The following is a 50,452-nucleotide window of genomic DNA, read 5'->3' as shown; positions in this document are numbered from 1 at the left end:
CTGATTGAGGTGTCACCTTGTGTGTATGCCTTAACTATTTTTTCTCGCAAGTCGAGCGAGTACGGTTTCATTAGACTTCATTTGTGTACTCCTCTTACTGTACCTCATAAACTTGCAATAGGCTGTATATAACTGCATTTCCTTTACATTAGAATTAATGCAGTGAAAATAATTTAAAATATTTTTCGTTGTCATAAAATTTAGGTAACGTCATTAAAATAATTATATAAAAATGAGTACTTGGATTTAGGATTTACCTAACCAGATAGCTTGAAATAATTAGAATTAACGCATGATTCAATGTTCTTTTGGCATTTTAACTCACCTAATTAATGCAAACTTAACTTACTCTTCTAAGCTTGTGCTACCAAATAATGCCAATTCTTGAAAATAAGACGACAGAACTAAAAGGCGGAAGAAAAAATATTTCATCTAGAAACAACTGGCTTGCAGATGCTGGCGTGGGGGTTTTTCGCGAGTACTGTGTTACTCTATCACTCAGTTTTTACGATTAATTCTCTCGCTCATGTTCTTGGTACTCATCGTTTTGACACAGTAGACGGTAGCCGCAACAACCTGCTTTTAGCAATCATCACTTTAGGTGAAGGTTGGCATAACAATCATCATTACTATCCCGCTTCAGAACGACAAGGCTTTTACTGGTGGGAAATAAATATTACTCATTACATTCTGCAACTACTTGCATGGCTAGGAATCGTTTGGGATTTAAGAACTCCTTCCCAAAAAGACTACAATCAGTCTCATTGTCTATCTACAGAACCTGCTGTGCGATCGCCTCAGTTGCCTTGAAGCTAGATAAACGAATTCTGACAACGTCAGAGTTGTGACTCTTTACGCGATTAATGAGGTAGGAAAATATAACATATTTCGCTAAACACCTTAAAATATGTAAATAATATGTTACATTTATTGTGTGAGGTGAAAAGTAGGAAAGCTAGCTTTGCACGCCGCCGGTGATAGAGGTGCGTTCAATGCCCAAGCAATTCAAGAACCAATTTTTTATCTGAGTGTATAGACCTGAAAAGCAGCGTCGTTGTGCTTCCCAAGATGTCACCGCTGTACTGATGGTAAATACTCTTATCAGGATGTTAATAGTGACAAATCCGTTGGTGTCAGAGCCAACAAAGATATTTACTGCAACATCAAACTGACAGTTGTAACCCCAATTGGGGATAGGAGATAGAGATGGATCATACTATCGAATTAACTTTAGAACAAGAATTTAACCTGAGAAGCTTTTCCGACCAAGTTCAGCAAATGTCTCGCGAACAAGCTCAAGAGTTTTTACTCGCGCAGTATAGATACATGATGGTTCGGGAAACAATCTATCAAGAACTTCTCAAACACGAATGGAATTTAGATCAAAATTCCACTTCTCGATAAAACCACGAAGTGATGGCTTTGCATCATTGAATGAGTCGCTACAGTCACCAAAATTGGAGTATTAACCATGTCAGCTAACACAAATATTACCTCCTTGAACAAGAATCGCAATGCCTGGCGCTGGGGATTTACACCTCAAACTGAAATTTGGAATGGTCGTTTGGCAATGATTGGTTTTGTGTCTGCCGTTCTAATTGAAGTATTTTCTGGTCAAGGTTTGCTTCACTACTGGGGTCTTTTATAAGTTTAGCCTCACTCACAAATTGGCTTTTTAGAGAAGCTAGGATAACCAGATTTAATGAGTTATTTGACACGTACCTTGAATCAACCGCTAGTCGGTAATATGCCAGCAGAGTATGAAAATGCTGAACTTCATTGCCTATTCCTGAACCTATCAAGGATACGTCCAATATGGCATAGAAGACTACAACCCAATTAAATCTAACTAATCCTTGGAGCTAGCCTCATCTCACAACATCACTACAAAGTAAAATTCGAGACGATTTGCATTGGTGGCGTAGAGTACACAATTCAAAGCTTACTCGATCTCCAACAGTTTTCAGACCCAAATGGGGAAGCTCTGCGGCTCGGAATATCCTCAGCTATGTGGTCTCTATTTGGACAGATATGGCCAATGAGTAAGATTTTGGCTACGGTAATGCTCCAGGAGCCACTTGAAGGAAGACGTATTCTTGAAATTGGTTGCGGCATTGGTCTACCTAGCATGGTGGTTAAACAACTCGGCGGAGATATTACTGCTAGCGACTACCATCCTCTTGCTCAGTCTTTTCTACTTGAAAATACGATTCTAAACTCTTTAGCTCCAATCCGCTTTAAAACTGGAGATTGGAACACTGCACTGAGCTTGGGAAAGTTTGACTTAATCATAGGTAGCGATGTTTTATATGAACATCAACATATAGAGCTGATATCCTCATTTATCGATCGCCACTCTAGTAGTCAAGTAGATGTCGTCATCGTCGATCCTGGACGTGGATCGCACCGTGCATTTGCCAGAGAAATGGAACGTCTCGGATATATGCACTCTTGGACTGACTTAAAAGAATACCCAGATAGGGGCATCAAGCCGAAGGGATTCATACTTCGTTTTTCGCGTCATACTCGTTCGGAAAGCGATCATCATAAAATTAATCCCAAACTGAGTCAAACCGAAGAGCGATTTCTTCTAGACGAAACTGAATTCTGAGATTAGATCTCCACTCTGCTTGGTGGTACGGCAGAAGAAATTGTGTTTGGCAGTATCACGACTGGAGCATCTAACGATTTGCAACGAGTGACTGATTTAGCAGAGCGAATGGTGACAACACATGGTATGAGTAAAGTGTTAGGTTCACTCGCTTACCAGCAGGGACAGCAAGCTCTGTTTCTGAGTGACGGTGCGCCTAATCTCCGCCGGATGGTCAGTGAAGAAACGTCGCAGGCAATTGACCGCGAGGTAAAGACATTGTGGAAGCGTCTCATCGACAAGCTTTGAACACGCTCAAGCTCAACCGCGACTTACTTGAGGCGATCGCTACTCAACTGTTAGAGACAGAAGTTATCGAGGGAGAGATGCATAGCTTACTCAGTCAAGTTCGAGACTGCAACTCAATGCAATTGACACATTAAGGCTATCACTGCGTTAGGTGTTTAAAAATCTTGAATATGCCATCGCTCAACGGATTTTATCCCAATTCGATATCGCACAGCCATAAAATTAATCCTTGCTAACAAATCAATATAATTTCGCTTTGGAGAATTTTGATTATGACGTTTACTATCGAGTCTGCACGTTCCATTTTTCCTGATACTCAAATTTCTAATGCGGTTCCAGCTACGGTTGAATCATTCAATCAACTCAGTGGTGAGGATCAGTTAGCTTTACTTTGGTTTGCCTATACCGAGATGGGAGTTACAATCACTCCCGCTGCTGTCGGGGCAGCCAATATGATCTTCGCAGAAAAAACCCTGACTCAAATCCAGCAGATGCCTGCGCAAGAGCAAACGCAAGTGATGTGCGATTTAGTCAACCATACTGATACCCCCATCTGTCGTACCTATTCGGCTTTCGGTACGAATGTGAAATTAGGTTTCTGGTATCAGTTAAGCGAGTGGATGAAACAGGGAATTGTTGCCCCCATTCCAGAAGGCTATCAACTATCTGCGAAAGCATCAGATGTGCTGCAAGCCATTCGTCAACTTGAACCAGGGCAGCAACTTACTGTATTACAAGATATTGTTGTCAACATGGGATATACCTCATCAGTTGACACTCAAAAAATCAAAGAACCCGCAGTTCCTCCTCAACAAGTTGCACCCCGAACTCAGATCAACATTGAAGGCATCAACAATGAAACAGTTCTGAGTTACATGGAGAATATGAACGCCTTTAATTTCCAAGAGGCTGTTGCTTTATTTACTGAAGACGGTGCCTTACAACCCCCTTTCCAAGAACCAATTATCGGTCAAGAATCCATTCTGGCGTATATGCATGAAGAATGCTACGGACTCAAACTGATACCTGAGCAAGGAATCTCTGAACATGTGGAAGGATTTACTCAGATTAAAGTGACGGGTAAAGTGCAGACTCCCTGGGCTGGTGACAGTGTTAACATAAACCTAGCATGGCGGTTCTTGCTCAATCCTCAAGGTAAGATTTTCTTCGTGGCGATTGACGTGCTAGCATCTCCCCAAGAACTGCTAAACATGGGCTTTGTAAGATAAAGGAAGTTCCTGAACGCAAGTATAATAGGCAAGTTTGTTAGACATCCTATACTCTGAGCGTTGGTAAGCGTGAGACAAATAAGCAATCTTGCCTTTTGTCTAACCTGTGCTGCTTTTTTCGGGTTTATCGAATATTATTTAACACTCTGAAATGTTTTTGTAAGCCTCATTTTTGCAACTCTCGCGTACCTATACTTTATTTTAAAAGCCTTCTAAACAAAGCATTTGATTAAGGAAAATTGTGAGAATGTATGTCTAGAACGATGAAGAGTAAATATAGCTAAAAAATAAAAATTAAATAGTATTATTATCAATTTTTTGCCTGTTAATGATTAAGAAAATCATTATTTTGTTAAGTCTACTGATTGTGATGTACAATGAATATATAAATAGCGATCGCGCTAATCGTTAGTGAGGCAACCAGTATGGATGCCAATAAAGTTTTAAAACGATATCAGCCGGCAACAGAGATTTTAGGCAAGAAGACTGGCACGAAATAAGCTTAATTAAAGCAAATCTCAGCGGAGTAGATCTAACCGGAACCAACTTATGCAACTCAGATTTAAGTAGTGCTAATCTTAATTGGGCTAGTTTGAAAAGAGCAAATCTAAAGCGGACTAACTTGAGGCGAACAAAAATGTCAGATGGTAGGCTACACAACGATCTCCTAGCTTCTGCAAATTACTTTGGTTAAAAGGTAACAAGAATTCATAGTTTAACTAGACAAGAAATTCTTGTTTGTTCAATCCTTAACCAAATAATTATGTTTTTGTTGAACTATTAGCTAAACGTGATATTACTGAATAAAGTAATGAGCTTTAACTAGAATTTACTAGTAATGGCAGTGTTTATTTTTTAGCTCAACTAAACGAAAACATACTAAATCAATTAAATTGTGATTTGACTAGATTTGATTTCATTCTTTCATAAAGGAATCCTTTAATGAGTATTGTCAAAAAGTTGATTGTCAGTGCAGATGCCGAAACTCGCTATCCTAGTCCTGGTGAATTAGAACAGATTAAGATTTTAGCTCAGAGTGGTGAACGTCGCTTGCATCTTGCCCAGACGTTGACAGCCAACCGAGAGCGCATTATTAAGCAAGCTGGAAGCCAGCTATTTCAAAGGCGCCCTGATATTGTTTCTCCTGGAGGTAACGCCTACGGTCGAGAAATGACGGCAACTTGCTTACGTGATATGGATTATTATCTGCGTTTGATTACTTATGCTATTGTCGCTGGTGATGCTACGCCAATTGAAGAAATTGGGGTTATTGGTGTGCGTCAGATGTACCGCTCTTTGGGTACTCCAATTGAAGCTGTGGTTGAAAGTGTCCGTGCTATGAAGAATGTTACCAGCACAATGATGTCTGCAGAAGATTCTAGGGAAGCAGGTGGATACTTCGACTATTTAATTGGGGCTATGCAATAATGTTGCCTTACCTTTAGATGAATTTTAGCAATGCCTTGATGTCCTTGATCTGCAAGTCACATCACTTCTGGTAGAAAACGAGCTTGGCTAGATTAAATAAAGTCAAGTTCTTTTTCCTTGGGTGGTTATAGATAATCTACTAAAACTTGGGATTTGAAGGTAGATTAGAGTAATTTGCAGACGTTCAATCTGATCTGTTAAATTCAAAATTTGAACAGAATGCTTCATGCAAATTACCGGAATTCATCACATTGCGATTATTTGTTCTGACTACGAACGCTCGAAAAAGTTTTACATCGAAGTTTTAGGCTGTTCGGTCATTAACGAGACTTTTCGGGCTGCAAGAAATTCTTACAAATTAGATTTAAGAATTGGCAAAGATCAAATCGAGTTATTTTCCTTCCCTCATCCTCCCACAAGACCGAGTACACCAGAGGCTTGTGGTTTAAGACATCTTGCATTTGCTGTTGAAAACTTAGAGGAAACTGTATTCGAATTACAGTCAAAAGGTGTAGAGGTAGAACCTATCAGAGTTGATGAAATAACAGGTAAACGATTTACTTTTTTTCAAGATCCCGACGCACTACCCTTAGAAATTTATCAGTCTTAGATGGAGACGCCTAGCGACTAAAGTTGCGGCTAGACAAACAAAGCCCACCTCCGTGGACTAACCAAAAATGTAGTCTAGATCCTTTGTGTAGAAATCACTTTGACTCCTGACTAACCTCTCTTTCGTCGTGCTTTCCAAGTACCACCATAAGTGTAATTCGGGTTATTGTGACTCAAAGGTAGCCAGCACTCAGGACAAACAAAAATCCACGTCCCCGATTCATCATACTGAACTCGATACAAAACCGGTGCAGGTTGTTTGCACCGGTTACAGAGTTTGAATCGCGATCGCAACGCCATAGTGGTGATTCAATCGTCTCCCTAAGCCAAAGCAGAAGCCTGCGGTTTCGCGAAAATCATGCGTCCTGCACTCGTCTGCAAAGCACTTGTCACAATCACACGCACTTCCCCACCAACGTAACCAATCCCTTCTTCTACGACTACCATCGTGCCATCTTCGAGATAACCGACACCTTGACTTGGTTCTTTCCCTTCTTTGAGAACTTTCAAATCAATGCTATCGCCAGGTAGGTAGGTAGGGCGTACTGCTTGCACCAAATCGTTGATATTTAATACTGGTACTTTCTGAACGCTGGCAACTTTAGACAAGTTGTAATCATTTGTGACTAATGTACCACTGATTTCTTGGGCAAAGCGCACCAATTTAGCATCAACTGTAGGAACATCATCATATTCCATCGGATGAATCAAAATGCGATCGGAGTAAGTTTCCTTCAAGCGATTGAGAATTTCTAATCCCCTACGTCCTCGCATCCTTTTTAAGTCTTTAGCACCGTCTGCAAGTTGCTGCAGTTCTTGAAGCACAAATTGCGGTACTAAAATTTGCCCCTCCAGAAATCCTGTTTCTAGCAGTGTTTCCAAACGACCATCGATGATACAGCTAGTGTCAACGACTTTCGTTGCTGCTGCTTTAAGGGTTCCTTCTGCTAACAAGACAGACTCGACATTGTTGAAATTAATTAGTCTGAGCAACGCTGGACCGTGAGTATCTGCTAAACTCACTCCAGAAAAGGCAAACATGACACTGCCCAACACCGCGATCAACGGCTTAATAAAGCTGAAATCAGCCGGAATTGGTAGTAAAAACAATGGTGCCAACATTAAATTGGCAATGAGTAAGCCTAGCACCAAGCCAATCGCCCGCGTCAAGATCACCTCAATGGGCATTTCCCTGACTTGTTTCTCGATCCGACGGTAGCTAATTTGAAAACTTAGTCCCGCAGCACCACCGATTAAGGCGGCGAAAGCGGCAAAAACCAAGCGCAAAGCTTCAATGTTAGTGACTTGCTGCTGCACATTTTCTGGCAGCAGTTCTGTACTGTAATAGCCGATGCCTGCGCCTGCTACAATGAATGAAATAATAATAATTGCGTCAAGCATTATGCAAATCCAAGGTAGTTGAGTTGCAAGTCTGTTTTTTCAGGATGCAACAACTGGAATTTTGTTTCCTCAGCCATTTGGTTGAGTACTCCTATTATATCTTTAGTGTTCTTCACTGCAGATTTACAGTTGTTGTATGAAATCACTATTCATCATTCAACATTATTATGAGAATTAGTGACTTAGTTAACATACTGAGTAATAAATAAGTTTATTGCACTTCAATATTCCTCCGTTAGGTTCCTTTCAACAACAATATTCTGTAAGCTAGCACAGCTTTATAGCATGACTTTTACAAATTCTTATCTACTGTAGTTGTTTCTCATATTGAGTTAGATACAATAATCACATTTTGATTATTTAGTTTTAATTATCCTGCTCAAATCTTTATTGCATGTCTATTTATTGCTTTAAGACATTTGTCTCCTTGCAACTTCAGACAGTAGAATAAAAATTAAATCAATCATTATCTGAGAAGAATTTACAAGAAATATTTAATTTTTAGAAAAAGAGTTTACAGTTATTCACCATTATTTTAATCTTGGTAGAAAAGCGCGTGTTAGCTAAGTTAAATTTAAGTACAAATATAATTAATTATAGTGAGCCGACCTCTGCCTATATACATATTCCTTTTTGCAGAAGGCGATGCTATTATTGTGACTTTCCCGTATCGATTGTGGGCGATCGCCTGCATGGCGAAAACTCTGGCACAATGTCGCATTATGTAGAAGCGCTGTGTCAAGAAATTACTAGCACAAACACATCAAGTAAACCACTAAAAACTATTTTCTTTGGTGGTGGAACTCCTTCGTTGTTATCTGTCAATCAGCTACAAAAAATTATTGACACTCTCAAGCTGCAATTTGGGATCGTCAACGATGCTGAGATTTCTATCGAAATTGACCCAGGTACGTTTTCCTTAGAACAGTTACAGGGTTATTGTGTCGCCGGAGTGAATCGAGTCAGTCTTGGCGTTCAAGCCTTTCAACCAGAATTATTAAAGATTTGTGGGCGATCGCACACTGTTGAAGATATCTATACTGCAATTGAAATTGTCCGAACTGTCAAAGTCCCTTCATTTAGCCTCGATTTGATTTCTGGTTTACCGTATCAAACCTTAGCGCAGTGGCAAGATAGTTTAGAACAAGTTGTCGCGATCGCCCCGAATCATATTTCAATTTACGATCTTCAGATTGAACCTGGCACAGCTTTTAATCGTTACTACCAAGCTGGAGAACAGCCCTTACCAACTGATGATATGACAGCGCAGATGTATCGCACAGCACAGCAAGTTTTAACATCGGCTGGGTACGAACACTACGAAATCTCTAACTATGCTCAACTTCAGCATCAGTGTCGTCATAACAGCGTCTATTGGCACAATCAACCATACTATGGCTTTGGTATGGGTGCTACTAGCTACGTCCAAGGACAACGATTCACTCGTCCGCGTAAAACACAAGAATATTATCAGTGGGTGAAAGATTACATTGCTGCTCATGGTGTGTTGAATTGCTTACAGACATCTTCCAATGATGTTTTGTTAGAAACACTCATGCTAGGGTTACGCTTAAGCGAAGGTATAAGCCTTGCTACACTAGCGCAACAATTTGGCGTGGAGACAGTGGCAAAAATTTGGCAGTGTTTACAACCCTACTATCAACAAGGTTGGGTGGAACTTGTGGGAACCGATCAACTGCGACTTACCGATCCCGAAGGATTTTTGTTTTCCAACACAGTACTAGCAAGGCTATTTCATCAGCTAGGAAGTGAAATTGGATAATACTGTTTCACTTTGAAGTTGAACCAAGTAAGTCGCACAGGAGAAATTATTTGCATCTTTCATTTGATAAAATGATTCAGCTGATCGTCTCACTCCCAAACATTGATAGGACGGTTATAGTAGCGTTCCTCCAGCCACATGGAAACTTCTTGTGATGAGTTTAGTTGCAATGTACGATCGCTTTGTGGGTCGTAAACTTTCCACTGCATCTTGCCATCAACAACGATTTCTTGAACTTGAGGTTCATCGCTAAACGCGAACAACTGCGAGAAATAACATCTCACACGATTGAAAAGCCCAGATAGTTGAATTTGCTTAGAATTCGATGCTGGCTTTGACCGAGGAACTAGAAGTTCTTGTTCTTTGTAATTGAGCCACTGTTGGTAGTTCATACACTCTCTCACGAAGTTACTTACTGATACTTCTGAATCGATTCAGAATGCTTGCGTTAATCATTGTAACAAGTTTTCTTGATCGATCAAGTTAAAGTGTGTTTCAATTACAGGCATTTAGGAGGAATAGTAGCTCAAAAAATTCATGGAACACGACAAAGCAAGAAAGTCCATCAAACTGCAGGATATTGCTCAAGCTGTCGGGGTTTCGCGAACAACGGTATCAAATGCTTTCAATCGACCAGATCAACTTTCGCCAGAACTGCGCGATAAAATCCTTGAAACAGCCAAGGAAATGGGCTATCCAGGTCCCAACCCAATGGCGCGGATGCTGCGGACAGGAAAAACAGGTGCGATTGGTTTGGTATTTGGTGAATCGCTACCGTATGCATTCAATGACTTAGCTGCGATCGCTTTTTTAAAAGGAGTATCAAGAGTTTGCGAACGCGTCAAAGCAAGTTTACTGATTGTGCCAACACTAGAAAGCAATGCTGCGCAAAAGACAATTGAGCAAGCGACTGTAGACGGGTTTATTATTTACAATTTGCCTGATGACAGTGAAGCACTCGTACGAGTCTTAGAACGTCAGCTACCAGTCGTCGCCGTCGATCAGCCTTCTTTAAAAGATGTACCCTCCGTTGGTATTGACGATCGCCAAGCTGCACGAAAAGCTGCAACACACTTATTAAGTCTCCACCACAAGCAAATTGCCATTATGGCAATGGAGTTGCAATCTGACTTGTATGTTGGCTTAGTGGACACTCAAAGACTTGAACACTCTACGCATCAAATTACTAAACTACGGCTGCAAGGCTACCGAGATGCGATAGAAGAGGCAAGAATTGACTTTAGCCAAGTGCCGATTTATGAGTGTCGCAACGACGAGAATCATGCGCGGGAAGTAGCTATGACTTTGTTGCAGCGCCATCCTAGACCAACTGCAATTTTAGCAATGAGCGATATTTTAGCCTTTGGTGCTTTGCGCAGTGCACAGCAAATGAGTTTAAAAGTTCCAGAAGATTTGTCAATCGTAGGCTTTGATGATATTCCAATAGCTTGGCAAATTCGACCAAGACTCACAACAGTTCAGCAACCACTGGTTGAAAAAGGAGTACTCGCAGCGGAATTATTACTCAGTAAATCTGTAACGAAAACTTCTAAAGTTTTGGGGACAAGGCTTGTTGTGCGTGAATCGTCAGGAACTGCACCAACCGTTTAAAGAGGTCAGGGATCGGGGGTCGGAGATCAGGGAAATTTACATTGAAAAGCGGGAGATTGCATAACGCCTTCATCAACACAAAGTCTCTCTGACCCCTCCTCGATCACTTGCGATGAACATTTTCGGAGTGCTAACGTCTAGGGGCTACTTAGACTTATGGAGCCAAGCTACCTGAAATATGAAGCGATCGCTTGTTAGTCTGACTTTACTTTCAACTTTCATCACCTCTTTTCCTCTAATTGCCTTTGCGACACCACCTCGAACTCCGGATCAAACAGTGGAGTGCGATCTATTAGTTGCTGGAGGGGGACTTGCTGGCGTGGCGACAGCCTATGAAGCCTTGCTAGCCGGAAGAACTGTTTGCGTAACCGAAATTACTGATTGGGTAGGAGGACAAATTTCCGCACAAGGAACCTCCGCACTTGACGAACGTCCAACTCAACGACAGCAGTTGTTTTACTCGCGTGGTTATTTAGAGTTACGTCGGCGTATTGAACGTAAGTACGGCGAGTTAGATCCTGGTAACTGCTGGGTAAGTGAGTCTTGCTTTTTACCGCGTGATGGTCACGTTATCCTCTCAGAAATGTTGCGTGACGCTGCAAGGAGAGGTCGAGGACAGTTTAAATGGTTTCCTTCAACCGTCATCAAAGATTTACAAACAGCCCAAATGGGCGCAGAAAAACGCATTCAAAGTGCGATCGCAATTCAACACCAACCTGCCAAGGGTGCGCCAGCACTCAATACCTATCCGCTATCGCAAACAATTGCTGATGCTTATAGTTACCAAAATTCGCGCTTGTTTACTAAAAATATTGTGCGATTTGTCCCTGCCACAAAGCAAGCAGGAAATGCTCCCAATTGGTATGTTATTGATGCAACGGAAACGGGTGAACTGATTGCGTTAGCAGATGTGCCTTATCGTTTAGGTATCGATCCGCGTTCTTATCTCGAACCGTCTTCTTCCAGCGCAACTAACGATCCTTATTGCACTCAAGGTTTTACTTACACCTTTGCAATGGAGGCAACCCAACAGCCACAAAGACATGTAGAACCACCGTTCTACCAACAGTATGCAAGTTACTACAGTTATGAACTACCACGACTAGCAAGCTTTCCTTTAGTCTTTACCTATCGTCGCATCTGGAGTCCCCGCCAAGGTGAAGCTATGCGCTTTGGTGGGATTTCGTTTACTGCTCCTACTCCAGGCGATATTTCCATGCAAAATTGGACTTGGGGCAATGACTACCGTCCTGGTACGGCTACAGATAACTTGATTTATACTCGCAACCAATTACAAACTACAAGACAGTTGCAACCTGGTGGTTGGATGGGTGGACTGCGGGTAGAAACTTTGCGTAAAGGTGAAGAACACGCTAAAGGTTATTTTCATTGGCTTGTTGCGGGAACTACCGATTCACAACTCGGTGCTGGCGTGAAGGAACCGCACCCGAATAACCGCTACCTCGCAGGACTTGACTCGCCAATGGGAACAGCGCACGGATTATCTAAGTATCCTTATATGCGAGAAGGACGCCGAATTTTAGGACGACCTACCCTAGCTTATCCTCAAGGTTTTACTATATCCGAAATTGATATTTCTCGTCGTAACTATAGTGATAGTTACTATCGCTTGGTTTTGTCGCCACAAAACTATCGTAGCCTTCAAGCTGCCTTAGCTGGCTTGGAAACCGCAGCAGTGATTGCTGGCACTATTCCTCCAAGAGATGTCATGCGGCGGACGCGCTCCACGATTTATCCTGATGCTGTCGGCATTGGTCACTATGCAATTGATTTTCATCCTTGTATGCTCCAAAGCCCTGCGGAACTTCCTGGTAATATCGAGCGCCCTGGCGAACGTCTCGGTGCAGGTCAAGCATATCCTTTTCAAATTCCCTTGCGGGCAATGATTCCCCAGCAAATTGATAACTTACTCGTGTCTGGCAAGAGTATTGCTGTGAGTCATATTGCGGCAGCTGCTTATCGCGTACATTCTTTTGAATGGTCTGCTGGTGCTGCCGCTGGAACTACCGCTGCTTTTGCATTGGAAAGAGCGATCGCCCCCTATCAACTTGTAGCAAGATTACCTTTCCCTGAACCGCAACTTGAAGCCTTACAGCGCCGTCTAGCACAAAATAACAATCCTACCGCTTTCCCTGATACTTCGATTTTTAATGAAGCTTGGGAAGATTGGCAGTAGAAGTTTTGAAAGTAGTTCCCTCAATCTTTACTTTTTGGGGACTTTCTGTTACTATATTTTTATTATAATAGGAATATTGGCAATTTTTCAAAAATAACAAGAATAACAACTACATAAAAAATATATCACAATCTAAACGTATTATTTTATTGCATAGAAATATTTGGTTCACTTAGAATTTTAGTTAAACTAGGTACTTAAAACGCACTTATTTAAAAATTCATTCAGCTAGCTTATGACTATGAGATTTATAACAGGTGTTTACGGCATGGCAACCTCACCAACAGTAGCCCCTGAGAAATCGAGTCAAGTGGCTCCAAAGCTGTATCCCAACTACAAAATCATTGTGTTGAATGATGACTTCAATACTTTTGGGCACGTAGCCGAGTGCCTTGCGAAATACATTCCTGGAATGACAAGCGATCGCGCGTGGGAACTCACAAACCAAATCCATTACGAAGGTCAGGCGATCGTTTGGGTAGGTCCATTAGAACAGGCAGAACTTTATCACCAGCAATTACGACGTGCAGATTTAACAATGGCACCACTAGAGGCAGCTTAACTTAATGAATAATCCCGCTAGTGGCAGATTGGTATTAAACCATTCCACGCATATTCCTGGTTTAATTCCTGTTTTAGAACGCCTTACCAAAGTTGAAGGCATACAAACCATTACTCCAGGAGTTATTGGGCGGGTCAAAGGTCACATTCCCCGAATGCAACTGCGAGTCTCTGTTCCCATTCGGGGAGGCTTTAAATTGATTGTTCGCCAAGGTAAAACTGTACAAGAAGTCTTTATCCTGACTACATTGAGCCAGGATAAGCTTGAAGATGCGATCGCGATCGCCTTGAATAAATGAGTTTGTTATCGTTCTTAAAGTTTTGAATCACAAAGAGTTTTTGAATTAAAATAACTTTCTTAACTCAGCACTCAACATTCAATACTTCACGATGCAAAGCGGTTTAGCTATTCTTCGACTTGTCGTATTGCAACTCGATGCAATGGTAAACAAATAATGCAAGCAAAAGTTAAAAAGTAAGACAAAGCTGCGGTTAATTTAATACCAAGTACTAACACTTCCCAATCTGGAAGGATCAGCTTTTGCATAGCACAAGCTACACAATATACCAGCCAGTAAGCGAAACTCATTCTAAACAAAATTTGTTCATCTTCTAATTCGACCTGTGCTGGATTTGTCTTAGCCAGCAAGACTAAACCAATGATACTAGCAAAGAAAGAAAGCGACAGGATGACATCGTGCCAAACAGAGTGGAGTATCTGCATATAGTTGTATATCAATAATCCAATCGCAAATCAGTCTAAAGGATTAGTGTCTTGGTATACAAAAATAGTTACAAACCTCAACATTAAGAATGTATAATTGCCGCTGCACCGAGTTTTGAGTTATGAATTATGAATTTTGAATACAAATTATAACTAGGTTATCGAGTTAGCCCGATCGCAACAATCCCCAAGATTTAGCTATGGAATAGACTTAAAAATCCAACAAATAACTAACAATTCTTCACTCCTTGATCAACTTCACATGCACCGATACTCACCCAGCTACTTGAACCATCTGGAGAGTGTTCTTTTTTCCATATAGGGGCGTTGTGCTTTAAGGTATCAATCGCATAACGACAAGCCTCAAACGCTTCTGAACGATGAGGACAACCAATGGCAACAAGGACACTAATTTCGCCGATGTGTAAGCGTCCAACGCGGTGATGAATTACAACTCGATTGACATCAGACCAAGTTCTACGAATTTCTGCAGCAATTTGGCGGAATACTTGCATCGCCATTGGTTCGTAGGCTTGATACTCTAGGGATACAACTGGTTTGCCATCTGTTTGATTGCGCACCATCCCACTCATAACAACGATCGCCCCATTAGCAGCGTCATCAGCAAGCGCATAAGCTTCTGCAAGTGATAAAGACGCAAAGGTAATGGCAAAGCTATCTTCAGCTTTTTTAGGAATGGGGGCAGCAAATGAAGTCAATTGATTCATAGTTGATCGCAGTTGAGCTTATTCACAGATTATGACTAACAAGTCGACTCCTCGACAATAAGCGATCGCCCCTAGCTTCCAATCTCATTTATCGTCACAATAATCAAAGTGTTTATTTGATTGATAAGAGCTGCTAGAAGACTTTTATGACCTCAAAAGAAAGCAATTCTCCAGAATCTTTTTGGTTGCGAGTATGGCACAGCCAGAAGGAAAACTTGATTTTAATTCTAATTGCCCTAGTTTTAGCATTCTCGATCAGAACGTTTGTAGCAGAACCGCGCTACATTCCTTCAGATTCAATGCTACCTACATTACACATGGGCGATCGCTTAGTTGTCGAAAAAGTCTCTTACTGGTTGCATCCCCCAATGACGGGCGACATTATAGTTTTTGAACCACCTCCAAAACTACAAACGATGGGTTATGCCAAAGATCAAGCGTTTATTAAACGTGTGATTGGTAAACCTGGCGATATCGTAGCTGTAACTGATGGTAAGGTCTATCTCAACAATCAACCTTTAACCGAAGATTACATTGCTGAACCTCCTATATATCAATGGGGACCCCAGCAAGTGGCGGAAAACGAGTTTTTTGTGATGGGAGACAACCGTAACGATAGTAACGATTCTCATGTTTGGGGTTTTTTACCGCGAGAAAACATTATTGGACATGCTTGTTTTCGCTTTTGGCCTTTGAAGCGCAGTGGATTTGTGTAAGATTTGATGAAACGCCTGGTGACTAAAGTTGCGGCTCAATCAACTTAGTCCACGGAGGTGGACTAAAGAAAAAGCATTTTAGCTGCGATTTCAACCGTTAAGCTTTTTTGTGTTGAACTTTTGTATTATCAAAAGCACAGATAGTGCATCAACTTGCTAATTGTGACTCCTGCTAGTGACAAACGCCGTTGCAAGTCAACCAAATTACGGTATGGTCCAAGCGATGTGCGATTTTGTACTATGGCTGCTGCTAAAGTTTGATCGATAACTGGAATTTTTACTAATATTTCTACTGTTGCTGTATTAGGATTAACTAGCGGCTGTAGATGAAGTTCTTCGTCGTAGTAACAAAACTTCAGCACAACTTCCAAAGGTTTCAGTCGTTGTAACGGCATATTCAAGGCAGCGGCAATATCATCAACGCAGTAGAACTGAACACCACTGCGGCGTAATTCTACAAGCGATCGCGCCTGATGAATTGAGATTCCTGGTAATCTGAGCCAATCATCGACACTCGCTTGATTCACATCGATGCGGATACCTAACGCGGCGGCGATCGCAATTTCAGCTAGCGACTCCATGCGGTAGTATGGGTCATTGAGTAACTTGGTTCGGATTGTCTGAGACTGCAACCAGTTCTGAAGCATCGTGGAGTCAGGTTCTTGCCTGTGAAGCGTATTTCTATTCAAACAATTTTATTTAATAATTGGCGGCGTTTTTGTTCAAATTCATACTCAGAAATCAGTCCGTCTTGGCGTAAATCATCGAGTTGACGTAAAGCATCGGCGATCGCACTAACACGGTTGGAAGTTGCTGATTGATGTGGTGTAGCCGCAAAAACTTCCACATTGCCTTGGGCGCCATTAAAATTGCGGTCAAATTCTTCTGAGTCTTGAGCTAAATACCAAACTCCTTCAATTGCACTAGCAACACGCGGAATTGGTGTCCAGGATAGAAGTAAATATAATACTCCCCACAGCGGTTGTCCTAGATAGAACTTATGCAAACCAGCGATCGGTATTACCGTACCAGTGAAAGCCAAAAGTGCGGCAATTTTTCTACTTTTCAGTTTACTTAACATACTCAGTTTTACTCCACTGTAGCCACACTCATTTTTTGAGAAGACACTAGAATGCTGCATTCAAACAGTGCATCTGATGGCTTTCTTCTTTATGATAAATATTGATTGTTTTAACACACAAGTGAAGTTAGTTGCGATCGCCTTTACATAACTGTCAAGGTCAAACTTTCAGCTCAAAATACCTTGAATTCAGCACCTAGTAGAAATTAGCTTTTTGTCAAGTCGTGAAATTTCGACAAGAATACGATCAAGTGTAGCCTTTGAGTCTAGACTAGAATGATACCAAATGCAACAATAAAGTCTCCTGAGTGAAAACACTCAGTTGAACATAAGTGCCATGGGATTTTTTGACTCTGAGATAGTTCAACAAGAAGCTAGGCAGCTTTTTGAGGATTACCAAGCCTTAATCAAACTTGGTCAAAACTACGGCAAGTTTGACCGCGAAGGCAAAAAGATGTTTATTGAGCAAATGGAAACTCTGATGGAGCGCTATCGAATTTTTATGAAGCGCTTTGAACTATCAGAAGACTTTATGGCTCAAATGACTGCGCAGCAACTACAAACGCAGTTAGGACAGTTTGGCATGACTCCACAGCAGATGTTTGACCAAATGAATCTAACGCTAGAACGCATGAAAGCGGAAGTCGATAAACAGCCATAATCAGGGACTAGGAGTGAGGGGCTAGGAGTGAGGGGCTAGCCCTTTTTTTAACTGTTTGAGCTTGGGGAAAATCATTTAATTGATTAATTCCATTAGCTACTAATCACTCATTCCTCTCTAGCTGCTAGGGCGCTGAAACTGGGAAGGAGAACGGAAATACTCAACTCGTTGGTCTTTTAAAGCTTTCTGCATAAAGTCGCGCCATACGGGTGCAACAAAACCACCGCCAGTCGATCCTTTACCTAAGGGTCGATAATTATCGTTTCCTACCCACACCGCAGTTGCTAACTGAGGTACGTAACCGACAAACCAAATGTCCCGTTCTGAGGATGTTGTTCCTGTTTTCCCAGCCGCTTGGCGGTCGAGTTGTGCTGCTCTACCAGTACCATTATTAATAACTCCTTGCATCACACTAGTAAGCGAAGCTGCTGCCCAAGGATCTAATACAAGTTGGGGCTTAGGTGTATTGTCGAGTAACACATTGCCACTACTGTCACTCACACGGACAATGACTGTTGGTGGCGAGTGCCAACCATAATTAGCAAAAGTCGCATAAGCACTAGCCATTTCTAATGGTGTGACACCAATTGCTCCTAGGGGTAATGAAATCACTGGCTCCATTGGACTATTAATCCCCAGAACCCGACAAATTTCAATCACTTTATTCAGTCCAACAGCCCGCCCAATCTTAATTGCCGGAATGTTTCGCGAAACTTCTAAGGCTCTGCGAATCGACATCGATCCTTGAAAGGAACTATCGTAGTTCTTGGGTACATAGCGTTGAGCACTACCATCGTTATAGCTAACTGGAGTATCTTCCACTATTGAGTTAGGAGTATACTTTCCAGAGGCAAATGCTGCGTAGTACACAAATGGCTTAAATGCTGAGCCAGGTTGACGATGTGCTTGAATAGCACGGTTGAACTCGCTTTTTCTAGGATCTACACCACCAACTAAGGCTTTGACAAACTGAGTTCGCGGATCGACAGCAACCAATGCCATTTGATCGCCATTGACTCCTTGGGCACGAATTCTTTTATGCCAAGTTGTTACGGTTTCCTCTGCCATCCGCTGCATATCAGCATCTACAGTCGTTTGGACGCGCATTCCGCCTTTAAGCACTGCATCACGCCCAAAGCGCTGGGCTAACTCTTGTGCGGCTGCATTTGTCACATAAGGCATTGCACTACCTTGAAATGAACGGATGCGACCTAGGTTGATTTCTGCTTCACGCGCAGCGGCTTCTTCTTCAGGTGTAATCCAACCTAATTGCAGCATTCGATTGAGGACAACTCCCTGGCGTTGTTTTGCCCGTTCCATATTGTTAAACGGGCTATATTGTTCTGGGGCTTGAATCATACCTGCCATCATTGCTGATTCAGCCAAGTTGAGATTTGCTGCTGATTTATTAAAGTAAGTACGGGCTGCGGTTTGGACGCCGTAGTTATTGTGACCCCAATAAACTTGGTTGAGGTACAACTCTAAAATTTCTTCTTTACTCAGAACTTGCTCAAGGCGTACTGCTAAGACAGCTTCTGCAACTTTACGACTAAATTTCCGTTCTTGCGACAAGAAAATATTTCTTGCCAACTGCATTGAGACTGTAGAACCACCCTCCGCAACCGCACCGCGTTGCCAGTTAACAAGTAATGCACGACCAACACTGCCAACGTTGATGCCCTGATGATAATAAAAGTGGCTATCTTCAATCGCCATAACAGCGCGTTTAAGGTCTGGCGAAATGCGATCTAACGGTACAACTTCACGGTTAGCTTCACCATGAATACTCGCAAGCAGTCTACCTTTAATGTCGTAAATATAAGAAGTTTCTGAGGGAAAATAGTTACGTAAAGCTCTCACATCCGGTAGATTGCGGAAACTGGTTGCTAGCCCAATCAATCCCCCAGCTACAACAGCACTAGTCAGCATAACGGTTGCCAACAGTGTGCCGCCAGTTACCTGACCGACTTCTTTGACAAACTGATAACTGGGTGAAGAGCCTCTTTGTTGTTTTTTATGAACAATACTAGAAGACACGGCGGTTTAATTTCCTCACTTGTAGACTGGGGTTGAAATTGAATGATGTAAAGACAACTAATTTTTGCAATTATAGTAATCTGACACCTGAGCTAATGAGAACAAAGTGTGATAACGAATCAATTATATGAAGACCAGTTGAGCTATCAAGTTCCTAGTATGACGCAAAGCCCAGGAGAAACCAAAGTACAATCAACAACTGATAGTGTAGTAAAATTTACGTGGCTACGTCGTGGTGTCAGCGAGATTTTTCCTGACCAAGTTGCTGATAATTCGCTGGAAAACCTTGAAAAACGTTTGACAAACACGCATCGACCTTTGCGTGTTAAATTGGGCATCGATCCTACAAGTCCCGATATCCATTTGGGTCATAGCATTCCTTATAGAAAACTGAGAGCTTTTCAAGATGCGGGGCATACGGCGGTACTTATTATTGGCGATTTTACTGCAAGAATCGGCGATCCAACAGGTAAATCAGAAGTTCGTCGCCAGTTGAACGAAGAAATGGTGGCACAAAATGCCAAAACCTACTTGGAGCAGTTACGTCCTATCTTAGATTTTGACACGCCAGGTAGGTTAGAAGTTCGCTACAACTCCGAGTGGCTCTCAAAGTTGGATTTGGCAAAAATTTTAGGGTTACTCACCACGATGACTGTCGGGCAAATGTTAGCAAAAGAAGGCTTTGCTGAACGTTATACCCAAGAAAACCCGATTTACTTGCATGAGTTTTTGTACCCAATTATGCAGGGGTATGATTCTGTTGCGGTAGAAGCTGATGTGGAATTAGGTGGTACAGATCAAAAGTTTAATATTGCAGTAGGTCGAGATTTACAACGTCATTTTGGCTTTCCTCCACAGTTCGGCGTACTGATGCCGATATTGATCGGAACTGACGGGGTACAGAAGATGTCTAAATCGTTGGGAAATTATGTCGGCTTATCTGAAGATCCACTGACAATGTATTCCAAATTAGAAAAAACTCCCGATCGTCTCCTGGAACAATACTTTGAGTTGTTGACGGATTTACCTTTGGATCGCCTGCCGGAAAATCCTCGCGATCGCCAAAAACTTCTAGCATTAAATATCGTCTCTCAATATCACGGTCAAGAAGCCGCAGCTAAAGCCCAACAAACCGCAATGTCGCTGATTCAAGGAGCAACAACTGATACATCCACTGTCCCAGAATTTTCTTTATCACAGGTAGAGTTTCCGGCTAAGTTGTTTTATATTCTGAGTGCAAGTAAATTGTGTAAAAGTAGTTCCGATGCCCGCAGGCAAATTCAAGGCGGTGCAGTAAGAATAGATGGCGATCGCATTACACAACTTGACTTAGCTTTTGAAAAACCCGAACAACTGTACGATAAAGTTCTTCAAGTTGGCAAAAATAAGTTTGTACGGCTTGTACCATGATTAAATTGAGTGGCTAGTGGCGCTTTGGTTAGTTTTGAATTTTAAGTTTTGTTAGCGTAGCGGTGCCTTAGCACGTTTTGAATTGAAGAATTTTCTTAACTTATAACTCCTCCAACTCCCTGAACTGTGACCCCCAACCCCTGACCCCTAGTTTTATGTCTTCAGAACGCATTATTGTGCCTTTAGATGTTGCCAGCGAAGCCGAGGCGATCGCATTGCTTGAAAGATTACCAGAAGTGACTTTCTGGAAAGTTGGTTTAGAACTTTTTGTCAGTAGTGGTCCAGGTATCTTAAAAATACTCAAAAACCAACAAAAGCGAATTTTTTTGGATCTAAAGTTTCATGATATTCCGAACACAATGGCAGGTGCGTGTTGGGCAGTAGGGCGTTATGGAGTTGACTTACTAACAATTCATGCTGCAGCAGGAAAAGAAGCGATCGCCGCAGCGCAGCAAGCAGTGCAAGAAGGTGCGGCATCAGCAGGTGTTGTACCTCCCAAAGTGCTGGCGATTACACTCCTGACAAGTATCTCAGCGCGACAACTTGCGTTTGATTTAAAGATTCCTCTAGAGTTACCTGAGTATGCGTTACAAATGGCGCTGTTGGCTCAAGAAGCGGGGGTAGATGGTGCTGTTTGTTCTCCTCAAGAAGTAGCACAGTTACGTCAAACGTGTGGTGACGACTTATTACTAGTTTGCCCTGGGGTACGACCAAGTTGGGCAGAAGAGGGAGATCAAAAGCGATCGCTAACTCCAGCACAAGCGTTAAAAGCTGGGGCTGATTACCTTGTCATTGGACGTCCAATTACTGCGGCTAAAGAGCCAAAACTTGCTTGGATGCGCATTTGTGACGAGTTAGCAGCGTCATGATAGCAGTAAGAAGGCTACAAATCTCAATTTGTACATACTTGCTTGCTTATAGCTTCAGCCTAGAACTTACAAAGACAAAGCCAGCCCATAGTACATATCTCCAACAATCTGTGGGATTTGTTCAGCGATCGCCGCAGTGTCAAACCGAAGATGTGGAAATATTAACTTCACAACTTTTACCAGCTTTACCAGGCTATGCGAATCGAGTTAGCCAACGCACTCGTCGTCGCGATGCGATCGTTGATATTTATACCTATGTGCTTATTGCCGGACGCCCTGAGTTTATACCATTAACACTTGGTCCTGGCGAATATACTCCTGATATGGAAACAGTAACTGCACAACAGCCGCAACAAGTATTTATCACAACACTCGAACGACAGTATATCGATGGGAAACCCGTCGAACTACAACAATTTCACTGGCTGTTTTTTACTCGCGCAGAAGGTGGTTGGCGACTCGCAATGATGTTTTCCCGCACAGGTTCATATCCTTCTCAACGACCTGTAACACCTCCTAGAAATAGCAGTAATGGCATTATTGCTCAAGCAATTCGGACATGGTTACGTGATTGTCAAACTAATTTGTAAGTAGGTGAAACTAAACGTAATTAAAAGCTGGGAACTGGTAACTGGTCATTGGTAATTGTAAAAAATATTGAGCAACAATTACCAATTTCCTGATATGAAATAAGGCAGCTATGATTTACACAAAAGGTCTATTGCATCTCATCTAACTTGGCACGTACTGATTGGATATCTTGCCACATCAACCATTTTGGACTGCCGCGTTCGCGAGAAGGGTTACGCAACAAATATGCTGGATGAAGAATAGGCATACATAAACGTCCTTCCCACTCAATCCAGTTTCCTCGAATTTTTGTAATTCCGCGTTTTTCTCCTGTCAAACCTTTGAGTGCGGTTGCACCAGTAAACAAAATAACTTTTGGATTAACCAAACGAATTTGCTCTAGAAGATAAGGTTTACACGCGCTAATTTCATCAGTAGTAGGAACGCGATTGTTTGGTGGACGGCACTTAATGACATTACAGATATAAATATCACTATCTGTATCCAGTTTTACCGAAGCCAAAATTTTATCAAGGAGTTGCCCAGCTTTACCGACAAAGGGTAATCCAGTTTCATCTTCATTTTGCCCTGGGGCTTCGCCAATGATCATAATCGGTGCTTGCAAATTCCCGCGTCCGACTACAGCATGAGTACGAGTTTCGCCAAGTCCGCACCGATGACACTTGTTACAATGCTGTGCGATTTCTGTCATTGCGGAATATGTGCCAGGAGGAATCGGAATTTTAGCGTCTGTTGGAATTAATTCAGGCTGTACTACTGCCGATGCTTCTAAATCAGTAGTAGTATCTTGAAAAAGACTAAGTTGCTCTTCGCTGCTAGTCATGATTGAAATAGCGTCAGTTTAAATGAAATGCATTGCGCTTGCGTAGCATCCTGGTTGCCCCTCAATTCTACTCTAGTGCGTTCAGTCTAAAAGTAGCTACATTGAACTAAAATCAGTCATCATAGAATGAAGACTGTCGCGCTTTATGGTGTTAGGCGCACTCATGTCAGATTTTCCTCTTTTTCGCGATCGCATTGATGCTGGCGAACAGTTAGCACAAGCAATTTCCTTTGCTTTAACTCAGCCACCGTTATCTACAATAAATGCCCAACCAATTGTCTATGCCCTGCCACGCGGCGGCATACCTGTAGGGTTGCCAGTAGCACAATTACTTCAGTGTCCGCTAAGTATCTTAGTTGCCAAAAAAATTAGCCATCCCAAGAATCCTGAATTAGCAATTGGTGCTGTTAGTGCCGATGGTAACGTGCTTTGGGCTGAAGAAACGCCATTTTATGTTCCTTATTCGCGTCTAGGAAAAAGCGCACTGGCTGATGCCACAGCGAAAGCACAAGAACAACTTGCCCAACTGACACCTGCGTGTCCTAAAGTTGATGCTGAAGGTGCGATCGCAATTATTGTTGATGATGGTATTGCGACAGGAATGACAATTGCTGTTGCTGCCCAAGCCCTAAAAGCCCAAAATCCTGCCGCAATCTTATTGTGTGCCCCATTAGCACCACGTGGGTTGATTTCTTGGCTCGAACAATGGGGCAGTGTGATTGTGTTAGAAACACCGCAATCATTCATGAGTGTCAGTCGCTTCTATGCTGAATTTCCCCAAGTCGAAACTGAAGAAGCCTTTGCTTATTTACTGCAACACAGAGAAGGGGTGAGGAGTGATGAGTGAGGGGTGAGTTAAGTACTATTCAAAATCAGTAGTGATATGTCAATCAAACAATCCCGAAACGAAAATCAAACTTCGCTGCCAAGAATCTTAGAACCAGAAGTTATGGATAGTTGGGAAGAGGCAGTAGAGTACGACGAGATGGACTTTACTGAAGTTAATACTGCGTTTGCTAAAAGTGTTATTGAGTTCGGACCTAATTTTGAGGCAAATGTTCTTGATGTCGGTACGGGTACAGCACGAATTCCCATATTGATCGCTTCTCGGTGTCCTCAATGGCAGATCTGGGGCATTGATTTAGCCAAAAGTATGTTACAGCTTGGCATGCGGCACGTCAAAAACGCTGGCTTAGAACAACAGATTTTGCTGGAAACTGTTGATGCTAAAAAAATGCCTTATCCTAATGGGCAATTTCAGATGGTAATTTCTAATAGCTTAGTACATCATTTACCTGATCCTTTACCCTTTTTTCATGAAGTAGCACGAGTACTACAACCACAAGGTGCTATATTCATTCGCGATTTGATTCGTCCTGCAAATGTTGAGATAATGGAGTCTTTGGTCGCAAGCATTGGTGCAGAATACGACGAACAGCAAAAGAAACTCTTTCGCGATTCACTCAATGCCGCACTTACTTTAGATGAGGTTCATGATTTAATTAAGCAAGCTAATTTGAGTGATGTAAAAGTTTATCAATCTTCAGATCGACATTGGACAGCACAAAGAGCGTGGCACTATTAAACTTGAATTCACAACACCAGTGGGATCTATATAAACTTGTTATTCGTCCTGTACTATTTACTGGATTAAAGAGCGATCCAGAATGGTTGTATCAAAGAACGATTACCACTCTTAGCTGGTTAGAGAATGCGCCACATCACCCAGTTACGAAATCAACGCAACGTTTACTACAAAAATCCTTATGTTTGAGTGATGAACGCTTAGCACGAGAACTTTGGGGAATTCAATTTCCTAATCCTATAGGTTTAGCCGCAGGTTTTGATAAAGATGGTGTTGCGGCTAGTGTATGGACAAACTTTGGTTTTGGCTTTGCCGAAGTTGGTACTGTGACATTTCACGCGCAACCAGGAAATCCCCGTCCACGCTTATTTCGTTTACCACAAGATAGTGCTGCTTTAAATCGGATGGGATTTAATAATTCCGGTGCAGCAATGATGGCAAAAAGATTACAAAGTGCCTCTCATGTGATACCGATTGGAGTTAATTTAGGAAAATCAAAAATTACTCCATTAGAAGCAGCAGCCTCTGATTATCTAGAAAGTTTTCGCTTACTTAAAGATTTAGGAGATTACTTTGTTGTCAATGTTTCTTCGCCAAATACACCAGGACTGCGATCGCTTCAAAATACCGCAGAACTCAGTTCAATTTTGGACGCATTACAACAAGAAAATCAAGCTTCTAAGCCAATTTGTGTAAAAATTGCTCCCGATCTCGAATGGGAAGCGATCGCCGCCATCATTGAAATTGCCCAAACATACAAACTTGCGGGAATTATTGCGACAAACACAACAATAAGTCGCGATCGCCTCCAAACAAAAACATTGGCGCAAACAGGAAAACTTATTACAGAAGAAGCTGGAGGAATAAGCGGCTTACCAGTACGCGATCGCGCTACTGAAATTATCCGGTTTATCTACCAACAAACACAAGGTCAACTCCCAATTATTGGCGTCGGTGGGATTTTTACTGCCCAAGATGCTTGGGAAAAAATTGTTGCAGGTGCAAGCCTCGTACAAGTTTATACGGGTTGGATTTATGAAGGACCGTTGATGGTACGCCGGATTTTACAAGGATTACTCCTTAAACTAGAAGAACACAAACTCAATTCAATTGTTGATGCGGTAGGATTACAATCAACCAAGAACTTATGATTGCACTTACCCAACGTCAGCCACCCAACGCTGCGATCGCAGTTAGTTTGACTTTAGCACTGACTGCGGAAGAACGAACTCGAAGTCGCTATCGCATTGAAACTCAAGATGACATTATATTTCTACGCTTACCCAGAGGTACAGTACTTCACGACGGTGACTTACTGCAAGCTGAAGATGCCAGTGTGATTGTGCGGGTCACTGCTAAGCCTGAACCTGTTCTTGTTGTTACAGCACCTTCGGTAGTATTGCTTAAAGCTGCATACCATCTAGGAAATCGTCATGTACCTGTAGAAGTCACCCAAGACTATTTGCGATTATCGCCCGATCCAGTTTTACGTGCCATGCTAGAACAACTTGGAACGCAGGTACACGAAGCGATATTACCATTTCAGCCAGAAAGAGGTGCGTATGGACATCATCATGAGCAATGAGCGATAGATGATATGACAATTGAGCGTGTATTGTATCTTTTACAACTTGCAAGTCCAGCTTTACCCGTAGGTGCTTATAGTTATTCTGAGGGGATCGAAGCACTTGTTGAGATGGGTATAATTAGCAATGCGCAAAGCTTGCAACATTGGTTAGAGCAAGAACTACGTTATGGTGCAATTCGACTAGAAGCCGCAGTGATGGTTCGGACGTATCATGCGGTGCAAAATGGAGATATAGAAGCTTTAAGTTATTGGAATCAGTGGCTGTCAGCAGCGCGAGAAACCGAGGAATTACGATCCTCAAGTTGGCAAATGGGGCGATCGCTCATTAAACTTCTTGTAGAATTGCAACCGCAAGTATTGCCTTTAGCTGATGCTGTGGGATCTTGTAATTATGCGATCGCATTTGGCATTGCGGCGGCTTCCTGGAAAATAGAACCCTTGTCAGCGGTTATTTTGGGATATCTACACAGTTGGACAACGAATCTTGTGACTGCTGGGGTGAAATTAATTCCGCTAGGACAAACGGCGGGGCAACAAATCATATTAAATTTATTTTCCGATCTCACAAATACGGCGACAGAGGCTCTTACCTTAAGTGATGATGACTTGTGTAGCTGCAGTTGGGGATTATCGCTTGCGAGTATGGCGCACGAAACTCAGTATACAAGATTATTTCGCAGTTAGACTTTTTCTACATCCATATCAGAGATTACTTATACCTGATCTTTGATTACCAACTGCTAGGCTTATAGATAGTTTTTCCTGAAGTACCTGTCAAACTCTGAGGAAACTGAGCTTTTGGAAGTAAAGCAGTCGGTAGAGTCTTATGTTTATCCGCAACATTTCGTAACTCCGTTGCGGCTCCCCGCTTAGGATGACTTGCAGGAATATAGACAGTAATTTGAATTTCTGGATGCCTTTTCTTGACTAGTTTCACTGCTGGTACCAAGTCGGAGTCACCGGAAACTAAAATCATGCGATCGCATGCATTCTGATAAGCATCATCAAGCATTTGTAACGCGATGTTGACATCTGTTCCTTTTTCTTCAGGTACTTTATAGGCTTTGTTTCCTTGGTACCTGCACTCTTTTATTCGACAGCGTAACTCTTTAAGCTTGTAAAGTCCAAATACTATTTCAATTATTGGTAAGGTAGCTAGCGCATCAAAGTACGTTTCCTGTCTCTCTAGCTGGTTGCCGCTTACTTTTGCTGTAAAGTACCAAATCTTTTGTATATCATCATCCTGTCTAAGAATCTCAAAGTATTTTTGTAGATTCAGCCACTTATAAGGAGTATCTTTAACAGCACCATAATAGAAGTTAAAGCCATCTATATATACAACGCTACGTTTAGCCAAAACACTTATTCTTTCCAATAACAAAGCCTGCCAACTCATAGAAGGCAGACTTATCATTTCCTTATCCAAAAGGTAGCCATTTAGGCTACCCAACCAGCTATTGCTGGGGAGTTGTATTTCAATTATATGTCATTAAAACTGTGCTGACAACTGCTTTTTCCTGTGATTCAGAACACCAGCATTTTCATCGGCTACCTAATATAGCAATCCTATTTGATATGATCCAGGCTGTATGTCGTTCTGTAAGTTCAAACGTTGCTAGATTTAAAGTTTAGAATAGTGTGCGAAGCTCTTGATAAGTGCTAACTGCTAATTATGAGTGCGTTTCGTGTTGGTGTTGCAGGTCCTGTCGGATCGGGGAAAACAGCGTTAGTCGATGCGTTATGTAAAGCAATGCGTCAACAATATCATCTTGCGGTGGTGACGAATGATATTTATACGCAAGAAGATGCACAATATTTGGTGCGTTCTCAGGCGCTGAGTGGCGATCGCATTTTAGGTGTAGAAACTGGCGGATGTCCCCATACCGCAATTCGGGAAGATGCCTCAATGAATTTAGCAGCAATTGAACAATTAGAACAGCGATTTAGCAATCTTGATTTAGTTTTTCTAGAGAGTGGTGGCGATAATTTAGCAGCTACCTTTAGCCCTGAATTAGTTGATTTAACTATATACGTCATTGATGTTGCTGCTGGTGATAAAATTCCTCGCAAAGGTGGTCCAGGAATTACTAAGTCAGATTTATTAGTGATTAATAAAATTGATTTAGCACCTTTTGTTGGGGCTGATCTTGATGTCATGGAACGAGATGCTAAGAGAATGCGGGGTCATAAACCTTTTGTTTTTACTAACTTAAAAACTCACAAGGGACTGGCAACAGTTATTGATTTTGTGCGAATGAATTGCGAGGAATGTTGAGTAACTTAAGAATAGGAACAAAAATTGGTGCAAGTTTTGCTTTAGCACTGACAATGCTGAGTACAATTGGCTTAGTTTCTTACCGCAATACAACACAGCTAATTGATACTGCCCGAAGCGAAAATCATAGTTATCAAGTTATTACAGAGTTAGAAGACCTCAGTTCAAGAATTAAAGATGCTGAAACTGGACAACGAGGCTATCTGCTTACGGGAGATCAACGTTATCTGGAACCTTATAACTCAGCAATTACAGTCATAGAAAAAAACCTCAATGACTTGCGTCAACTCACCTCGGATAATCCAAGTCAACAAAGTAGAATTGCTACTTTAGAACCATTAGTTAATCGACGAATAGCACTTATTCAACAAACACTAGCTTTACGAGAAACGCAGGGTTTTGAAATAGCACTACAGGTTGTCCTTAGGGATGAGGGCAAAAATTTGATGGATCGCATTCGGGTAATATTAGCTGATATGGAGGTAGAAGAACGCGAATTATTACAACAGCGATCGCAACTTGCCCAAGCCGCAACTCAACAAACAATTTATACTATCCTCTTTGGTATTCCTCTAGCTTTTGGCACACTAATTTTAATTGCTTATTTTCTGAGTAAAAGTATCTCGCAACCTCTAGCCGAAGTTTCTGTGGTTGCAACAAAACTAGCAGCAGGAGATTTATTTGTCAGCATACCAGAACAAAATCGGCAAGATGAAGTTGGTGTATTAACTCGTGCATTTAATCAGATGATTGCGAGTCTACGGATAACAACGTTAAAAAACAATGAGCAAGCATGGTTAAAATCAAACTTAGCAAAGTTTGCTGTCATGCTTCAAGGGCAAAGAGACATAGAGAAAGTTGCTGAGTCCGTTTTATCTGAATTAGCTCCATTAGTAAATGCCCAACACGGCGTTTTTTACATTATGGAGACTAGTGATGAAAAACCAGTACTGAGACTTTTAAGTAGCTATGCACATCAAGAACAAACACCACAACAATTTCAATTAGGTGAAGGTTTAATTGGACAATGTGCTTTAACACAGCAAAAAATCTTACTAACTGAAGTACCGAGTAACTATATTCGGATTAGTTCGGGATTGGGAGAAGCAACTCCTCAATCTGTTATTGTTTTACCTATTGTATTTAATTCCAAAATTACTGCTGTTATTGAATTAGCTTCATTACAACAGTTGAGTGAACTTCAGTTGACGTTTCTAGAGCAAGCGAGTGATAACCTGGCAATTGTCCTCAACACGATCGCCTCTGACACTCGCACGCAACAACTACTACAGCGATCGCAGACTTTAACAACAGAACTCCAAGCCCAGCAAGAAGAACTGCGCACTAGCAATCGCCGCCTCGAACAGCAGCAACAAGAGTTACAGCAGACAAACGAAGAATTACAGCAACTCAATGAAGAACTTGAAGAAAGATCTGAGTTACTCTCAGCACGAAATCAGGAAGTAGAGCGAAAAAATCAAGAAGTTGACCAAGCAAGACAGTCATTAGAAGCAAAAGCTACTGAATTAGAGCAAATTTCGCAATACAAGTCGCAGTTTCTCGCGAATATGTCTCATGAGTTGCGAACACCCCTTAATAGCTTGTTAATTTTAGCCAAATTACTGGCAGATAATACGGCAGGCAACTTGAGTGAAAAGCAAGTTGAATACAGCCGGACAATTTATGCTTCAGGAAAAGACTTACTCGGATTAATTAACGACATTCTCGATCTTGCCAAAATTGAATCGGGAACGATGTCAGTTGATATTAATCCCCTAACGTTAACGGATATACGTGTTAATATTGAGCGAACCTTTGAGCAAGTTGCTCAAGATAAAGGGCTTGAGTTTAGCGTTGAGTTTGCTCGCGACAGATTACCGGATGTTATTTATACCGATGGTAAACGTTTACAGCAAGTTTTAAAAAATCTCTTAGCAAACGCTTTCAAATTTACTGAACAGGGACAAGTTCGCTTTAAAATTGATATTGCAACTCAAGGATGGGATCTCAAACAAGAATCTTTGAATCGTGCAGATACAGTATTGGCTTTTGCAGTAGAAGATACCGGAATTGGTATTGCTGAAGATAAGCACAAGTTGATTTTTGCGGCTTTTCAACAAGCAGATGGAACAACAAATCGTAAATACGGCGGTACTGGATTAGGTTTATCCATTAGTCGCGAAATTGCCCGACTTTTAGGAGGAGACATTCAGCTTGTTAGCCGTTTAGGAGAAGGCAGTACGTTTACACTGTATCTACCGCTAAATGATGCAGGCATCAGGAGTCAAAAATCAGATGTTAGGGAAGAAGAATTATCCCCTTACCCCTCGCCCCTCACTCCTCGCCCCTCCCTTCAAGACGATCGCAACGCAATTCAACAAGGCGATCGCACGCTATTAATCGTGGAAGACGATCTTAACTTTGCTCGGGTGTTACTCGATATGGTACAACAACACGGGTTTAAAGTTCTCTTGGCACAAAATTCAAATGATGGGTTACTACTAGCACAGCAGTTTCAGCCAAATGGCATTATGGTTGATATCAACTTACCCGATCTTGACAGTAGTGCCTTACTAGAGCGTTTACAGCAACATCCTCAAACCAAAAACGTTCCTGTACATACAATTTCTGGCAGAGAGTACTTTACTTACAGTTTGTCTCCTGGGGCGATCGCTTATGTGCAAAAGCCTGTTAATAGTCAAGCCTTGGCAAAAGTCCTCGCTGACATCAAAGAAATTGCAGCGCATCAAGTGAAAAAATTGCTGATCGTCGAAGACAATGCTGCGCAACGTCAAAATGTGATCGAGTTGATTGAGAACAAAGGTGTTAAAGTAACTGCTGTGGGTACAGGAGCAGAAGCATTAGTCGCCCTTCAGCAGCATCACTTTGATTGTCTGATCCTTGATTTGGGGTTACCTGATATGAGCGGGTTTGAGCTAATTCAAGTGATTAAACAGCAGTATAGCAACGAACTTCCCATTATTATTTACACTGGTCAAGAACTAACACCCCAAGAAGCAACTGAACTGAAACGTATTGCACAAGCAATAGTCATTAAAGATCGACAACAAGGAAGCGTGCAACTGGGAGTATCACTAGAACGACTATTGGATGAAACTGCTTTGTTTTTGCACCGCGTGCAAGCAAATTTACCGACACCGCAACGCCATGAACCACCGACTCAAAGTGATCGCCTCCTAACGGGAAAAAACGTTCTCATTGTCGATGATGATGTCCGCAATATTTTCGCATTAACAAGCGTACTAGAACGCTATCAGATGCAAGTTTTATTTGCAGAAAATGGTAAAGCAGGAATTGCTTTGTTAGAACAAACACCAATTGATATTGTCTTGATGGATGTGATGATGCCAGAAATGAACGGTTATGAGACAATGCAGGCGATTCGGGCAAAAGCTCAGTTCCAATCTTTACCCATTATTGCTCTTACTGCTAAAGCTATGGTAGGCGATCGCGAAAAATGTATTGCCGCAGGTGCTTCAGATTACATTACCAAGCCTGTTGATATCGAACAACTGCTATCGCTGATGCGGGTTTGGCTGTATCAATGAAGCAATTAGCTATTAGCTGTTAGCAATTAGCTAATAGACAACAGCATGAATAAGAATGAACTGGAAGACATTGAAATTCGGTTACTGCTAGAGGGGATTTTTCATTACTATGGTTTTGATTTTCGTCGTTATGCCCCTGTTGCTATCAAGCGTCGCATTCGGAATATTTTATATTTGGAGCAGTTAGCAACTGTTTCGGCACTGCAAGAAAAAGTTTTACACGATCGTACTTTTCTAGAACAATTTCTGAACTACATGACAGTTAATGTCACCGCAATGTTTAGAGATCCTCAGTTCTATCTCACTTTCAGACATAAAGTTATCCCTTTACTAAGAACTTATCCTTTTATTCGCATTTGGTGTGCGGGATGTTCGACTGGGGAAGAAGTGTATTCGCTGGCAATTTTACTTTACGAAGAAAATCTCTATCACCGCTGTCGTATTTATGCAACCGACATTAATGAAACTGTATTAAGAAATGCCCAAGCAGGAATTTTCCCTATGAGACTGATGCAAGAATACACCCAGTCTTATTTACAAGCAGGAGGTAAACAGTCGTTTTCAGAGTATTATACTGCAGCGTACGATAATGCAATTTTTCGTGCATTTCTCAAGCAGAACATTGTCTTTTCCCAACACAACTTAATATGCGATCGCTCTTTCAACGAATTTAATGCAATTTTGTGCCGTAATGTGCTGATCTACTTTAATCAATCACTACAACAGCAAGTCCACCAGCTTCTGTATGATAGCTTATGCTTATTTGGTATTCTCGGATTGGGAAATCAAGAATCGCTCAATTTGAGTCACCAAGAAAGATACTATAAACAATTAGCGGGTCGCGAGCGACTTTATCAAAAAATTAGTTAGTAGCAATTCAGGTCATCATTTGCTAAAAAAAGATCATTGTTAAGTGAGAATTTAGTAATTTTTCCAGGGTAGACGACAACAAAACCCTAAAGTCCCAAACCTCTGACTACTCAAGGTGAAGCAATGCCATCGGAACCGAAAGTTAATATTCTTATGGTAGACGACCATCCAGAGAATCTCTTGGCACTAGAGGCTATTTTAGAGGGATTGGGGCAAAATCTTGTCAAAGCCCATTCAGGGATGGAAGCACTGCGTTGCCTGTTGAATCAAGATTTTGCAGTGATTTTATTAGATGTCCAAATGCCAGATATGGACGGTTTTGAGACTGCTACACTCATTCGCCAAAGGGCGCGATCGCACTCTACGCCAATTATTTTCCTGACAGCATTTAGCACTAGCGACACGCTACAAATTCGAGGTTATTCGCTAGGAGCAGTAGATTATTTATTTAAACCAATTCAACCAGAAATTTTAACTTCTAAAGTTTCAGTATTTGTTGAACTGTACCAAAAAACTGCACAAATTGAACAGCAAGCTGCAGAACTTAAAAAAAGTGAAGAACGCTTCCGGCGTTTAAGTGCAAGTTCTCCGGTAGGCATTTTTTTGTTGGATACCTCAGCACGCTGTACATATATGAACTCGCGCTGTCAAGTCATTTGTGGATGTACCCTAGAACAAATTACTCAAAATTGGTGGCAAATTATTCATCCTGAAGAGCGTAACGGCGTCTACACTGAATGGGCTGAGTGTTTTTATGCTGGACAAGAATACTCAAACGAGTTTCGCATCCAAACTCAGGATACTGTCCGCTGGGTACATTTACGCTCATCACCGATGCTTTGTGACAAAGGTGAAGTCATTGGTTATGTCGGAACTTTAGAAGACATTAGCGATCGCAAGCAAGCTGAAGCCGAACGCAGTAAACTCATCTACGAGCAAGCCGCACGTGCTGAAGCGGAAACTGCTAACCGGATGAAAGATGAATTTTTAGCTGTGCTGTCGCACGAACTCCGCACTCCGTTAAACTCTATCTTAGGCTGGGCAGGACTGTTACGTACGCGTAAGTTTGATGAAAAAACTATTGCCAAAGCTTTAGAGACCATCGAACGCAATGCTAAATCACAAGCTCAGTTGATCGAAGACATCCTTGATATTTCCCGAATTATTCAAGGTAAACTCCGCTTGCATCTTTGTCCAGTCACTTTAATCCCAATTATTGAAGCAGCAATCAACGCAGTACGTCCAGCGGCTGAAGCAAAAGCAATTCAACTGGAGACTTGTTTTGATACACCAAAGTTTGTCTGTGCCGATCCAGAGCGTTTGCAACAAGTGATCTGGAATTTACTCACAAATGCCATTAAATTTACTCCTGAACGAGGCATCGTTGAGGTTCGTCTGGAAAGTATTGCTGCTTATACTCAAATTCATGTCCGAGACACTGGAATTGGAATTAAACCTGAGTTTCTTCCTTACGTCTTCGATACCTTTCGCCAAGGAGACAGCACTACAACGCGCAGTCACGGTGGACTTGGCTTAGGATTAGGAATCGTGCGTCATTTGGTAGAACTACATCATGGTACGGTAGCTGTCAGTAGTGCTGGGGAAGGACAAGGTGCAACTTTCACCGTCAGGCTACCAGTACTAGAAAAAGTGGAAGGTGAGCCACTCAAATCGCTACCATCACTTTCCTAAAGCAGAGGTGTGTTCAACAAAAAAGCTAGCTGTATTAGCTAGCTCATGACTTGATCCGAGAGTAATAAGTTTAGCTAGTAAGCACCTTTTTTACCCACAATCACCATCACAGTTTGTAGCAAGATTTGCATATCTAACCATAAAGACCAGTTTTCCATATAAGTGACATCTAGGCGAATCACTTGTTCAAAATCAGTAATATCTGATCTCCCAGAAACTTGCCATAATCCTGAGATTCCTGGTAGAACTTCTTGACGAATAAAGTGGTGTTCTGAAAACTTCTCAACATCTCGCACTGGTAAAGGACGAGGACCAACTAAGCTCATTTCGCCAAACATCACATTAAACAGTTGCGGTAACTCATCTAAGCTGTAACGACGAAGAAACTTACCAACACTAGTAATTCGAGGATCGTCTTTGATCTTGAAAAGAATTCCATCTTTGTTTTCATTTCTTGCTTCAAGTTCCTTTTGCAACTTGTCTGCATTGACAACCATCGTCCGGAACTTCCAAACCTTGAATGGTTTACCATGTAGACCAATGCGAGTCTGCTTGTAGAAGATGGGACCAGGAGAATCTATTTTAATCAGTAACGCAATCAAAAGATAAAGCGGTGATGCTAGTAAAACAAAGCTAGTTGCACAGACAAAGTCAAAGCAACGCTTCATTAAAAAGTCACTACCAGTAATTAATGGTGGAGATAGCTTAAGTGCTGGCAATCCTCCCACCATCTTGAGTTCTAAGTTTCTTTGAATTCCTTCTAAATCAACATCTATGGGCAAAATGTGTAGGGTAATGCCTGCATTACGTAGTTTCCAGTAGAGAAACATTCGGCTTTTGATCGATGCCCACGAGCAAACAAAGACTTCTGAGACTCCTAGACTACAAATCTGCTCAATTGTTGCATCTAAGTTCTCTTTGTCTGCTACCAAGGCTCCTACATCCGCCCATCCCAAGATTTTGTAGCAATTTTCTCTGGCAATAAGTCGATTTGCTTTCTCTTTGTCTTCTGGTCGAGAAATGATAAACGTTCGATAGCAAACAGCACCTTGCTTGCGGACATACTCGACTGTGCTATCAAATGTAAAGCGGGCAATAAACGTCAGTGATATGCTCAATGCCCACGACAAAATGAACGTAGAACGGGAAACAATACCACCAGGCTGATAGAAAAAGGCAACCAACAGTAGCAGTAAGTGTGAGATTGTTAGTGCTTTGACAAGATTAAAGTAATCGCGCCGCTCTTGCCTTGCATCATATAGTTTTTTTGCGGCAATTAAACCAACTTCAGTTGCGAGGATCGGCAAGATATAGAACGGATTGTATGCTGTACTCCAGGGTGAATCTGCTGGGGTGCCAAGCTTTTCCGCTAGATGCCACGCTGTATACAACATAGTGACATCGAGTGACATCAATGTTATTACACGTAACCACCTAACACCTGTACCGCGCCTTAGTCTAGTGAATACGGGAGCGCGTAAATCTAATTTATTCAGTGATAAGGAAGTCGTAGACGTCATTAGCTGCATCTCCACCCTAGAACTTAGGAAAATTTGTTGTCGCCATTACACAAGAACTTAATCATACTTTGCGGTTTCCCCAGTAATAATTCGGAATTGCAATCACTACAAGGTACATTTTTTTACAGACTTATTCAATATATTTTGAGAAAGATGTGCAGTAAAGCAGATTTGCTGGGCGACGTTTACCGGAACTTGGACTTGGTCTTTAAAAATAAGTTCCACAACCTAATTAACTTTTATGTTGCACATACATAACGAAACTACACATTTAGAAGACTTATATGTCTTGAGTCGGCAGAAATCAGACTTTTTAGTTAATTTTAGTAAACATATTACCTCGATTTAACGCCTCTGAGTAAACTTGCGCAGTGGTTTTTTATTGTTAATTAGCACTACACAACAGTTCAAGCATGACTTTACTTATCAGAAATGAGCCAAAATAGTGTGTATTTCAAGTTACACTTCACATAAATTTTATGAAGGTAAGTCACAAAAGTGGCAACTTTCCAGTATTCTTTACATATTCTTCATAAAGACAACTGAGTGATACTGAAAATTGCATATTAACCTGTTGGTATCTTTACCGAATCCTTCATGAAATTTCTCTAGAACAGCTACATCAAAAAAAACTCTAATCAATATTTTTTGCACCATCCTTAAGAGAGATTTAAGTATAGTAAATCTGATTAGTATAGAGAAAAACACACAGCTTTTAGCTGGGAACCTATCAAGGAGCTAGCAATGTACAGAACAATCTACTTTTCTAATATTTCAGATTTTCCCCTATATTTTCTGTAGCGAACTTGCTATTTTCTGGTTGTAATTGGTGACGAGCGTGTTCTAATAGCAAGCGTTGCTCGGCGCGGGCGATCGCGTGATACGTTTGTTCAACAGCGTCTGCTTCTACAGAAATGGCAGTAATGCCCCAACGTACCAAAAAGTCAATGATTTCGGGATACAGTACAGGTGCTTGACCACAGATAGAGCAAGGAATGCGTGCTTGTTTTGCTTGGAGAATAATTTGGGCGATCGCCTGCATCACAACTGGATGGCGAGCATTAAATACTGTTGTTAATCCCAAGTCGCGATCAACTCCAAGCAGTAACTGAGTTAAATCATTTGTACCAATGGAAACCCCTTGGACGCCAGCTTTAACATATTCCGGAAGCAAAAACAACACTGATGGAACTTCTGCCATAATCCATAGCTGAAAATGTGGAGATTGAGTTAATCCAACTTGCTCAACGCGCTGACGACAAAAAACAAATTCCTCAACAGTACGGATAAATGGCAAAATTAAGTGAACGTTATCGTAACCAGATTGGTGTACAGCCGCTAAAACGGTAAGTTCCAAATCAAATAGCGTTGGATCTTGCAAATAGCTCAAAATATGATTGCGACCAAACACAGAATTAGACAGTAATTGAAACTCTGGCGATCGCCAATCGAGCGAACGATAAAAAACAGGTTTAGGCGCAAATGCTTTGACAAATTGAGAAATGCATTCTTGCCAACGTTCGAGTAATTGTTGTTTATGCTGTGGCAACCATGCTTGTAAATGTTCTTTCTCTAGCATGTTCAGTAGCATCATCTCAGAACGTAATAAACCCAAGCCATCAACTGCTAGATTTGGCACTTTATCTAACAAATGTGGCTGACTGAAGTTGACGAGGATTTGAGTTGCAATAGGCACTGTAGGAATATCAGAGGTATGCAGTGGTGGATTGATTGGTTGAGAAAATGCCTGATCTGGCTTGTTGCCAGACTGTCCTAAACGAATTTCACCGCGCCTTCCATCTAAATCAATCAAGTCATTGGTTTGAATTATCTCAGTGGCATGAGATACACTCACGACTGCTGGAATTCCAAGCTCTCTTGCCAAAATAGCACTATGCGAAGTTAAACCTCCGCGTTCAGTCACAAAGCCAGCAGCGTGTTGTAATAAAGGCAACCAATCAGGTGAGATTGTGGTGGCGACAATAATCACTCCTGGGGGCAAGTATGACGGTTTTTGTTCAAGATTGCTGACAACATAGGCAGGTGCGATCGAGTGCCCTGGTGCTGCTGCTAGCCCTTGTAGCAATGAGGGAGAAGGTGATTGAGTTCCAATTGGAACATTGTGGCATTGTGTAATGACCAACTGTGGAGTATCGGTATCTCTGAACTCAAATGCCCACTCGTAAGCTATTGCTGCATGTGTTGTGCTTGATTCTTGCCCAAGACGAATGAGTTGTTGTAATTCCTGCTCTTGCAGCGCATATTGTTGTTTGTTGAGTAAATAGACTTGCAATTCATCTTGATGAGCAAAAGGGATAAGATGTGTGAATTGTGGAGGTAATGGTAAGTCAGCAACACCATAAGCAATTGTTTTATTACCCAATTGCGATCGCACTGTGCCATTACCGACTAGATAAGAGTCGGGAATAACTTCTCCACGAGTAATTGCTAGCCCTAAACCATAAGTTGCTTGAATTTCTAACTGAGCAACTTGACACTTTAGTACGCCTGACGCGATCGCATTATGCAATGGTTGCACGAGAACAGCAATATCAAGTTGCCGTAATTCAATACCAAGATGCCGCCAATAGAATAAATTTTTAGCACTGAATAGTTGACTCCACATTTGCAGCAATTTTTGGGCGATCGCTTCTGGATTGTTACTACTTACTTGCGCTGGCAACACGTTTTGCTGATTTTGTAGTGTGTCTTCTGGCAACAAAACTTCAGGGTGAAAAATTAGGACTGGTACGTGCCAACTATTTGCCGCTACTGCGATCACCTCACTCAGATCAGTTACTGAGAATTTTTGAATTGCTTGACGTAATTTTTGTGCTACCTGCCGCAATTGCTGCCAATCATCAACATCAAGGTGAAGATAAGTATCAAACAGTTCAGTCATTTCGGATGAACTGAAAAGACGATCTGAAAATTCTCGCCCTATCTGAGTCACCACAAAAGCTGGTTTGACTGGATAGCCACGTTGTAGTAACTGGCTAAGTTGTAACGCTTGAACGCCTACTAAAGTGTGTTCCGAATGAATTTGCTCCAGCCAGTGTATTTTTTCCACATTTTTATAGTTCAAGAATTAGCAGTTACGCAAAAAAAGTGACTATGGTTGCGATGCACCCCCAAGTACTGCACTGTATATATTGTCAGTGCTGAATAATACGAATAGTCAATGTATTATTCTCCTTCGTGTTTGCTTAGGCGCTAACAGATCTTCTGTGATGACTTTTTTTTGGGGACTATTCCACAAAGGTAGTTTTACAATGAAAGTTGCTCCGCGTCCAAATCCAGCACTACTAGCACGAACAGTACCACCATGCAATTCTACCAGTTGACGAACAATCGCGAGTCCTAGCCCTAAGCCACTGCTAGAGCGAGTCGTCGCCCTTTCAGCTTGTCGGAAGCGATCGAAGACATAGGGTAAAAACTCAGGGCTAATGCCAATTCCTGTGTCGCTGACTTGAATTTCAAGGAACCGATCGATGCAATTCAGTTTGACTTCTACTTGACCACCATCAGGAGTAAATTTGACTGCATTTGATAGTAAATTCCAGATAATTTGTTGTAAGCGATCGCGATCGCCCCAAACCATTGCAATCTCAGAAGTGATCGCGCTGTTAATCTGGATGTTTTTAGCTGCGGCGGCTGGTTGTACAGAGTCAGTTGCATCCGCGATCGCTTCTGCCATGTCTACAGGGCACATCTGTAAGTCTAATTGACCGCGCATTAAGCGAGAAGTATCTAATAAATCTTCAATAAGTTGTGTTTGCACTTTGGCATTGCGCTCAATCACTTCTAAGGCTTTATCCGTCTTTGCTTCATCCATTCGGCGACTACGTAACAATTGTACCCAGCCGAGGATGGCATTTAAAGGCGTGCGGAGTTCGTGTGATACAACAGCTAAAAAGTCATCTTTCAAGCGGTTAGCTTCTGCAAGTTCTTCAGTTTGATGTCGTAAAGTATCTTCTAAGTGCTTACGCTCTGTTAAATCCAACACAAAAGCAATACAAACATTTTGAGCGCCTTCGACTGTTGCACCACCTAGTAAAACAGGAATACGACTGCCATCTTTACGAATATATTCTTTTTCAAACGGATAACAAGCTCCCAGCGTCCTAATTTCTTGACTTGCGTGCTGATCTAAATGATGATATTCAGGCGGTGTCAATGTATCCCAGCGAAGTTCTTGCAATTGATCGCGTTGGTATCCCACCATATTTAAAAAAGCATCATTTGCTTCGATAATTTTGCCGTCTAAATCAGCAGTAATAATGCCAATAATGTTAGCCTCTATTAAACAGCGAAAACGCGATTCACTCGTCCGCAGTGCTGCTTGCGATTGGTGCATTTGAGCAACAGCTGTTTCAGCTGCAATTTTAGCGCGGGCTTGCGATCGCGTTAGTCCGAATAGGACCATACTAACCGCGACTCCCCCACAGAAAATATATGGTACTAACCCTGCTTCTGAAGTATCGGCAAACTCAGGGCGTGTACTAAACACCAAACTCCAGGTTCGCCCAGCAATATTAATAGTTGTCGTTGTTGTTAAGCGCGATCGATAGTTATCGTTGTTGTCATTCGAGCTATGCAGCAAATTTTGAGGAATAATTTTGGTTCCATCATAGACTTGAAAGTCTACATAAGAGTATTGCTCTTCGCTAATCACATCGCGCAGCAAGTCTTGTACACGAAAAGGACTATAAACAAACCCCTCTAATGCGGCTTGCCTTTGTGCCACTGTTTCCAAGTTAGAACCATTTCTATATATAGGAAAGTAAATGAGAAAGCCTGCTTGCTTATAGTTATCAATTTCTTGTACAAGAGTTACTTTGCCTGATGCGGCTGCAGTACCAGTGTCACGCGCCCGTTCCATTGCTGCACGACGGACTTTTTCAGTAAACATATCAAACCCAATAGCCGCTTCGTTTCTCCGGTCTAACGGTTCAAGGTAAATAATTGAGTGATACTCGCTACGCGGGTATTCGGGGCGAATGTTAATTGGTATTCCTTGTTGACGCAGTTGGGCAACGAGGGCATTTTGATCAGATGTCGTTTTAATAGAAAAACCGATACCTTGGATTCCTGGATAGCGATCGCGTAACTCTAACTGTTGTACGTAAGCACGAAAATCCTCGCGAGTGACTTGATCGCTGGCTGCAAATAAACCGCTTCCACCCCTTAGCAGTGAGATATAAGTATCTAAACTATTTTTAATATCATCTTTGGTAAACTCAACTGCATTGTCAAAACGTAACTGGTCTTTCGTTCTCGCTGTCAGTGCAACGTAAAAAGTCGCAATTGCAGTAAGTAACAAGGTTACTACCAAGACAAAATAAGGAATCCAAGTGCGACGCGGCTGGCGTGATGATGATAAATCCGGTTCCATGTAAAAATTTTACTTGCGCAATCCACCTTAGTGGAACTACTCATGACTCGCAAAACATATGCGGATGAGTTGAATTATGAGCCTAATACTTTAATAATATTCGTTATATGTAGATTAGCTAACTTGTGCCATAAATCAGCAACAACCAGTAAAAATACATTGCTAAAAACACTCAAGACAGGATTTACAAGCTAGCATACAGAATTTGCGATCGCGTACCCCTAACACTCAAACCTCTTCTATCGGCATAGTTCTTTAGTCGTAAAAAAGTGATTCATTCTTATGTATAAATTAAATTTGTAACTTCAGTTGAAATTGAAAAGATATTGACAAGTACTTACTTTGTTTCTCCTAATGACATACCGAGTGTTGTTTTTAGAATATGTGTTGCGCTGATTGTAGGAGCAATCATTGGCTTAGAGCGCCAACTGCGTAATAAACCAGCTGGCTTAAGAACTCATATGCTTGTGAGTTTTGGTTCTGCCTTATTTGTGCTGATTCCACTGCAAATGGGCATACACTCAGATAGTCCTGATGCGCTCAGCCGTGTTATTCAAGGCGTTGCGGCTGGAATTGGTTTTCTCGGTGGTGGAGAGATTTTACGAGCTACGCGCGATCAGGATGGCGAACTTGCTGATATTCGCGGGTTAACTTCTGCTGCTGCGATTTGGGTTTCTGCGGCTTTAGGAGTTGTGTCTGGGTGCGGATTGTGGCGATTAAGTTTAATTAGCGCGATTCTCGGTTTACTCGTGCTGAGGGTTTTTAAACATCTTGAACGAAGACTTCAATAGCAAAACTTGTGCTTATCTTGTCTAGCCACTCGCGATCTCTCCTGCTTGAACGTGAAGAATTTGAGATGCTTTGAGCCACTGAGCATCAAATGATCCTAAGTGGGTAGTCGTAATCAAAGTTTGAAATCGATCTTGAATGGCATCAAGTAACTGATTTTGACGATGAAGATCGAGTTCAGCTAAAACGTCATCGAGTAGGAGTAAAGGTGATTCCCCAACCACTTCTTCAATTAATTTCAGTTCTGCTAATTTAAGTGCGAGAACTAAAGTTCGTTGTTGTCCTTGAGAACCGTAGGCGCGTGCTGGTGTTTGGTTAATTGTTAGTTCTACTTCATCACGATGAGGACCAACTAATGTTGTTCCTTGGTGTTGTTCGGCGATCGCTCTACTGGAAATCTTTTCGATAAATGCTTGCTGTAACTCATCGAGATGCTCGTCTGCTGTGACTACATTGGGTGCGTATTTGACTTGCAAAACTTCAGTGCTACCACTAATACTTTCGTGCCAATTAGCCGCAACCGGAGCCAAAAGTGCGATCGCCCGCGATCGCCTTCTAATCACTCTAATGCCTGCACTGACTAATTGCTCATTCCAGACTGTCAACTCTTCTGAACTCTGTTCATCTGAACTCTGAATTTTTTTTAATAAAGCGTTGCGCTGTCGTAACACCTGGTTATACTGTTGCAAAATGTGGGCATAAACAGGCTCTAGCTGAATTAACAAAGTATCCAACCAAGTGCGACGCTGATCGGGTCCGCCACGAACTAAATCCAAATCAAGACTAGAAAACTGTACCGCATTAAGAATGCCCAAAAAGTCCATCTGTCGTCTAATGTTTTCGCTGTTGAGCGCAACAGTTCGTCTTCCATTACGCCGGAGAGTGAGCGATAAGTCAGTGATACCAGTTTGACGCTCTAATGTAGCACTAACTTTACTCATCAATTCTCCTTCACGAACCAAATCGCGATCGCGTGTGCTGCGATGCGATCGCAATGTTGCCAGCAGTTCCACCGCCTCTAATAAATTAGACTTACCTTGCGCATTATTCCCGACCAAAATTGTTTTTGGAGCCAAAAAATCAACCCACTGCTCTTGATAGTTACGAAATTGCTGTAGATGTAAGGTTTTTAGGTACATAGTTATAAAAGAAGCAGGGGAGCAGAGAAGATGGGGAGTTATAAGTTATGAGTGTTGAGTGTTGAGTCGTGAAGTGTTGAGTTAAGAAAATTCTTTTAATAAATGCCTCCGGCACCTGCGCTTTCCAAAACTCACCCCTCACTCCTCACTCCTCACCCCTTTTCACAATCCGAAAGAATAACTTTTCTAATTCAACCCAGACAAAGAGTAAGGTACTAAAGCCAAAGCAAATTGCGAGTTCTAATGGACTGAGCCAAAAAGTATCAAAAAATGCTCTAAGTGGTGGAACATACACGAGCATAAGTTGCAATATTGTTGTTACTACAACAGCTGCTAGCAAATAGTGATTTGAGAAAGGATTTAATTCAATTGCCAATCTTGTGTTAGAACGAACGGCTATTGCGTGACCCATCTGTGCTAAACACAAGGTTGTAAATACCATCGTTCTCCATGTCCCAGGATCGCGAGGATATTCGGGTGTATGCGTATGGTAATAAGCCCATACCATCAAGGCAATCGAGATGATCGCAAAAACGATGCCGATGCGCACCATGTAAAAACCCAATCCTCGCGCAAAAATACTTTCGCGCGGACTAAAGGGAGGGCGTTTCATCACGTCTGGTTCAGCGGGTTCTACTGCTAAAGCAAGCGCGGGTAAACCATCAGTCACCAAATTCATCCATAAAATTTGTAGTGGACTTAACGGTACGCCACCTAAACCGATCAAAGGTGCAGCCGCAATGGTTAAAACTTCACCAATGTTACTGCCAAGAATGTATTTAATAAATCGGCGAATGTTCGTATAGACAACTCGACCTTCTTCGGTGGCGGCGACAATTGTTGCAAAGTTGTCATCAAGCAGTACCATGTCGCTTGCTTCTTTGCTGACATCGGTACCAGTAATTCCCATTGCAATGCCGATATCGGCTTGTTTTAATGCAGGCGCATCATTGACACCATCACCTGTCATTGCCACAAATCTACCGCGTCGTTGTAGCGCTTGAACAATGCGTAATTTGTGTTCTGGAGAAACTCGCGCATAAATGCTGACGAGATCGACTTGTTTTTCAAGTTCGGGCTGGCTAATGTGTTCTAACTCTTGACCTGTGAGGACGCGATCGCTCAACTGGGCAATGCCTAAATCGGCGGCGATCGCTTGTGCGGTTAATTGGTGATCTCCGGTAATCATCACTGGACGAATTCCAGCATCGCGACAACGGGCTACGGCTTCACGGACTTCTGGGCGGGGTGCATCAAGCATTCCGACTAATCCTAGCCAAACTAATTCGCATTCGGATGTGTTTTCGGAACCTTCATCGGGTAACGCGGTGAGTGGCTTGTAGGCAAAACCTAGTACTCTCAACCCTTTACCTGCCATAGCGTTATTTTGTGCTAAGATTTCCTGGCGTTGGGCTTCCGTCAGTGGTGTCGAGCGATCGCCACGATGAATCTGAGTACAACGCGCTAACGTTAGCTCAGGTGAACCTTTGGTAAACATTAAATAAGGTGCAGTATCACCAAAAGCTATAGAACCCTGTGCTTCGTCCTCGGTACTACAAATAACGCTCATGCGCTTGCGTTCCGAAGAAAAGGGAAACTCTGCGACACGCGGTAATCGCGCTTCCCATTGGTCTTTTTCTATGCCTGCTTTACCTGCAAGCGATAGTAGTGCGCCTTCGGTGGGATCTCCTAAGATCGTCCACTGCGATTGTTCTTGCTGCAAAACGGCGTCGTTACATAATGCGCAAGCGATGAGTAAAGCATTGAGTTCAGGATGTTCTGCAACTTCTATGTTTTGACTGTGTAATAGAAATTGCCCGCGAGGAATATAGCCTTCGCCAGTGACTTGAAAGTATTTATCGTTAGCATAAACTGCTTGCACCACCATCTTATTTTGTGTCAAAGTGCCCGTTTTATCCGAGCAAATCGTCGTGACACTGCCTAAAGTTTCCACGGCTGGTAGTTTGCGAATCAACGCTTTGCGGCGTACCATGCGCTGTGTTCCGAGTGCTAAAGTAACAGTAATGACAGCGGGTAAACCTTCGGGGACGACAGCGACTGCCATACTCAGCGAAACTTCCAGCAATTCATTTAGGTTGCTAAAGTTGAGGTTGGCAAGATCGAAATTACTGTTTTGCAGGACGCCACCTACGACCACTAAAGCCACTAAAACCAGCGAACCACCAACTAGCACATTCCCTAGCTGCGACATCCGCTGCTGTAAAGGCGTTGGTTCGCTTTCTACCGACTGAATCATCGCCGCAATACGTCCGAGTTCAGTCTGCATCGCAGTGCCTGTAACAACCACCTTAGCGCGTCCTTGGACTACTTCAGTGCCTTGAAACACCATGTTAAGGCGATCGCCAATTCCCGTATCTTCCTGAAGTTGAATATCCGCTTGTTTTTCCACGGCTTGGGCTTCTCCGGTAAGCGCGGCTTCGCGGACTTGTAAGTTTTGTTCCTCTATTAAGCGTCCATCGGCGGCTAGCTGTACGCCAGCCTCCAAGAGCATAATATCTCCTGGGACAAGTTCTTTAGCTTCGACTTCAACAATTCTGCCGTCACGCATCACGCGTACTAACGGGGCAGAAAGACTCTTAAGCGCAGCTAAGGCTTTTTCGGCACGACTTTCCTGTAGATAGCCAAGGATACCATTGAGGACAACAATTAAACCAATCGCGATCGCATCTTTGGGAAATTCATTACTCTGTAAGTCTAAAAATGCTGATATGATGGCTACCGCAATCAGCATCAATAGCATAATGTTTTTGAACTGATCGAGAAGAATCACCCACGAACTACGACCGCCTGTTTCTTGCAGTTCATTGGGTCCGTATTTTTGCAATCGTTGTTGTACTTCTTCTGCGGTTAAACCCGTCGAGCGATCGCTTGCTAATAGTTGTAAAGACTTATCAACATCCAAGGCGTGCCATACAGATGTTGATTCAGGCAGAGAATGTGCAGACATGAAATAGCTCTCGGCAAAGGAGTATAGACATTAATCATAGATTAGCGACTACCTGTGAGCTATGTGTATAGTCACTTGTTTTAAAGCGTCACTCTAGACTTAGTTCTTTAGCAAGAAGCGAAGGTAAGCGATCGCGATATAGTCTAGATAAACTACTTAAAAATTAATACTTTAGATAAATAAATGTAATGTAAAGACTGGTCAATGGTCAATGATTTTTGGTGAACTGCTACTCACTATCCAACCAGCATAAAAAGATATCATTTCTCATCATGCCCGCTTAAGTATTTGGTAGTGTTCCTGCTAAACAGTCAAAATTTCTGCTACAGATTTAGGATTAGACTCAGTAGGGGTGTATTGTTCTACTCAAATCCTTGTAAATCAAAACATCCAAGCATTCAGCAAAGGCGTACTCATTGTGTCTATGATTGCAACACCCACTTCTTCTACCAACTCTTTATGGCGCACAATCCGACCAATCGGTGCTGCGACACTGCATGGCATCGCGTTCGTAGATGGCAAACTTATTGCTATCGATACGATCAAAGGTCATTTACTAGAAATCGATCCTGCTAATGACAATACAACAATTATTAATCCTCATGCTACTGCTGAATTTTTAGATGCGACTGGAATAGCGCTGTGGGAGAATACACTGTGGTTAACGCGGGAAAACACAGTTTACTGCTGTCAATTTGGTGAGTTTAAGTTGCAAGAATTCGTGACTTTACCATATCCTGCAAACGGTGTTGCTGTGTGGCAAGACACAGTTTATGTGACTTGTCAAAAGATGGGTGACATTCTGATTTTTGATCGGCAAACAAAAAGTCAAATTACTCAATTTTTCAGTCCAGGAGTTGGTGTAGAAAATATTACAGTTTGCGATGAAGATTTATGGGTTTGCGACACGACTGAACAAAGTGTTTATTGTCTTGACCGTGCTACCGGAGACATTAAATTTAGTGTATTAACTCCGTTTGCTTCTCCTACAGGTTTAGCATTTTATCGCGATCGGGGTAATGAAACTCTTTATGTCGCCTATGCTGATGAAGAAGCTTATCTTCGTGATAACCCAAATGCAGAGCCATCTCACGAATTAACTTATCGCGATCGCACATTTATTCATCCTTTAGACTATTACTACAATCCTACTGAGCATTTTGCCCTCTCCAATGGCTACTTACTGGAGATGATTTATACCGAGGAAATTGCCCCGCTAGAGGATGTTTCTGCTTTGCCGCAAGTAGAATGGCGCATTGCTTTACCAGCGGAAACTGATCGTCAAAAAGTCAAACACATTGAACCAGTCGGTTTACCCTTCACAGAAGAAGTCGTTGAAGGACAACGAGTAGCAGTCTTTAAATTTGATACTCTTCAACCCAGCGAAAGACACATCTTTGGCTGGAAAGCATTAATCGAAGTACGCGGAATTAAGTATCGTTTAACTCCCAGAGATGTTGAAGATCTCCCCGAATTATCTCCAGAATTTCAATCTCGCTATTTAGTAGATGATGACGAGTTAGCGATGGATCAACTAGTTGTCCGTCGTGCTGCGAAAGAAGCTATAGGAACAGAAACAAATCTTCTTCGTAAAGTTTATAAAATTCGTAACTATGTTTACGATGAACTATCCTACGGAATTAAACCACATATTGATACACCTGATGTCGTTTTAGATCGCGGTATTGGCTCGTGTGGCGAATATGTTGGTGTCTTACTTGCATTATTGCGTCTTAATGGTATCGCTTGCCGGACAATTGGTCGATACAAGTGTCCGCCGTATGCCGAACAGCAAGGGATTCCGCTGCAACCAGATTTTAACCATGTTTGGCTAGAGTTTTATGTACCAGGACTAGATAAGTGGCTACCTATGGAGTCTAATCCTGATGATGTGGGAGAAAATGGCCCTTATCCTTCACGCTTTTTTATGGGATTAGCTTGGTATCACATAGAAATTGGTAAAGGAATACCGTTTGAAACGGTCACTAGTAAAGGTTTACCACTAGAAGAAATTTCGCTTGGTGATATTGCGATTAATCATATCCGTTTCACCATTGTTAAAGAGTTGCTACCTGAGTAAAGTACAGCAGCGATCAATTGGTTCATCATGCGAACAAGTACGGTAGGATCAATTGTAAATTTGAATTGCTCTTACCCCTTACTCCATACCCTTCACGCTAGATTTTGTGTTAAATTAGCAGCCGTGAGTCAGATTCGGTTGAAAGCTTTGTTTTTGCTACAGAACGTTTTTTCTGGGTTGACAGGCATATCTCCGGAACTGGAGCTTTACAACGAAATTGATTTTTTGGAGATATTGAATGTCGATCTACGTAGGTAATTTATCCTACCAAGTTACTCAAGAAGATATCCTTGCAGTTTTTGGAGAGTACGGTAACGTTAAACAAGTTCAAGTTCCTACTGATCGTGAAACAGGTCGTCCCCGTGGTTTTTGTTTTGTAGAAATGTCTTCTGAAGCAGAAGAAACCGCAGCGATTGATGCTTTAGATGGCGCTGAGTGGATGGGACGTAGCTTGAAGGTAAACAAAGCCAAACCCCGTGAAGACAGAGGTAATCGTTACAGAGACAATCGTAGTGGCGGTGGTAATGGCAAATTTTCGCCGCGGGGACGCTATTAGGACGTGAGAGGTGAGGGGCAAGTGGTTAGTAATTAGTTTTGAGTTTTGTTAGCGTAGCGGTGCCTTAGCACCTTTTGAATTTTGAGTTCTCAAGAGTGTTAGATTTTGAGTTTTGAATTAAAAGAAGTGTCTTAACTCATAACTGAACACTCTTAACAAGTAACTCTCTTAACTCATAACTCCCCAGCTTCCTTTGCTTTCTCTGCTCTACAATTGACCTCTGATCCATCTTTAAGCTGAACTTTTAGATCGACCTAAAGCAGCACTACAATTTAGATTAGTTGTATTCAAAAAGGAGCAATAATGACCCAAGTGGTTTTAGGAGAAAATGAGGGTATTGACTCAGCTTTGCGGCGATTTAAACGCCAAGTTTCAAAAGCTGGCATTCTCGCAGATGTGAAATATCATCGGCATTTTGAAACACCCCAAGAAAAGCGCAAGCGTAAGGCAGTTGCAGCTCGACGTAAAAGACGTTTTAGATAAGATTATTACCAGTTGTGCTTGACATCGTTCAGTTCGGCAAGTCACTGGAATAACATCAAAAGTATTTATTGATGTGAGCAAGCGGACTTTGTCACTGTACACAAGTCCGCTTTAGTTCTTGTTATGCTTCTAAGTTTTTTTTCCAACACTCAAAATTGCTAGAACAAGTAAGAAGTTAGTTAATATACCTCTTGCATGAATGCGAGTGCGAATGAATTCGCTGCTAGACAAACGAAGTCCACCTCCGTGGACTATACGGGTAAAGCATGCCTTACTCCCTCAAAACTCAACGGGCAAGAAGGCAGCATTGCCCCTTAGTGTGTGGAGGCACACTTTATTTTGATAGCCCCGACTTCAGTCGGAGGGCATCTACGATTCATGCAAGATGTCTAGTTAGTGACAACATTGGAACCTCTTGTTAATTCATCGACTAGAGAAGGGGCTTGAGGCTGCCAATTTACAGCCTATTGCAAGTTTATGAGGTACAGTAAGAGGAGTACACAAATGAAGTCTAATGAAACCGTACTCGCTCGACTTGCGAGAAAAAATAGTTAAGGCATACACACAAGGTGACACCTCAATCAG

General features: G+C 42.0%; 45 protein-coding genes and 2 pseudogenes. 32 read left to right on the top strand and 15 right to left on the bottom strand.

The genetic code is table 11. The features are described from left to right. The first annotated feature begins 453 nt into the window (after window positions 1-453). The 9 genes and pseudogenes from IQ230_RS16795 (at window position 454) to gloA2 (ending at window position 6,166) form a co-directional block, all read left to right on the top strand. A complete protein-coding gene (locus IQ230_RS16795) occupies window positions 454-810 on the top strand; it encodes an acyl-CoA desaturase (protein ID WP_228055055.1) in 357 nt (118 codons plus the stop codon). 396 nt (window positions 811-1,206) lie between these two features. Continuing rightward, window positions 1,207-1,404, top strand: coding sequence for an NblA/ycf18 family protein (locus IQ230_RS16790; RefSeq protein WP_193933334.1), 198 nt, complete (start codon window positions 1,207-1,209; stop codon window positions 1,402-1,404). Window positions 1,405-1,471: 67 nt separating this feature from the next. Next, window positions 1,472-1,648, top strand: a complete 177-nt coding sequence (locus tag IQ230_RS16785) for a chlorophyll a/b-binding protein (protein ID WP_193933332.1) — start codon at window positions 1,472-1,474, stop codon at window positions 1,646-1,648. Window positions 1,649-2,008: 360 nt separating this feature from the next. Beyond that, a pseudogene (locus IQ230_RS26785) lies at window positions 2,009-2,374 on the top strand (class I SAM-dependent methyltransferase); the annotation flags it as partial. A 198-nt stretch (window positions 2,375-2,572) separates the two neighbouring features. Continuing rightward, window positions 2,573-3,033 (top strand): annotated as a pseudogene (locus IQ230_RS16775) (cell division protein FtsH); the annotation flags it as partial. Between the two features lie 138 nt (window positions 3,034-3,171). Further along, window positions 3,172-4,128 carry an orange carotenoid protein N-terminal domain-containing protein gene (locus tag IQ230_RS16770; protein ID WP_193933330.1) on the top strand — a complete coding sequence of 319 codons (957 nt, stop codon included), beginning with the start codon at window positions 3,172-3,174 and terminating at the stop codon, window positions 4,126-4,128. 451 nt (window positions 4,129-4,579) lie between these two features. Further along, window positions 4,580-4,822: a pentapeptide repeat-containing protein gene (locus IQ230_RS27710; protein ID WP_322742453.1), complete on the top strand. Its 243-nt coding sequence runs from the start codon at window positions 4,580-4,582 to the stop codon at window positions 4,820-4,822. A gap of 248 nt (window positions 4,823-5,070) precedes the next feature. After that, window positions 5,071-5,556 (top strand): globin family protein, encoded by a 486-nt coding sequence (locus IQ230_RS16760; RefSeq protein WP_193933328.1) that lies wholly within the window; start codon window positions 5,071-5,073, stop codon window positions 5,554-5,556. Between the two features lie 226 nt (window positions 5,557-5,782). Continuing rightward, the gene (gene gloA2 / locus IQ230_RS16755) at window positions 5,783-6,166 is read left to right on the top strand and encodes an SMU1112c/YaeR family gloxylase I-like metalloprotein (protein WP_193933326.1); all 384 of its coding nucleotides are present in this window, start codon (window positions 5,783-5,785) and stop codon (window positions 6,164-6,166) included. A gap of 110 nt (window positions 6,167-6,276) precedes the next feature. Here the strand turns inward: gloA2 and IQ230_RS16750 are convergent, their stop codons facing one another. Both IQ230_RS16750 and IQ230_RS16745 read right to left on the bottom strand, forming a co-directional pair. After that, entirely contained in the window at window positions 6,277-6,465 is a 189-nt protein-coding gene (locus IQ230_RS16750) for a hypothetical protein (RefSeq protein WP_193933324.1), read from the bottom strand. A gap of 21 nt (window positions 6,466-6,486) precedes the next feature. Further along, window positions 6,487-7,566 (bottom strand): PIN/TRAM domain-containing protein, encoded by a 1,080-nt coding sequence (locus tag IQ230_RS16745; RefSeq protein ID WP_193933322.1) that lies wholly within the window; start codon window positions 7,564-7,566, stop codon window positions 6,487-6,489. A gap of 556 nt (window positions 7,567-8,122) precedes the next feature. On the opposite strand from IQ230_RS16745, the gene hemW reads away from it, so the two are divergent. Further along, window positions 8,123-9,349, top strand: coding sequence for a radical SAM family heme chaperone HemW (hemW, locus tag IQ230_RS16740; RefSeq protein WP_193933320.1), 1,227 nt, complete (start codon window positions 8,123-8,125; stop codon window positions 9,347-9,349). 89 nt (window positions 9,350-9,438) lie between these two features. Here hemW and IQ230_RS16735 read toward each other — a convergent pair whose 3' ends face one another. After that, a complete protein-coding gene (locus tag IQ230_RS16735) occupies window positions 9,439-9,741 on the bottom strand; it encodes a hypothetical protein (RefSeq protein WP_193933318.1) in 303 nt (100 codons plus the stop codon). Between the two features lie 145 nt (window positions 9,742-9,886). Between IQ230_RS16735 and IQ230_RS16730 the strand changes: the two genes are divergently transcribed. From IQ230_RS16730 to IQ230_RS16715, 4 genes are all read left to right on the top strand, one after another. Continuing rightward, on the top strand, window positions 9,887-10,960 hold the full coding sequence (locus IQ230_RS16730; RefSeq protein ID WP_193933316.1) for a LacI family DNA-binding transcriptional regulator: 1,074 nt from the start codon (window positions 9,887-9,889) through the stop codon (window positions 10,958-10,960). 178 nt (window positions 10,961-11,138) lie between these two features. Continuing rightward, complete coding sequence (locus IQ230_RS16725) at window positions 11,139-13,157, top strand: FAD-dependent oxidoreductase (RefSeq protein WP_193933315.1); 2,019 nt, start codon at window positions 11,139-11,141, stop codon at window positions 13,155-13,157. Between the two features lie 268 nt (window positions 13,158-13,425). Next, the gene (clpS, locus tag IQ230_RS16720) at window positions 13,426-13,719 is read left to right on the top strand and encodes an ATP-dependent Clp protease adapter ClpS (RefSeq protein ID WP_228055059.1); all 294 of its coding nucleotides are present in this window, start codon (window positions 13,426-13,428) and stop codon (window positions 13,717-13,719) included. Between the two features lie 4 nt (window positions 13,720-13,723). Beyond that, window positions 13,724-14,017, top strand: coding sequence for a DUF2103 domain-containing protein (locus IQ230_RS16715; RefSeq protein ID WP_193933313.1), 294 nt, complete (start codon window positions 13,724-13,726; stop codon window positions 14,015-14,017). A 107-nt stretch (window positions 14,018-14,124) separates the two neighbouring features. Here IQ230_RS16715 and IQ230_RS16710 read toward each other — a convergent pair whose 3' ends face one another. Next, window positions 14,125-14,442: a hypothetical protein gene (locus tag IQ230_RS16710; protein WP_193933311.1), complete on the bottom strand. Its 318-nt coding sequence runs from the start codon at window positions 14,440-14,442 to the stop codon at window positions 14,125-14,127. A gap of 230 nt (window positions 14,443-14,672) precedes the next feature. Beyond that, window positions 14,673-15,170, bottom strand: coding sequence for a molybdenum cofactor biosynthesis protein MoaE (locus IQ230_RS16705; protein ID WP_193933309.1), 498 nt, complete (start codon window positions 15,168-15,170; stop codon window positions 14,673-14,675). A gap of 146 nt (window positions 15,171-15,316) precedes the next feature. On the opposite strand from IQ230_RS16705, the gene lepB reads away from it, so the two are divergent. Continuing rightward, complete coding sequence (lepB, locus tag IQ230_RS16700; RefSeq protein ID WP_193933307.1) at window positions 15,317-15,886, top strand: signal peptidase I; 570 nt, start codon at window positions 15,317-15,319, stop codon at window positions 15,884-15,886. A 128-nt stretch (window positions 15,887-16,014) separates the two neighbouring features. On the opposite strand, the gene IQ230_RS16695 is transcribed toward lepB, so the two are convergent. After that, on the bottom strand, window positions 16,015-16,533 hold the full coding sequence (locus IQ230_RS16695) for a helix-hairpin-helix domain-containing protein (protein WP_193933305.1): 519 nt from the start codon (window positions 16,531-16,533) through the stop codon (window positions 16,015-16,017). Between the two features lie 38 nt (window positions 16,534-16,571). Further along, on the bottom strand, window positions 16,572-16,967 hold the full coding sequence (locus IQ230_RS16690; protein ID WP_193933303.1) for an NINE protein: 396 nt from the start codon (window positions 16,965-16,967) through the stop codon (window positions 16,572-16,574). A 337-nt stretch (window positions 16,968-17,304) separates the two neighbouring features. Between IQ230_RS16690 and IQ230_RS16685 the strand changes: the two genes are divergently transcribed. Continuing rightward, window positions 17,305-17,628 carry a DUF1825 family protein gene (locus IQ230_RS16685; protein WP_193933301.1) on the top strand — a complete coding sequence of 108 codons (324 nt, stop codon included), beginning with the start codon at window positions 17,305-17,307 and terminating at the stop codon, window positions 17,626-17,628. Between the two features lie 117 nt (window positions 17,629-17,745). Here the strand turns inward: IQ230_RS16685 and IQ230_RS16680 are convergent, their stop codons facing one another. Continuing rightward, a complete protein-coding gene (locus tag IQ230_RS16680) occupies window positions 17,746-19,665 on the bottom strand; it encodes a transglycosylase domain-containing protein (protein ID WP_193933299.1) in 1,920 nt (639 codons plus the stop codon). Between the two features lie 159 nt (window positions 19,666-19,824). Here IQ230_RS16680 and tyrS point away from each other — a divergent pair, with 159 nt between their 5' ends. The 3 genes from tyrS to IQ230_RS16665 all read left to right on the top strand — a co-directional run bounded on the left by tyrS (window position 19,825) and on the right by IQ230_RS16665 (window position 22,534). Further along, window positions 19,825-21,075 carry a tyrosine--tRNA ligase gene (gene tyrS / locus IQ230_RS16675; RefSeq protein ID WP_193933342.1) on the top strand — a complete coding sequence of 417 codons (1,251 nt, stop codon included), beginning with the start codon at window positions 19,825-19,827 and terminating at the stop codon, window positions 21,073-21,075. Between the two features lie 155 nt (window positions 21,076-21,230). After that, window positions 21,231-21,944 carry an orotidine-5'-phosphate decarboxylase gene (pyrF, locus tag IQ230_RS16670; protein ID WP_193933297.1) on the top strand — a complete coding sequence of 238 codons (714 nt, stop codon included), beginning with the start codon at window positions 21,231-21,233 and terminating at the stop codon, window positions 21,942-21,944. Beyond that, on the top strand, window positions 21,941-22,534 hold the full coding sequence (locus IQ230_RS16665) for a hypothetical protein (protein ID WP_193933295.1): 594 nt from the start codon (window positions 21,941-21,943) through the stop codon (window positions 22,532-22,534). Before pyrF ends, IQ230_RS16665 begins: the two co-directional genes overlap by 4 nt. 128 nt (window positions 22,535-22,662) lie before the next feature. Here IQ230_RS16665 and IQ230_RS16660 read toward each other — a convergent pair whose 3' ends face one another. Next, window positions 22,663-23,358, bottom strand: a complete 696-nt coding sequence (locus IQ230_RS16660; protein ID WP_193933294.1) for a uracil-DNA glycosylase — start codon at window positions 23,356-23,358, stop codon at window positions 22,663-22,665. A 163-nt stretch (window positions 23,359-23,521) separates the two neighbouring features. On the opposite strand from IQ230_RS16660, the gene IQ230_RS16655 reads away from it, so the two are divergent. The 5 genes from IQ230_RS16655 to IQ230_RS16635 all read left to right on the top strand — a co-directional run bounded on the left by IQ230_RS16655 (window position 23,522) and on the right by IQ230_RS16635 (window position 27,215). Further along, entirely contained in the window at window positions 23,522-24,205 is a 684-nt protein-coding gene (locus IQ230_RS16655) for a phosphoribosyltransferase (protein ID WP_228055051.1), read from the top strand. A 75-nt stretch (window positions 24,206-24,280) separates the two neighbouring features. Beyond that, complete coding sequence (locus tag IQ230_RS16650; RefSeq protein WP_193933338.1) at window positions 24,281-24,943, top strand: class I SAM-dependent methyltransferase; 663 nt, start codon at window positions 24,281-24,283, stop codon at window positions 24,941-24,943. Beyond that, entirely contained in the window at window positions 24,931-26,094 is a 1,164-nt protein-coding gene (locus IQ230_RS16645; protein WP_322742451.1) for a quinone-dependent dihydroorotate dehydrogenase, read from the top strand. Before IQ230_RS16650 ends, IQ230_RS16645 begins: the two co-directional genes overlap by 13 nt. After that, window positions 26,091-26,528 (top strand): urease accessory protein UreE, encoded by a 438-nt coding sequence (gene ureE, locus IQ230_RS16640; protein WP_193933290.1) that lies wholly within the window; start codon window positions 26,091-26,093, stop codon window positions 26,526-26,528. The genes IQ230_RS16645 and ureE overlap by 4 nt, the downstream gene beginning before the upstream one ends. Window positions 26,529-26,540: 12 nt before the next feature. Further along, entirely contained in the window at window positions 26,541-27,215 is a 675-nt protein-coding gene (locus IQ230_RS16635) for an urease accessory protein UreF (protein WP_193933288.1), read from the top strand. 46 nt (window positions 27,216-27,261) lie between these two features. Here the strand turns inward: IQ230_RS16635 and IQ230_RS16630 are convergent, their stop codons facing one another. Next, window positions 27,262-27,981: an NYN domain-containing protein gene (locus IQ230_RS16630; protein WP_193933287.1), complete on the bottom strand. Its 720-nt coding sequence runs from the start codon at window positions 27,979-27,981 to the stop codon at window positions 27,262-27,264. Between the two features lie 222 nt (window positions 27,982-28,203). Between IQ230_RS16630 and ureG the strand changes: the two genes are divergently transcribed. From ureG to IQ230_RS16610, 4 genes are all read left to right on the top strand, one after another. Then, entirely contained in the window at window positions 28,204-28,806 is a 603-nt protein-coding gene (gene ureG / locus IQ230_RS16625) for an urease accessory protein UreG (RefSeq protein WP_193933285.1), read from the top strand. Further along, complete coding sequence (locus tag IQ230_RS16620; protein ID WP_193933283.1) at window positions 28,800-32,375, top strand: response regulator; 3,576 nt, start codon at window positions 28,800-28,802, stop codon at window positions 32,373-32,375. Before ureG ends, IQ230_RS16620 begins: the two co-directional genes overlap by 7 nt. Before the next feature lie 45 nt (window positions 32,376-32,420). Beyond that, on the top strand, window positions 32,421-33,245 hold the full coding sequence (locus tag IQ230_RS16615) for a CheR family methyltransferase (protein ID WP_193933281.1): 825 nt from the start codon (window positions 32,421-32,423) through the stop codon (window positions 33,243-33,245). 123 nt (window positions 33,246-33,368) lie between these two features. Continuing rightward, window positions 33,369-34,937 carry a sensor histidine kinase gene (locus tag IQ230_RS16610; RefSeq protein ID WP_193933279.1) on the top strand — a complete coding sequence of 523 codons (1,569 nt, stop codon included), beginning with the start codon at window positions 33,369-33,371 and terminating at the stop codon, window positions 34,935-34,937. A gap of 74 nt (window positions 34,938-35,011) precedes the next feature. Here the strand turns inward: IQ230_RS16610 and IQ230_RS16605 are convergent, their stop codons facing one another. From IQ230_RS16605 to IQ230_RS16595, 3 genes are all read right to left on the bottom strand, one after another. Beyond that, window positions 35,012-36,457 (bottom strand): sugar transferase, encoded by a 1,446-nt coding sequence (locus IQ230_RS16605; protein WP_193933277.1) that lies wholly within the window; start codon window positions 36,455-36,457, stop codon window positions 35,012-35,014. 766 nt (window positions 36,458-37,223) lie between these two features. Next, window positions 37,224-39,527 carry a putative PEP-binding protein gene (locus IQ230_RS16600; RefSeq protein ID WP_193933275.1) on the bottom strand — a complete coding sequence of 768 codons (2,304 nt, stop codon included), beginning with the start codon at window positions 39,525-39,527 and terminating at the stop codon, window positions 37,224-37,226. 108 nt (window positions 39,528-39,635) lie between these two features. Beyond that, window positions 39,636-41,852: a CHASE domain-containing sensor histidine kinase gene (locus IQ230_RS16595; RefSeq protein WP_193933273.1), complete on the bottom strand. Its 2,217-nt coding sequence runs from the start codon at window positions 41,850-41,852 to the stop codon at window positions 39,636-39,638. 326 nt (window positions 41,853-42,178) lie between these two features. Here IQ230_RS16595 and IQ230_RS16590 point away from each other — a divergent pair, with 326 nt between their 5' ends. Next, complete coding sequence (locus IQ230_RS16590) at window positions 42,179-42,643, top strand: MgtC/SapB family protein (protein ID WP_193933271.1); 465 nt, start codon at window positions 42,179-42,181, stop codon at window positions 42,641-42,643. Window positions 42,644-42,664: 21 nt separating this feature from the next. Here the strand turns inward: IQ230_RS16590 and recF are convergent, their stop codons facing one another. Together recF and IQ230_RS16580 are read right to left on the bottom strand one after the other, a co-directional pair. After that, window positions 42,665-43,780 carry a DNA replication/repair protein RecF gene (recF, locus tag IQ230_RS16585; protein ID WP_193933269.1) on the bottom strand — a complete coding sequence of 372 codons (1,116 nt, stop codon included), beginning with the start codon at window positions 43,778-43,780 and terminating at the stop codon, window positions 42,665-42,667. A gap of 145 nt (window positions 43,781-43,925) precedes the next feature. Beyond that, window positions 43,926-46,748, bottom strand: a complete 2,823-nt coding sequence (locus IQ230_RS16580; RefSeq protein WP_193933267.1) for a cation-translocating P-type ATPase — start codon at window positions 46,746-46,748, stop codon at window positions 43,926-43,928. A 424-nt stretch (window positions 46,749-47,172) separates the two neighbouring features. Here IQ230_RS16580 and IQ230_RS16575 point away from each other — a divergent pair, with 424 nt between their 5' ends. The 3 genes from IQ230_RS16575 to rpsU all read left to right on the top strand — a co-directional run bounded on the left by IQ230_RS16575 (window position 47,173) and on the right by rpsU (window position 49,867). Beyond that, window positions 47,173-48,828 (top strand): transglutaminase domain-containing protein, encoded by a 1,656-nt coding sequence (locus IQ230_RS16575; protein ID WP_193933336.1) that lies wholly within the window; start codon window positions 47,173-47,175, stop codon window positions 48,826-48,828. 238 nt (window positions 48,829-49,066) lie between these two features. Further along, complete coding sequence (locus IQ230_RS16570) at window positions 49,067-49,384, top strand: RNA recognition motif domain-containing protein (RefSeq protein WP_193933265.1); 318 nt, start codon at window positions 49,067-49,069, stop codon at window positions 49,382-49,384. 303 nt (window positions 49,385-49,687) lie between these two features. Further along, window positions 49,688-49,867 (top strand): 30S ribosomal protein S21, encoded by a 180-nt coding sequence (rpsU, locus tag IQ230_RS16565; protein ID WP_015188793.1) that lies wholly within the window; start codon window positions 49,688-49,690, stop codon window positions 49,865-49,867. The last annotated feature ends 585 nt before the right edge of the window (window positions 49,868-50,452 follow it).

The sequence above is a fragment of the Gloeocapsopsis crepidinum LEGE 06123 genome, from assembly GCF_015207655.1.
Classification (GTDB): domain Bacteria; phylum Cyanobacteriota; class Cyanobacteriia; order Cyanobacteriales; family Chroococcidiopsidaceae; genus Gloeocapsopsis; species Gloeocapsopsis crepidinum.
Note: the sequence above shows the minus strand (reverse complement) of the source record. Positions and strands in the feature narration are given on the sequence as shown.

Excerpts from the sequence above, each read along its gene's own strand:
- gloA2 (WP_193933326.1), top strand. The coding sequence starts at position 5,783 with ATGCAAATTACCGGAATTCATCACATTGCGATTATTTGTTCTGACTAC.
- IQ230_RS16695 (WP_193933305.1), bottom strand. The coding sequence starts at position 16,533 with ATGCTTCAGAACTGGTTGCAGTCTCAGACAATCCGAACCAAGTTACTC.
- recF (WP_193933269.1), bottom strand. The coding sequence starts at position 43,780 with ATGTACCTAAAAACCTTACATCTACAGCAATTTCGTAACTATCAAGAG.
- IQ230_RS16750 (WP_193933324.1), bottom strand. The coding sequence starts at position 6,465 with ATGGCGTTGCGATCGCGATTCAAACTCTGTAACCGGTGCAAACAACCT.
- IQ230_RS16745 (WP_193933322.1), bottom strand. The coding sequence starts at position 7,566 with ATGCTTGACGCAATTATTATTATTTCATTCATTGTAGCAGGCGCAGGC.
- clpS (WP_228055059.1), top strand. The coding sequence starts at position 13,426 with ATGGCAACCTCACCAACAGTAGCCCCTGAGAAATCGAGTCAAGTGGCT.
- IQ230_RS16580 (WP_193933267.1), bottom strand. The coding sequence starts at position 46,748 with ATGTCTGCACATTCTCTGCCTGAATCAACATCTGTATGGCACGCCTTG.
- IQ230_RS16795 (WP_228055055.1), top strand. The coding sequence starts at position 454 with ATGCTGGCGTGGGGGTTTTTCGCGAGTACTGTGTTACTCTATCACTCA.
- IQ230_RS16620 (WP_193933283.1), top strand. The coding sequence starts at position 28,800 with ATGTTGAGTAACTTAAGAATAGGAACAAAAATTGGTGCAAGTTTTGCT.
- IQ230_RS16665 (WP_193933295.1), top strand. The coding sequence starts at position 21,941 with ATGATAGCAGTAAGAAGGCTACAAATCTCAATTTGTACATACTTGCTT.
- lepB (WP_193933307.1), top strand. The coding sequence starts at position 15,317 with ATGACCTCAAAAGAAAGCAATTCTCCAGAATCTTTTTGGTTGCGAGTA.
- IQ230_RS16735 (WP_193933318.1), bottom strand. The coding sequence starts at position 9,741 with ATGAACTACCAACAGTGGCTCAATTACAAAGAACAAGAACTTCTAGTT.
- IQ230_RS16730 (WP_193933316.1), top strand. The coding sequence starts at position 9,887 with ATGGAACACGACAAAGCAAGAAAGTCCATCAAACTGCAGGATATTGCT.
- IQ230_RS16610 (WP_193933279.1), top strand. The coding sequence starts at position 33,369 with ATGCCATCGGAACCGAAAGTTAATATTCTTATGGTAGACGACCATCCA.
- IQ230_RS16770 (WP_193933330.1), top strand. The coding sequence starts at position 3,172 with ATGACGTTTACTATCGAGTCTGCACGTTCCATTTTTCCTGATACTCAA.
- ureE (WP_193933290.1), top strand. The coding sequence starts at position 26,091 with ATGATTGCACTTACCCAACGTCAGCCACCCAACGCTGCGATCGCAGTT.
- IQ230_RS16760 (WP_193933328.1), top strand. The coding sequence starts at position 5,071 with ATGAGTATTGTCAAAAAGTTGATTGTCAGTGCAGATGCCGAAACTCGC.
- IQ230_RS16715 (WP_193933313.1), top strand. The coding sequence starts at position 13,724 with ATGAATAATCCCGCTAGTGGCAGATTGGTATTAAACCATTCCACGCAT.
- IQ230_RS16710 (WP_193933311.1), bottom strand. The coding sequence starts at position 14,442 with ATGCAGATACTCCACTCTGTTTGGCACGATGTCATCCTGTCGCTTTCT.
- IQ230_RS16725 (WP_193933315.1), top strand. The coding sequence starts at position 11,139 with ATGAAGCGATCGCTTGTTAGTCTGACTTTACTTTCAACTTTCATCACC.
- IQ230_RS16570 (WP_193933265.1), top strand. The coding sequence starts at position 49,067 with ATGTCGATCTACGTAGGTAATTTATCCTACCAAGTTACTCAAGAAGAT.
- IQ230_RS16615 (WP_193933281.1), top strand. The coding sequence starts at position 32,421 with ATGAATAAGAATGAACTGGAAGACATTGAAATTCGGTTACTGCTAGAG.
- ureG (WP_193933285.1), top strand. The coding sequence starts at position 28,204 with ATGAGTGCGTTTCGTGTTGGTGTTGCAGGTCCTGTCGGATCGGGGAAA.
- IQ230_RS16595 (WP_193933273.1), bottom strand. The coding sequence starts at position 41,852 with ATGGAACCGGATTTATCATCATCACGCCAGCCGCGTCGCACTTGGATT.
- pyrF (WP_193933297.1), top strand. The coding sequence starts at position 21,231 with ATGTCTTCAGAACGCATTATTGTGCCTTTAGATGTTGCCAGCGAAGCC.
- IQ230_RS16785 (WP_193933332.1), top strand. The coding sequence starts at position 1,472 with ATGTCAGCTAACACAAATATTACCTCCTTGAACAAGAATCGCAATGCC.
- IQ230_RS16660 (WP_193933294.1), bottom strand. The coding sequence starts at position 23,358 with ATGACTAGCAGCGAAGAGCAACTTAGTCTTTTTCAAGATACTACTACT.
- IQ230_RS16685 (WP_193933301.1), top strand. The coding sequence starts at position 17,305 with ATGGGATTTTTTGACTCTGAGATAGTTCAACAAGAAGCTAGGCAGCTT.
- IQ230_RS16575 (WP_193933336.1), top strand. The coding sequence starts at position 47,173 with ATGATTGCAACACCCACTTCTTCTACCAACTCTTTATGGCGCACAATC.
- IQ230_RS16605 (WP_193933277.1), bottom strand. The coding sequence starts at position 36,457 with ATGACGTCTACGACTTCCTTATCACTGAATAAATTAGATTTACGCGCT.
- IQ230_RS16790 (WP_193933334.1), top strand. The coding sequence starts at position 1,207 with ATGGATCATACTATCGAATTAACTTTAGAACAAGAATTTAACCTGAGA.
- rpsU (WP_015188793.1), top strand. The coding sequence starts at position 49,688 with ATGACCCAAGTGGTTTTAGGAGAAAATGAGGGTATTGACTCAGCTTTG.
- IQ230_RS16705 (WP_193933309.1), bottom strand. The coding sequence starts at position 15,170 with ATGAATCAATTGACTTCATTTGCTGCCCCCATTCCTAAAAAAGCTGAA.
- IQ230_RS16635 (WP_193933288.1), top strand. The coding sequence starts at position 26,541 with ATGACAATTGAGCGTGTATTGTATCTTTTACAACTTGCAAGTCCAGCT.
- IQ230_RS16655 (WP_228055051.1), top strand. The coding sequence starts at position 23,522 with ATGTCAGATTTTCCTCTTTTTCGCGATCGCATTGATGCTGGCGAACAG.
- IQ230_RS16690 (WP_193933303.1), bottom strand. The coding sequence starts at position 16,967 with ATGTTAAGTAAACTGAAAAGTAGAAAAATTGCCGCACTTTTGGCTTTC.
- tyrS (WP_193933342.1), top strand. The coding sequence starts at position 19,825 with ATGACGCAAAGCCCAGGAGAAACCAAAGTACAATCAACAACTGATAGT.